Genomic DNA, 50,343 nt, shown 5'->3' with positions numbered 1-50,343 from the left:
GGTGCCGAGGGCGAGGGCGGCGAGTACGGTCAGGCTGAGCGCGCTTTTCTTCATGTGTCCTCCGGGGGACGTGCGGACTGGATGGGTCGGACGACCGGGCACTGCACCGTCTGCCGTCCAGGGGGGCCGTGTCATGAGGGACCACCGTTCAGTCGCGCTGAGCAGGGGCCGGTCACTGAGCTTGCAGGTGCAGGTCTGATGCTCGCACGGTCAGACACACGGTTTTCTGACACGGGTCGCCGCTGACGCCACCGTGAACCGTGGGGACGGCCCCTTCCAGCGGACGCCGCGGGTGCCGTCACGGCGCGATCAGACGCCGCCGGGTGCGGCCTGATCCGTCGGCCCGGCCGGTCACGGGTGGCGGGGCGGGTGGCCGGTGCCGGTCCAGCAGGCCAGATTGCGGCCCGCGGCTTTCGCGGCGTACAGCCGTTCATCGGCGAGGCGGATCAGCTCGCGGCTGCTGGCCGCCTCCGGGAGCAGGGCCCCGCCGGCACTCAGCGTGATGCCGCACAGGTCGGGCCGCTGCGCCACGACCTGACGGACGTGATGCACGGCGGCCTGCGCGCTGGACGGGGTCTGGCCGTACAGGATGACCAGGAATTCCTCGCCGCCCCAGCGGCTCAGGAGGCTTCCGGTCGGCAGGTGCTGCGTGAGAAGCCCCGCCACCTCCCTGAGCAGGTCGTCCCCGCGGGTGTGCCCCCAGGTGTCGTTGACGCGTTTGAAATGATCGAGGTCCAGCAGGACCACGGCCGCGTCGTGGGGCGGTTCGGCGCGGCCCAGCAGGTCGCCGAGCTGTTCGAGCGGCACGCGGCGGTTGTACAGGCCGGTCAGCGGATCGCGGCTGACCTGACGCTCCAGTTCGGTTCGCAGGTGCCGCTCGCGGATGAGCTGGTGATTGTACTGGGTGATGTACATGATCAGCAGCAGCAGCATGGCCCCGACCACCAGGGCGGGCGGGTCGGAAAAGGGCTGCCAGAGGCCGATCAGGGCGACGGGCAGGCAGGCGGCGGCCGTCCAGCGCAGGGCCACGTGGGGGGCGTACCACGTGAACGAGAGCCCGGTGACGAGGCCGCAGCTGGAGAGCACGCCGGTGGGCAGGGGTTGGTGCGTCAGGGCGAGGGCCATCAGGACGGCCCAGACGAGCGCGGTGATCAGCCCGAGAATCAGCGGGTAGAGGACCTGAAGCGTGATCCGCCGCCAGGCGAGGACCGCCAGGACGAGCAGCAGGAGGCTGGCGCCGAGGGCGAGGCGGCCCCGGATGGGAGCGGCCTCGCAGAAGGAGACGGTGGCGAAGGCGGCGTAGCCGAGGGCCAGCAGGCTGGTCAGCAGGACCGCGTTGCGCCGCTCCCACGAGGGCGGAGAGAGGAGGCGACTCGACCCGAACATGACATTTTTAACATTAAAGCGTCTGCCGGACGCGGCGGCCCTTCCTCAAACTCGCGTGAAGACCCGGCCCGGACGTCACCGCGCCCGGAGCAGGCGGACCATGTCCCGGTACCCGGCCCGCTGCGCGTGCTGCAGGGGCGTCACCCCGGCGCGGTCCGCGAGGTCCCGGTCCGCGCCGCGCGTCAGCAGCACCCGCACGATCTCGGTGTGAACCGGTCCACCGTCACCCAGGATCACGGCCTCCAGCAGGGCCGTCCAGCCCAGGTCATTCACGTGATTCACGTCCACGCGGGTCGTGGCGAGCAGTTCCCGCACGTACCCGAGGTGCCCGCGGTGGGCAGCGGGAATGAGCGCCGTGCCCCCGAAGCGGTTCGTGCGGGTCACGTCCGGGCTGGCCCTGAGCACCTCCCGCAACATGGCGACGCTGCCGGTCTCCCCCGTGACCAGCAGGGCGTTGTTGCGGTCCGCGTCCTGGAGGTCCGGGTCCGCTCCGGCGGAGATGAGCACCCGCGCCACGTCAACGTGGTCCCCCAGCGCCGCGGCGGTCAGGGCGGTGCGGCCTTCCGGGTCGGCCGCGTCGGCGGTCGCGCCGGCGGCCAGCAGGACCGCCACGCGCGCCGCGTCGCCCGCGCGGGCCGCGCTGAGCAGGTCGGTGTCCAGAGCACTCACGGGCGTCACCTCGTGAAGCGGGCGGCGGTCCGGGCGGGCCCCCAGGGTGGGGGCCGCGCCGACCAGCAGAACCAGCAGCAGGCCGGTCGCGGTCCACGCTGGGCCGCCCCGGCGCTTACTGGCCGAGAACGGTCGCAATGGCATCGGCGGCGCACGTCTCGTCTATCAGGCCGCTGGGCGCGCCGCCCACGCCGACTGCACCCACGACCGCGCCGTTCACGCGGACCGGCACACCGCCGGCCAGCAGCAGGTAGCCGGGAATGTTCGCCAGGCCGGGATTGCCGGGCAGGCCCCTGGCCATCTCGCTGGTCAGGTTCCGGCCACTGGCGCTGGTGAACGCCTTGCCCGCACTGGCCCCCACGGTGTGCGGCCCGGCCTGCTCCGAGCGGGCCACGGCGAGCGTCACGCCCGACCGGTCCACCACGGTGGCGGTCACGTGGTACCCGGCGGCCGCGCAGTTCGCGACGGCCCGCGTGGCCAGCCGAACGGCGGCGTCCAGGCTCAGGCTGGTCACCTGCATCGTGGGCGTGCTGGCCAGTGGCACGGGCGCCGGCGGTGTCTGAGCCGCGGCGAGGGAAGTGAGGAGCAGGCCGGTCAGGGTCGGAAGTTTCATGCCGTCATGCTGTCAGGCCCGCGAGCGGGACACCATTCGGGCCTTCCCGGACGGAGCTCCGTAACATTACGGAGGACGGCCGGGCGCGTCCACCACGCCGAGGTACTGCCTCATCAGGTCCGCCAGGGTCGCCACCTCGAGCTTCTCGAACAGGTGGGCGCGGTGACTTTCCACGGTGCGGACACTGATCCCCAGCACCCGGGCGCTCTGCTTGCCGGTCTGCCCGGCCATCAGCCCGGCGAGCACTTCACGTTCCCGGTCGGTCAGGCGGGCCAGGCGGACGCGCGCCTCCCGGACCGAGTCCGCCTGCGCGCGCCGCTGGCGGTGCTGACTCGTGGCGCGCTGCACCGCTTCGAGCAGGGCCGTCTCGTCCACCGGTTTTTCCAGGAAGTCCACCGCGCCCTGCTGAAAGGCGCGGCGGCACAGGTCCACGTTCCCGTGCCCGGTCAGGACGATGACGGGCAGGTCCACGCCGCTGGCCCGCAACTGCTCCTGCATCTGCAGGCCACTGACGTGCGGCATGCGGATGTCCAGCAGCAGGCACCCGATGTCCGAGCGGTCCACCTGCGCCTGCAGCGCCACGCCGTCCGCGAACGCCCGGACCGGCAGGCCCACTGTGCCGAGCAGGAACGTCAGGGCGTCGCGGACGGCGGCGTCATCATCCACGAGGTACACGATCGGCTCAGGTGTCCGGCTCACTGCTCCATTGTGGCAGCGTGAGCGTGAACCGCGCGCCGCGCCCCGGGGCATTCTCGCCGCTCAGGTCCCCCCCGAGACCCTGCGCGAGCGACTGCGAGAGCGACAACCCCAGCCCCAGCCCCCCGGGCTTGACCGTCTGAAACGGCTGGAACAGGGTCGCCCGGACCGCGTCCGAGAGGCCCGTCCCGCTGTCCTGCACGGTCAGGGCCCACGCGTCACCGGCCGCGCTCAGCTGCAGGTCCAGCCGCTGATCCGGGCGGTCGCCCATGGCGTCCAGCGCGTTGCGGACGAGGTTCAGCAGGATCTGCTCGACCTGCACCGGGTCGCCCGTGACGAACGCCGCCGCGGGAAACTGCGCCGCCACGTGCACACCCTGGCGAGTCAGGTCCGCGTGGCAGAGGATCAGGATGTTCTGCGCGGCCTGCACGAGATCCACCTTCGCCCGCTGCGCCGGCGCGCGCCGCACCAGGGTCCGCAACCGCGCGATGATCTCCGCAGACCGCTGCGCCTGAGTCACCATGCCCTGCACCGCCTGCCGCGCCCGCGGCACGTCCGGCGGGTCCTGCGTCAGCAGCCGCAGTCCGCCCTGCCCGTAACTCACGATCGCGGTCAGCGGCTGGTTCAGCTCGTGCGCCAGTCCGGCACTCATCTCGCCCAGCGTCGACAGCCGCGAAACGTGCGACAGCAGGCTTTCATGCTCCCGCACCCGCCGCTCACCGGCGTCCAGCTGCGCCAGCAGGCGCTGCTGCAGCGGTCCGACCTCCCGCACCGTCAGCACCCGGCCCAGCAGCTGCCCCCGGTCCCCGGTCAGGGGCGTCAGGCCCCCCTCGATCAGGACCTGCTCCGCACCGCGCCGCAGGGCCGTGCCGTCCGGCAGCGCCTGCGCGTCCGTTGCCCGCCAGAAGCGAGCCGCGTCGAACGGCGCCTGCGACAGCGTCGCCTGGAAACGCGCCGCGCCGCTGATCGCCTGACCCGCCGGGAGCGGCCCCATGATCCGCAGGGCCGCCGGGTTGGCCTGCACCACGCTGCCCTGCGCGTCCAGCACCACGATGCCGTCCGTGCTGGCCTGCACGACGCCCTGCGCGCGGCGCCGCTCGTCGAGCAGGGACTGTTCCGCCCGCGCGCGGATCGACAGGATCCGCGCCGCGCCTCCCGCGATCAGGGTCGTGGTCGTCCACCAGAACAGCAGGCCCGCCCATGGCCAGACCTGCCACGGGTGAGCGCGCTCGAAGCGGATGGGGAACGGTTCCAGCGCCGTGCCCAGCGATTTACGCACCGTGAAGGTGAACGCGGCCTGCCGCACGGGCGCGGCGCGGTCGACCAGCAGCTCGCCGGTCTCTGGGCGGAACAGCTGGACGCTCAGCGGCTCGGCGGGCAGGTCACGGGTGGACACCAGCGCGGCGGCGTTCACCCACACCCGCGCGCGACCCAGCGTCAGAACGTACAGACCGCTCCCCGACCGGGGCCAGCGCACCGCCGGCCGAGGTGCCGGCGCGAACGGCAGATCCGGCAGCTCCTCCCGGCGGAATGTGAAGGACCGGCACCCGGCCGCCGCGCACCCCTCCACCGCCACGATCTGCCCGTACGGCCGGACGAGCGCCTGCACGTATCCACCGAGCTTCCCGGGCGGCAGGTCCTGCGCGAGTAGTGCCGCGACGGCCGAGAGCACCGTCTCCTGCTGCTCCAGACGCTGAGACAGGACCCGGTGCAGCACCCGCGCGTCCAGTTCGAACGCCGCCTGCAGCGCCGCGCGCCGCTCACTCACGAGACCCCACGAGCCAGCCAGCGTGACCGCCAGCCACAGGGGCAGCGTCCACCTCCACACCGCGCGGGCCATACCCGTCAGCGTACCCGTTCCGCGGTGGCCCGGCCGACAGACACCCGCAGGAGCGTGTCGCTCGACAGACCCCTGGCGGCACAGAGCCGTCCACGCCGAACAGAGCCGTCCACACCGAGCCCTCCACGCCCGACGGGGCTCGACAGCGGGGTTCAGGTGCGTTGGGAGAACGGTTCGCACCTGAACCGAGCAGACTCGCGGAGCTTCCGAGCGAGCAGCCGGAACCGAAGCGGTTGGACGTGGAGTTGAGGAGCGCACGGTTGGCCCCTCAATGCCGCTGACACCCGCTGATGATGATCATGACGGATGCTCGCTGCGCGGCTGTTCACTCCGCAGGTCACGCTGTCCGTCCGTCAGGGCAACGAAGCGGGCCTGTTCACCGTGCCGGTCGCGTTCACTGCTCGAGTCATCTGCCGCCCTGCAGGGTGCCGAGGCGCTGTCAAGCGCAGATGACCGCGCACCACCCCGCCCGGTGGGGGAGAGCAGCAGGGGAATTTGGGGCTGGGGTCGCATTTCTCCCCTGGCGCGCCCCCCACACTGAATCACGTGACCCCGGACGCCACCTGGATGCCCGACCGCCTGTGCGTCCTGCTGGTGGACGACAACCCTGCCGACTGCGAACTCGTGCACGAGGCTGCCGCCCGGCAGGACCGGGCCGTGACCGTCAAAGTCCTCCACGACGGCCGCAGCGCCCTGGACTGGCTGCTGGCGCAGGCGGACCTGCACCTGCTGCCGGACGTGCTGCTGCTCGATATCCGCATGCCCGGCATGACCGGGTTCGAGATGCTGCAGGCCGTGCGCTCGCACCCCAGCCTGCACCGCCTGCCGGCCGTGATGCTCACCACTTCCAGCGACTCTGACGACGTCCGGCGGGCGTACGACCTGATCAGCTCCGGTTACCTCGTCAAAGAGCACGGTTTCGAGGAGTTCACCGCGCAGATCCGGCGCTTCATCGCCTACTGGTCCGACGTGCACTACCCCCACACGCGCGCCTACGTCCGCCCGGCCTGACCGCCGGAGCGCGTCCACTCGCCGGACCCGGCGACCAGCTCCCAGGTGCCGCTGAAGGCTGAACCGTCACCTCCTGCCCCACCGCAGGATTCAGTTTCGTAACTCAGGCGAAGGGCACGCCCCAGGGTGAATCGCTGCCATTTCAGAGGTGGACCTCAGTGGACTCCGCAGGTGCCTCAACGGCTCACAGCGGTGTTCAGTTCCACCCTGGGGCCAACACCATACAATTCCACTTCCAACTGCTGTCTTTTTCAGGTGCTCGATTCAGACGGACCGAGGGCTACCCTCAAGACCTCTGAACTCTGCTGTCAGAAGTCCTCGACTTCGTTCTGCACGTCGTTCTCCTCCAGGGCGACGTAGCGCCGCGTCGTGTCCACCGACGAGTGCCCTAGGAACAGCCCGACCCGCGTGAAGTCCTTCGTGGCGCGGTACAGCCGGGTCCCCGAGTGTTTACGCGCGGCGTGAAAGCCCCGCCAGGCCGGTCCGTGCCCGGCAGCGCGGAAGGCGAGCCGCATGCGGTACTGCGCCTGATGGTACGTCCAGTCGAACAGCTCACCGTCGGCACTCGCGGCGGGCAGGTCCTGCAGGGCCGCGCGGACGCGGCGGCCCAGGGGAACGCGGCGGACCTTGCCCCCTTTCCCGTGCACGGTCAGCTGCGCGCCCTGAAGGTCGCCGAGCCGGATGTTCAGCGCCTCGGTGACGCGCAGCCCGGCGTGCGCGCACAGCAGCAGCAGCGCGGCGAGCCGGGCGTCGCAGTGCCCGAGGACGTCATCGACCTCGCGCATGTAGGGCGGGTTCTTCACGATGCCGGGCGTGGGGTCCGGGGGCACGTGCGCGTCTTCGAACGGCTGCGCTTCGGTCGCGCCTGCCCAGCGCAGCGCGCGGTACAGGGCGCGGGCGCCCGCGACGTACTGCGCCACGGTCGCGGCCGAGAGCGTCCCGGTCCGGCCGCGTGCCTGGGTGGGCCGCGTCTGCAGCTCGGCGACGTACCGGCCGCCGTCCCGCCGTCCGGGGCGGAGCAGTTGTACGCCGCTGCGCTGCGCCCAGGGCACGAAGTCCCGCACGGCGAGACGGTACGCGGCGAGGGTCTTGGGGCTGGTGCGGGCGCCCTTGCGGCTGCCGGAGGTCATGTAGGCCAGGGTGACCTGCACGAGGGTGTCGGTGTCGTAGGTGCTGGCCGCCTCGACCGCCCGGACCCGCAGGGCCTGATCGGTGAGGTGGATCAGGGCCAGGGTGTCGCTGGTGCGGACGAGGGTCACGGTGAGTCGATGTTAGCACTAAGCCACATTAGTGTGAAGTGCTCGTGATTGCTGAACCGGTGACCTGTCAGGTCCCGTCGGACAGGTGAATCGTCCCTGCTCCCACCCTGGACCCCTCAACCGCGTTCGGAGGCCCCTTCCTGGCCGTTCTGTGAGGTCGAGATTTTTTTGCCGACTGGACCGCACTCAAATGGGACCGGATTCTGATAGATGAAGAATCACTGTCAGAAGATCGTCTCTCAACCTCTTTCCACTCTATGGTGCGCCGCAGTCTTCTTCTCGCCGGGCTCAAGTCGGTGGCACCGAGGAGACCGGAAGAACCCTGCCCCGAGCGAAGGGCGTATCGGCAGGTGACAGAACCTGAACTGTCGAGCGGAGGGGCGTGCTGTCCAGCGCAGTGTGAAACGGACCACTGCGGTGATTCCTGGCATCTGGTGCTCTCCCCGGGTTGCTCTGGCGCGCACGCTCAGCGGGCCACACCCGGCGTGAATTTGATCGTCGGATTCGCGCGGCGCGCTTTCCTCACGTACATCGCCTCATCGGCACGCGACAGACCGTCCGACCACGTATCGTGCGGCGAGACGGTCGTCCAGCCCACGCTCACGCTGCAACTCAGCAGTTCGCTTCTGCGGCCCAGCGTCTCGGTGAGGCGGCTCAGCTGGGCTTCGACGTCCGGCGCTTCTCCGGTGAGCAGCATCGTAAACTCATCCCCACCCGTCCGGCCCGCCACGTCGTCGCGTTGCGCCACCCGATTCAGCAGACCACCCAGGGCGGCCAGTTGCGCGTCACCCGCCGCGTGTCCATGCCGGTCGTTGAGGTCCTTGAACCGGTCGACATCCAGCACGACCAGAGTCGCCACGCGGCTGTCCGGACGGGCCCGCCAGCGCGCGTAGGCGCCCTCCAGGCCGCGCCGGTTGAGGACACCCGTCAGTTCGTCCCGGAACGCCAGGTCCGAAAGGTGATCCTGCAGGGCCTGCATGTCAGCCCGGCGCCGGTCATCATGCAGCAGCCAGAAGGCGAACGCCCCCCCGACCGATAGCACCAGCACGCCGGTGAACATCAGGACGTTGGGCGCCGTGAAGGCGTACGTGAGGTCCGGGTGGCTCCCTGGGGCGAGGGTGACGCTGCGCGGCACCGTCAGTATGAAGACCGATCCGAACAGCCACAGGTGCAGGGCGTACGTGCCGCGCAGGTGCCGCTCCTGCCGCATCTGCTGCACGATGAGCGTCACGAGGGCGCCCACGCACACCGTCAGGTAGATGCTCACGAGGAGGACCCGCGCGGTGATGTTGTCGTGCGCGGCCGTGAACCAGTGAAGCAGTCCCAGCACCACTGGAATGCTCGCGCTCAGGCCAGCGGTCAGCGCGACAGGGACGCTCCGGCGGGCGAAACGGTAGTACGCTCCGACGAACAGCGCCGCGCCGATCATGAGCAGCGCGTTGCCGAGCAGGATGGACGTGCGGTCCAGGCCCGGTGGGCGGTACGTGCCGATCAGCATGCCGAGAACCACCAGAGTGTGCCCGGCGGCCCAACTGCGCCAGCCCGGGTACGACGGGCGCCACCAGGCCAGGACGAGAGTGGACAGCGCCACGATCAGGACGGTCACGCTGACGCTGGCCGCGAGAATGAGTAGTGGGTTGAGTGCAGGGGGCATGATCGACGTCCTGAGAACCTGGGAAGAATGGGTGCCCGGGTACAGTCATTGAACCGACTGTGGCCTCACGGGCATCTGACATGGACTCAGATGAACTCAGAAAACCTTAGAATTTCATTCGAGAATATATGGAGCTGGATATGAAATCACTTCGATCAAGGTGGCTGTGAAGCCAGTTCTCAAGACCTGTTACGCAGTAGAGGTCGGAGCAGGTAGGTTTAAGGGTGTTACGGCTTGAGAAACTGAAGTCCAGGAGGCGGTCCTTTGAGGGGCTGGTGGTGTTGAGTCCCACAGCTGACGGCCTGACACAAAGAATGAGAAAGCGTCCCCAATAGGGGACACTCTCTGTTTGTGACAACCGAAAATGCCACCGGGGACGCGACCCGACTCGATCAGGCCGTCCTCCCCCATCTCCAGCACAGCGTGTGGAACGACAGTCACAACGGTCATACCCTCGCCTGGATGGTCGCAGGACTACTGCTCTCCCAACAGGCTTCGCTGCCCTCCTGGATCCCATACGTCCAGTCCAGAGCCGTCCTCGCCCAGAGCACCGAACGCCGGTTTCATTAATGGCTGCACAACCCAGCCATCGATCCCACGGGGACCTCTGGGCCGTTGGTGACCCGCGCCCTACGCGCTTGGGGGGCACACACCCTGATCCTGGCCCTCTACGCCAGCATGCTGTTCGAGAAGTTCTGTCTGATTCGAATTTCCGTTCTCTTCCGGGGTCGAGCGGTTCCACTCGTCTCCCGCGTCATTGAACATTCTAGTGCGCAGGTGAGCGGTGCTCACCTGCTTCCCGTGTTGGCCAAAGTCAAGGGGATGCTTGATGTCCTTGATGTGCACGAGGTCCGCGTTCTCGCGGACCGGGGCTTTTGCGATACGGAGCTCATGGCATGGCTCCGCGTCTGTAGATGACACTACCGCATGCGCATCACATCCAGCCTGCTGCTGAGCGCGCCGGATGGATCACGACTGTGCAAGGTTAGAGAGGTCAAATTGTCCGCCAGGGAGACGCGTTTCCTGCACAACGTCACGCTGACAGTGCACCAGTTTGGTCCAATTCATGTGGCTCTGGGTCGTCCATCGGACGACCCAGAGCGGTGGCAGATCAGATCGTGAGCGACCATCCGACGGATGCCCAGACCTTCGCGGAGTACGGCGAACGCTTTCAGATTGAGGAGGGTTTTCTGGACGAAAAAAGCGGATTGTTCGAGCGGGAAGATGCCAAATTGCGGGATGCCGCCAGCCTTGAACGCCTGATCCTGATGTTGGCGCTGGCGACTGTACTGCTGGTTTCTGAAGGCGTGGACATCGTGCAGCGTGGGGATCGACGTGCCGTCGATCCCCACTGGCGCCGGGCATTGAGCTATCTCAAAATCGGTCACCGAGCGGTGCTGTACGCGTTGAGCCGAGGTCAGATGTTTTTCACTCGCCTGGCCCTTCCGGGCGGGCCCGATCCCGAATCTCCCAGGTGCCAGAACGGCCCTCGTTCTCGCCCGTCCATCATCCTTGATGTCAGCTGGACGCTGCCTTTTCGCGCGCCTTCATAAAATCTGTCAGGCCGTCAGGAGCGGGAGGTCGTCCAGACTTTTTCTTGGAGTGTTCTCGCTGGTCCAGGACGGCTTCCATCTCGACGAAGGTTTCGGGGTAGATCCCAGTGTGCCGTTTGAAGCGCATTCGGTTCAGCTTTCGGAGGCGTTCCAGACGGTCGTGGCCCGCTCACGTAGGCTAGAGGGGACTTTCATCCACATCTCGCAGGTTCCCCAGAATCGTCCTGAAGCCGCTGCCAAGCATTCTGGGGGATACTAGCTGAGACTTCAGCCGACGGCGGTTGGCACTCAGCTGCATGCTCAGGGCAGGTGCCCGGCTGAGCTGCTGGTCATGCTGCGGCCACCTGTATCTGAGCTGCGCTGATTCACCGCGTCTGGGGGCGCTGTACAGTTTCTCAGTGGTGCCGGGACCCTGTGCCTCAAGCGGACACCCAACCCCCGAACGTCTCAACCCTCAGGAGCACGCATGATCACCCTCTCACGCGGACAGAAAACGCCCCTCTCGGACCTGACCTCCAGCACGCAGCTCACCGTAAACGTCCAGGCGGGCCTCACCGGTACAGATATCGCGGTTTTCGGTTTGGACGCGCAAGGCCGACTCTCGGACGACCGGTTCATGACGTTCTACAACCAGCCCGAGTCCCCACAGGGCGCCGTGCGCTGGCAGCAACAGGGCGACCGGACCACCTTCCAGATTGACCTGGCGCGGCTACCCGCCAGCATCACCCGCCTGGTGCTCACCGCCACCCATGACGACCAGGCGGTGGGGCAATCCCCCACGCTGACCGTCGAACTGCCCGGTGCAGTCTTCAACGCCCGTGACGGCCTGGCCAACGAACGCGCGGTGATGCTCGCCGAGCTCTACCAGCATCCCCCGGCCCCTGGCGGCCCCTGGCGGGTCGCGGCGGTGTCACAGGGCTTTGACGGCGGCCTGCGGCGTCTGCTGGAACACTTTGGCGGGCAGGCGGCCGAGGACGAGCCCGCCCCCGCGCCCGTCGAGCCGCAAGCGGCAGCGCCCGTCCCCTCCCCCGCGCCGCCCAGCGCCCCGACCCCGGCTCAGAGCAGCCTGCCCTCCACAGCCGGGGGCAAGGTCAGTCTGAGCAAAGGGCAAAGCGTGAGCCTCCTGAAGCGCGGTGGGGCGCCCCTCACCACGATCTTCCTCGGGCTCGGCTGGGACCCGGCCACCCATGGGCGGAATGTCGATCTGGACGCCAGCTGCATCGTGTATGACGCCTCCGGCCGGGACATCGATAAGGTCTGGTTCATGAGCAAATCCGGCCAGCGCGGCGCCGTCCGGCACTCCGGGGACAACCTCACCGGGCACGGCCGAGGGGACGACGAGCGCATCGCCGTGGACCTGACCAAACTCAGTCCCGACGCCACCCACCTGCTCCTGACCATCAACTCCTTCCAGGGCCAGGCCTTCTCTCAAGTGCGCAACGCCTACTGCCGGGTGGTGGACAGCGCCGGTGACACGGAACTCGCCCGCTTTGACCTGGGCGCCGGGGGGCCGCACACCGGCATGTTCATGGCCCGGATCTCCCGCACCACCCACGGGTGGATTTTCACCGCCCTGGGCCTGCCCGGGAAGGGCGCCACCGTGCGCGCCATGATCCAGCCGGGCCGCGCCCTGCTCACAGCGTCCCCATGAGCCGTGTCTTTTCGGTGCGCCGAGCCGTTCTGCTGGCCACGGCCCTGCTCTGGACTGGCGCGGCCGCGTACACCGTGAAGTCAGGTGACACCCTGTCCAGCCTCGCGCGGACCTACCGCACGACCGTGGCTGAACTCACGCGCCTGAATGGACTCACGGGCACGACCCTGGACGTGGGCCAACTCCTGCGGCTGCCCGGGGAGGCGGGCCCACCGTCGCCCGTTTCCGGTGCTCCATCAACGCCGGACCTGGCGGGACTGACCGTCACGGCACCCGCCACCCTGCGTGAGGGCGACGCCTTCGTGCTGCGTCTGAGCGGCGCCCGCGCGCCACTGGCCCGCGTTCGCTTCTCCAGTGAGGCAGGCGAGCAGGTGCGGTTCCCAGCGGAAACCTTGACCCCCATCGCCGCCGGCGATGGGATGTTCGTGGTGCTCGGCCGGGTGGACCTGGGCAAGACGACCCCACTCGAGTACGAGGTGGAACTCGAAGGCAGCGTGATGCGCCGCAGCATTCCGGTCACGGGCCTCGCCCAGCCGATCCAGCGGCTGAACCTGCCCGCCAGCGTCAACGCGAAACTCGCGGATCCCGCGCGGGCCGCCGAGGACGCCGCGGTCGAGCAGGTGTACACGCGGCGCACCCCGCCCCTGTGGACCCGGCCATTTCAGGACGCGCTGAGCCGACGCACGCGCAGCAGTGCGTTTGGCCAACCCCGGACGTACGAGGCGGGCGGGCCCGTGGACTACCACCTGGGCACGGATTACCCCGCCGCTGCGGGCACTCCGGTCCGCGCGGTGAACGACGGCACGGTGGTCATGGCGGGGATGTACCTGGTCCGGGGCGGCCTGGTGATCATTGATCACGGTGGGGGCGTCAGCAGCCTGTACTTCCACCAGCGCCGCGTGACCGTGAAGGTCGGGCAGCAGGTCAGCCGGGGCGACCCGATCGGGGAGGTGGGCAGCACGGGCCTGAGTACGGGGCCGCACCTGCACCTGGAGCTCCGCGTGCGCGGCCAGGCGACGGACCCGGCGAACTGGATGAACCGACTCTGGCCGACCCCGCCGAACAGGTAACGCGCGGCGGGCGTCACGGGCCAGGCGGGACCTGAGCGGCAGGCCCTACGGCCCATGGTGCGCGGCATCCACCCCCGTGCGGTCCATACTCTGAAGGTATGACCGCCGCCCTCCACGCTGGGACCCCGAGCCCGCACAACCAGCAGACGTTCGAGACGAGTGTCGCCCTGACCCTGCAGATGATCGCCACCATCGAGTTCGCCCCGACCACGGGGGGCACCACGGACCCGGACCTCATCCTGGCGTTCGCCGGTCAGCTGGACCGGCACGCGCAGGACATCGCCCTGATGGCCGGCCAAGCCGACGCGGACGTCGCCGGGCTGAGCGCCAACGTGTACTGGCAGCTGTGCGCGGTCCGGGACGAGCCGGTGCAGGCGGCGTACCACGCGCTGAAATCCGCGGCCTTCCTGGGGTTGGGCGGCGGCCTGACCACGGCGTCCTTCCTGGGAGCCGTTGCCGTCGCGCTGCGGCGCGTGGCCGTCCGGGGCGAACGACTGGTGCACTGACCGACCGCCCCCCATTCACCCCTGTCACTTTTGCCCACTGGAGGTTTCATGCGTTCACCCCGCGTTCTCACGACCCTGCTCCTGGCGTCCCTCGGCGCCGCGCACGCCGCGCCCGCCCTGGTGCTCCTTCACGACTTCCGCACGTTCGTGCAGACGCCCGAACTCGGCGCCGCCACGCAGGCCAAAATCCTGCGCCTCGTGCGCGCGACACTCAATCTCCCCGTCTGCGACGGCGGCGAAGTCCGCCAGGAACTCACGGGCCGGTTCACGCGCAACACCCCGCAAACCGCGTACCTGGTGTTCAACTGCGGCACCTTCGCCGCGGACATGATGCGCGAGGAGTTTGGCCGGCTCGTGATCTTCGAGAAGGGCCAGTACGTCACGCACTTCAAGGACATCGGGGATGAGGTGCGCCTGCTGCCCGACGTCAACCGCGACGGGCTGCACGAACTGCTGTTCATCACCGCCATCGGCCCGCACATGGGGTCGTTCATCGAGAACGCCAGCGTCATCTCCCTCGCGGGCGCCAAGGTCCGCACCCTGCTGGACGTCGATGAAGCCGTGCATGACACGTGCTCCACCGGCAGTCCGGAGGACCGCTCAGTGGCGTGGCGCCTGCGCGCCGAGGTTGCGAAGCGGCCCATCTTCACGCTCGACCGGTACGAGGCGGCGTGCGGTGAGGGAGCGCCCTTCCGCTTTCAGTTCAGCCGCCGGATCCTCGCCAATCAGTAACCGCCTGGTGGACCCACCGCGGTCCGGCGCCCCCTCCTAGAGTCTCGGGAGACTCTCGTCGAACCAGCTCACCAGCTGGGGCAGTAGTCCCGGCCGGTAGAGGTCCTTGACGGGCAGCACCTGCAGCACCCCGTGCCGGGCGTAGTACACCCCCAGCCGGCGAACCGGTTCCTGGCTGCCCACCGTTCCGCCCAGCCGGTCCAGGACCAGGTACCCGGTGAGCTGCTGCAGGTAATCCCCGTCCAACTTCAGGTGGCGGGTGGCTTTCACTTCGATCAGCAGGTCGTCCAGCAGCACGTCCGCATCCGCCCCGCCGAAGCGGCCTGCCGCAGCGAACCGGGGGTTCAGGATCAGCTGCCGCTCGGCCCGGAACGCCTCACGGGGAATCGCCTGCACCAGCCCGAGCACGTCCTCGCGCGCCGCGTCGGGCACCACACCGGCCAGATCCGCGAACCAGCCCGTCCGGACCACCACCTCGTAGGACGCGAGCACCACGGCCGCGTGGGCATGGCGGGCCTCGAACGGTTGTCCGCCCGCGACCTCCAGGAGCGTCGTTTCCGCCTCGTTCACCGCTGAACGCGTGCGGTCACGGTCCAGGACGAGCGCTGCGGCCCGTGCGGTCAGGGCGCCTTTCACCGCCACTCGCCCGGGGTTCAGTCCCTCGAGGAGGAAGCGGAACGCGTAGTCGAAAGCCGTACCCACCAACCCTGGATTGGCCCCGCGTGGCGCGGCGAGCATCGGAACCGCAGCTGGATGCTTCCGGCCGGCCAGCGCGGCACGAATGGACTGCCGGGCCTGCGGCGTGCCCCGCAGGTACGCGGTGAGGCTACCGAACGCCGGCGTGGCAGGTCGCGTCAACGGGGGCGGCAGGGCCGGTGCGGCTGGCCTGGGCGGCGCGACCCAGCGCAGCGGACCGGCGCCGTGCGCGGCGACCACCGTGGCCACCGCCCGCCGGTCCAGTGGCAGTGGCAGCGCCTCCAGGGCCGCCTGGAGGGCGCGGTACGGCACCAGGTCCCGCTCGTCCGCGACGCGGCGCCACTCGGGCGTCCACGTCCGCGAGACCGGGTCCACGTGAACCCGGCTGCCGTGCGGCAGCGTCACGAAGGCGCCCGTGTCCGGGAAGGGGGAGCGTCGGGTCACTACCGGCACTGTACGCGACCGGCCGGGCGGACCAGGGCAGGACCAGCCATGCGCCCGGCCCATGACGCACCCGCCGGGGGCGCCCCGGGCGTTTGGCGTGCGCGCGCCGGTCACGCGCGGTACAGTTCCGGCCATGACGCGCCTCCTGATCCTCGCCGCCCTCCTGACCGGCAGCGCCGCGCACGCCGTGGACGCCAAAGCCGTGGCCGCGAAGGTGCTGGGCACCACCGTCCTCTCCGTCAGTGCCCTCACGACGAAGCAGGGCGAGTTCATCGGCGCGCTCTCCCGCGAGTACGACGGGGCGTTCGTCACGGTGAGCCTGCTGCGCAAGGTGGGGTCGCTGTACGTCGTGCAGTGGTCGACACCGACCGGGCAGGAGATGAATCAGACGCCCCCGACCATCACGCTCGGCGACGCCAACCGCGACGGCAGCCCGGAACTCCTCTGGAACTACGGCGCGTACGGCAACGCGACCGGCGGGCAGTTCTTCGAGCTGTACGACACGGCCCGCAAACGCACGTACGAGGCCAGCATCAGCGAGAACTACGGCGCGCCGGGCACCGGCACCGTGACGTACGCCCCCGCGCTGCTGGAACCCGCCAACGCGGCCCTGCTGGCCTTCGTGGTCAGCCGCGTGGAGAAGAACCCCGCCTTCCCGAAACCTGACGCCAAAGACCCCTACGGCGACATGCTCCGCGCCTGGACCGCGCAGAACGGAGCGATCAACGCCCCCGGCGCGCGGTACGTGGCGGCCAAACCCGTCCCGGCCCCCGCGTCATCGTGCGCGGACGACCCGCGGTCCCGCACGGCGAAGGTCACCCTGGGCGGCCTGACGTACCTCGCGGTGTTCAAGAGTGGCGTGTTCGTCCTCGACCCGAAGAAGAAAACGTGCGCGCTGGTGTACTTCCCGCCGGACGCGTACCAGTGGGTCGACCAGCTCAAGGTCATCGGCGCGTGGATCGCGATGCGCAACCGGGACACGCAGACATTCGTGTACTACAACCCCAAGACAAAGCAACTGAGTACCGCGGCGCCGCGCTGACCGATCCCGGCGCTACGCGGTGAGGCCCGGTCGCCCGCTGGGCGAGCGTCAGGGAACGCCGCTGCACGTCAGCGCGTACACCTGCGGATGCCCGTCCTGCCCCACCGCCGTCCCCGGAAGGTCCTGCCTGCGCTTCTGGCGGTCCTGACCGCTGTGGCCGTTGCGAACATGCAAGCTCACCGCCGCGCGCCTGACCTGGCCGTGGGCGCCTGCCCGCGGGTGGGCACGGCCCCGATGCCTGTGGCCTGTGTGCCCCTGAGTGGGCGTTGAATGGGGCCGCCACGGGCACGTGGGGGTCGAGGCGACCAGGTGATGGATGGGTCAGCCGCGCACCGCTCACAGCGCCGCGACCTGACCGGCGGCGCACCGGTGGTCCGCAAGATTCAAGAACACGCTTCAGTGGAGCCCGATATAAGCGCCCGGAAGACCTTCAGGGAGTTGGTTACTCAGGACGTTCGGCGCCAGGGTGCTGAACAGCAAGGCCATGTTGTTCGAGCGTCCGGGTGAATTCACGATATCCATGACCAATCGAATGGGGTGGACGTACAGGGGGCCGCACGGTGACGCCATTGTGCCGGTCAAGGCCAGTACGTGGGTCCCCATGTGCCGCACGGATCCGCCCGCTCGTGGGTGAGGATGGGGCCATGGCTTCCCTTCAAACGGTGCGTGATCAGGCCCGGCCCCTCCTGGCGGCGCAGCATCCCGGGAACGAGTACCTGCTCCCCCAGCTGATCAGAGGCGTGATTAACCTGACGTTCACACCACAAGATGACGCCACGCTGCCCCTGGGCACCAGCAAGGTGGGCGGGCACCCGGACCTGCGACCCGACTCGTGGCCACGCGATGCAGGCGGTCAGCCCATGACGTTCGCAGCGCAGTTCAACCTCACGGACCTCCAGGCGTTCGACGAGGACCACCTGCTCCCCCAGGCGGGTCTGCTGAGCTTCTTCCTGGGGGAGCGCGCCATGGGCGGTCACGTGAACGCGGGGCACTTCGAGGTGCGGTACGAGCCGGACCTGACCGCGGTGCGCCGCACACCCACGCCACCCGAACTGGACGTGCCACCGGACGCGCATGGCGTGGCGTTCACGGCGGGCGTGCATCCGTTCGGCTCGTTCGGGACGTGGTTGGATGACGGGACGCGCCTGACCATCCCCCAGGACCATCTGGTTGGGACACCCGCGTGGGCGGCCGTCACCGACGCGGCGGACATCACGGAGGACGCGTACCTGCTGGGCGTGGCTGCCGTGGCCCTGATGTTCCCGGACGTGACGGACGAGGACGTCACGCTGCTGACGATTCCGAACGCGGCGGACGCGTTTCCGTTCGCGGGGCCGTGTTCGTATGCGTTCGTGATCGCGCCGGGTGACCTGACCCGGGCGGCATTCAGCGCGGCGCGCCTCGTGATCGATTTCGACTGACCAGGCGCCACGCGCGGCGGGGCCGGTCCCGGGTCACGCGCGCACCCCGGCGGGCCTGGGCAGCAGGACGGTGTGCCGGGCACCGTCCGTGACCGTCACGCCGACGTGATCGCCGAGCACCACGCCCTCGGGCAGGTCCGCCAGGGGCCATACGTCCAGGCTGGTGTCCGGGAGGCGCACGCTGGCCAGGTCACCCTTGATCTCCTCCACCACGACGACCTCCAGGTCCTCACTCACGGGCGGGTGGTCCTGGGCGCGGCGGGGGCAGGCGGAGGGAGAGGGGACACCTGCGCAGCGTACCGCCTGCCACGCGCCTTGCAATTGTGCGGGCGGGCCGTCAGACTCGCGGCATGACGAAAAAATCCGCGAAAGCCCCGGCCAAACCCGCTGCCAAGAAACCCGCCGCCCAGGCGGCGCCCGCCGCGCCGAAGGCCGAGGCGAACAAGATCGCCAAGACCCAGATGGTGGACCTGGTCGCCGAGAAGACCGGCCTGACCAAGAAGCAGAGCGAGGAAGCCGTCAGCGCCGCCCTGGACATCATCGTGTCCGCCATCAAGGGCGGTCAGAGCGTGGGCCTGCCCGGCCTGGGCACCCTCAGCGTCAAGGAAACAGCGGCGCGTCAGGGCGTGCGTCCCGGGACCAGCGAGAAGATCCAGATTCCCGCCGGCAAGAAAGTCGCCTTCAAAGTCGCCAGCACCCTCAAGGGCACCCTGTAACCAGCGGATTGATGAGCGCCCCCTGTCCCTCACGGGCGGGGGCGTTCCGTTTGGTGAATCACACCCGCAGAAGTGGCCCTGCAATGGCCACCAGCAGGACCACTGGCGCCGCCCAGGGCAGCCCGAAGTACAGGCACAAGGCACTCAGCACGCCGGGGAGCGTGGCCACGCCGAAGCGCGCCTGAGCCGCCTGGTCCGGGAGCAGCAGGCCACTGGTGTCCAGCCACTCGGCGCCCACCAGCGCCACCCAGGGCGCCAGCGCGGCGACGACGGGCAGCAGACCGGACGCGTGGGCCCAGACGGCCGCCACGGTCCCCCCAACGGCAGCCAGGACACTGAGGGGCCATCGAGACACTGCTGGCACGGGAAGACGCACCCGGTGGGGGCACTGGCCCCGGCGCCCCCTGATCCTGCTCAAGTCAGCCCGGAAGACCCCTGCGCTTCGATATTCTGATGTGAATGAATCCCATGCAACAACGGGCGCACGATCTGGCTGGCCAGATCGAAGCCTACGCCGCACCGGTGGCCGCAGCCGGGTACTGGACGAACCAAAAACACGATATTGAGGTCGCCGCGAAAGTCTACGCGTTGTTCCTGATGAGCGACCTCTTCTCCGCCGACGGTGTCCTGCACGCCAGGGAAATAGATCTCGGCGCGTCGTTCCTCAAAGGCACGCGCCAGGACGTCACCGACACACTGAGAAAGTACGCTGGCGTGCTCCAGCCGGTCCGGTCCCCCGACGACCTTCCCGACTTCCTCCAGGCGGCCCTGCAGTACGACGAGCACGAGCAGAAAGGCACCACCCGAACCCTGATCGGCCTGCTCGAGCAGTTCGGCACCCTGTGCATCGCCGTGGACGGGGAGAAAAGCGACGCCGAAGTCCGAGTGCTCAGCCGCCAGATCCGCCAGCTGATCGACGTGGCCGAACAGGCCCGCAGCGTCCTCCGCGCGGCGCGCGCACCCGCTGACCCGCCCCCGGTGTCCGCTGACCCGAAGGCCCGGACGCTGGAGAGCCTCCTGGAGGAACTCCGCACCATGGTCGGCCTCGAGCGCGTGAAAGATGAAGTCACGGCCGCCACGAACCTCGTGCGTGTCCGGCAGATGCGCGAGCAGATGGGCCTGCCCACCCTGCCCATGAGCCTCCACATGGTCTTCACCGGCAACCCCGGGACGGGCAAAACCACGGTCGCCCGGCTCGTGGCGCTGATCTACAAGGAACTCGGTCTGCTCAAGACCGGCCACCTGACGGAAGTGGACCGCAGCGGCCTGGTAGGCGGGTACGTCGGCCAGACAGCCATCAAAGTCAAGGAGGTCATCCAGGGCGCGCTGGGCGGCATTCTCTTCATCGACGAGGCGTACGCCCTGAAAGCCGACGGGCAGGACAGTTACGGGCAGGAGGCCATCAACACCCTGCTCAAGAGCATGGAGGACCACCGCGACGACCTGGTCGTGATTGTGGCCGGGTACACCCGGGAGATGGACGCGTTCCTGGAAACGAACCCCGGCCTGCGCTCCCGGTTCAACCGGTACATTCACTTCGACGATTACACCGGCGAGGACCTCCTGAACATCTACCAGTTCATGTGCGCCAGCAACGGGTACACCTCCACGCAGATCGCCGCCCACCAGCTCAAATCCCATTTCGCGAAGCTCTACGCCGAGCGTGACCACACCTTCGGGAATGCCCGGACGGTCCGCAACGTCTTCGAAACCATCCTCCAGCACCAGGCGGCGCGTGTGGTCACCATCCATCAGCCCACCGCGGATGACCTGTCGTTCATTGACCTGGCGGACATCGCGTGGCTGTTCGACCGCGCCGCCACCCCCGGAGGCCGCGCGTGACGGTCCACCTGACCCCCGGAGGGAACACCCCCCTGACCGCCGACCGGCCCGGCCTGAACCGCCTGCAGGTCGGGCTGGGCTGGAACTTCCCCGACGGCACCGCACCGTTCGACCTGGACGCCTGCGCCCTGCTCGTGCAGGCCAACGGCCAGGTGCGCGGGGACGCAGACTTCGTCTTTTTCAACAACCCCGCCGACGCGGCCGGGAGCGTCCGCTACGGAGGGGACAGCCTCGACGGGGCCGGCCACGGCGACGACGAGGTGCTGACCATCACCCTCGACCGCGTGCCCGCGGAGATCGCCAAGGTCGTCCTGTGCGTCACCATCCACGACGCAGCCGACCGGCACTTCGGGGGCGTGGACGGCGCGTACATCCGTCTGCTGAACCTCGACGGGGGGGAGGAACTCGCCCGCTTCGAGTTGCAGCAGGACTTCACGGGCATGACGGCCATGCTGTTCGGTGAGGTGTACCGGCACAACGGCGCGTGGAAGTTCAGGGCGCTGGGCATGGGCCTGGACGGTGGCCTGCGGGCCCTGGTCTCCAGTTTCGGCGTGAAGATCGCCGACAGCTGAGCAGCTGGGCGGACTTACTGTGATCCACACGCTCAGCTGCCCCAAAAGGGCGCGCCAAGGGTTCAATAGTTCCGTGCAGGACCTGTGGTGCGACTGAAGCGGAACGGCGCGTGGGCGAAGTCCTCCGGGTGGCAGGTGCCGCCCGTTAGCTGCCTGAAGCGCGCAGCGCGCCTGCCCGCCGTGCACCACCGATCACACGTTCATCCCACTGCGCCCTTCCCTACTCATACGGCCACGCGTCCAGGTCCTCAAGCGTCTGCGCCACCTGCCCGGCGTCATACCCCCAGGTGGCCATGCCCAGCGCCAGCTCATCAAAGTCCATCGCTTTCAACCGCCCGCCAATGTCCTCCAGCGCATCAAACCACCAGGCAGTCCGGAAGGTCCACCGGTACAGATCCGGGAGATCATCCCGATCACCGATGGCCAGGACCACCACTTCCGGGATCTCATGCATTCCGTTGTACGCGGACAGAATGACCTGAATCTCCTCAAGGCCGGCCGCGGCGCTGACCCGGCGAGCCTGAGTGAGCGGTGTCAGGACGTCTGCGGGCACCTGGTGCACGGGCCAGGGTGACTCGGCCAGCAGCGCGTCAATCCAGGCGTCATCCGTGCGGGACCGGACCACGTCAGCGGCACCCTCATCCAGGCAGGCCAGCCAGCCAGCAACCCGCGCGTCTTCCTGAGCCACGGCCCGCCTCGCGTCCTGCGTGTACTGCGCCCCGAACACGGTCAGGGGCACAGTGCGGGCACACTGCTGACTGAGCATTCGAATCTTCATGCAGACAGACCGCTCCTGTGCTGGGAGTTCATTCTCCAGGCCCAGCAGGAACGCGGCCTGAAGCCGCAGCCGTTCATCTTCAAGGGCCGTCCACCACCCCGGGCGGTTCAGGAACCCGTCAAAGCCGCCCGCAGGGTGCCGGACCCTACCCGGCAGCCTCCCCTGATCGCTCACAGACGCAACGAATGACGTGGCGATCCGGTGCAGGTGCTGCGGGCTCAGTGCCGCGTACGTGAGCAGCGCCCATAGCATGCGCGCCCCGTCGCGGGACAGCGCCTTGCTTTCATCGGACAGGTGGTGCTCGAGCCAGACGTCGATCCACGGACCGTCCCCAACCCCGTGTGGGTACAGCCGACGGAAATCCAGGTCATGCCGCGCGAGGCACGCCATGGTGTCCAGCGTGACGGCGGAGCGGTCCGTCAGCGCCGCCCGAACACGCCAGCCTCGCTGGGCAAACGCGTCGATCACGACTGGAGACACCGTGGACCGCGCCAGGGTCTCCCGGACGGATGGGCGCTGGTCCCGCATCAACACCTCGTTCACGTCGGGCGGTAGGTGCGCCCGGGCCGCCAGGTGCAGGCGAACGCGGACCACCGGGTCCCGCGCGAACGCGAGGGCCAGGTGGTCCGGGAGCCGCGGATGGTCTGCCAGCGCGCACCGCAGGTCCGTACCACGCGCTGCCAGCCGGTGCCACAGGCCAGGCGCCAGGCGTGGATTCACGGCCAGCGCCAGGTCAATGGCGCGTGACCGGCCCGCGAGCGTGGCCTGAACCGTCTCGAACGGACTGGTCTTCGCGAGGAAGGCGTTCAGCGCGGGGCGGCCGAGCGCCAGCGCACTCAGGTGGGTGTCCAGGGCAGGCGGCTCCTGCTGCAGGAGGGCCGCCCACGCCACCGCGTTGTCCCGAGTGAACACACCCAGCCGCACCGCCGGGTCCGCGTGGTGGCAGGGATGGCTGGGGTGGGCGGTGATCGCCGCGTGCGCCGTGGGGTACCGCTGTTCGAGCGTCAGGAGCAGGTCCGGGCTGAGCGTAGCGTTGTGAAGCGCCAGCAGGGCCCGTGAGCCCAGGACGATGCGGCGCAGCGTGGCGTCCGGTACCTGGGGGTGCACCGCGACCGCCTGCACCACCGCGTCATTTCGCTGCTGCGCCAGATGGTCGAGCACGGGGAGGGGGACGTCCAGCCGCCGGGCCAGTTCTGCTCGCACGCGGGGGGATGGGTCCACGCGGGCCCACGTCACATCGGCCGCATGCGCCGCGCTGCGGACGGCCTCCACGCGGCATGCGACGGCCCTGTCCCGTTCTTCCGCCTGCTGTTGGCGTTCCAACCGGGCCAGATCAAGCGCCGCGAGCTGACGGTCCTCATGTTCACGTTCCTGCAAGGCCCGGAGTCGCTCGTGTAGCACCGCAGTGAGGACATGGCGGTTGGCGCCCAGCGGGCCGCACGGTGTCACCACCCTGGGCTCCAAGTCGGGCAGCTGCGGCAATACGTCACCGGCATCTGCACCTGACGCGCGAAGCGGAACCGGCCGGGAGTACCGGGGGCATCTGGACGCTTGGCGCTGCTGACTCCCGCGGGGAGAGTCATGGTGGGCAGACGAGGCCCGCCGCGACCGTCCGGGCCTGCGCGATGCGGGCGTCCGTTTCAGCCAGCGCGGCGCGGTACTCCGCCTGGGTGGCGGTGAGGGTCGCGCCCAACAACGAAAGGGCGCGTGTGAGCGACGCGCCCGAGGTGCTGAGGTCAGCGGGCGTCAACGAGACCCGCACCTGCGAGCGGGGGTTGGCCGCCGAAACGCTGGGTGCGGCGGTCTTGACCCGGTCGAGCGCGGTCAGGACGCCCGACCCCTCCTGCTGCGCGTCGCGCGCGTCATCAGTGAGATCTTCCAGGACGCCCGCGACGTATCCGGTGAGGACGTCCCGGTCGTACCCGCTGAGTGTGTCGAGGTGATACCCCTGCACCTGGCTGACGTCGTAACAGCTGCGGGCGTCCCGCGCCGCGGTGAGCAGCGCCTCGTGGTCCGACACCACCCGGGCGAGATCCTCCGGGAGCCGTCCGCGCAGGTCCGTGAGTTGCGCCGTGACCCGCTCGGCGGCCGCCTGCAACTGCGTGGCGTCGTCTAGCGCATCTGCGGCGGCACTGTTGAGTCTCGTGACGGCCGTGGTCTGCGCCTGAACGGCCGCGGCGTCCGCGCGTCGCTGCGCGTCCTGCTGCTCAAACAGCGTGCGGGCGGCCGTGACCTGCGCGGTTAAGGTCTTGACGGCGGCGTTGTACGCGTCCGCGCTGCTGCGGGTGTACGCCGTGGTGGTCAGGCCCCCCCGCTCGGATGGGACCGTGACGCTCAGGGTGGATCCACTGAGCGTGCCGGTCCAGTTCTTCGTGTCTGTGAACCCGAGGGCGCTCTGGGTGAACTGGAAGGTGAAGGTGTTGCCCCGGCGCGTGCCTGTGAAGGGGAGCGTGGTGACCTTGAGGGTGGGGGGCGTGGCGGCCGTGCGGAAGACCTGCTGGAACGTGCCGGTGAGACGGCCGTCAACTTCGGTCCACTGGAGGACCTGCGTGGCGTTGCTGTACGTCTTGACGAAGGTGGCGGGGGCGGCGGCAGCGCTACCCAGCGCCAGGAGAACCACCAGTGTGCGCATCGCCTTCAAGGTGACAGGCCGGGCGGAAGCGGTCAACGCGGAGTGACCGAGCATGTGGGCGTCTGCGCCAATGGTGCTCCAGAGTGGGGCGGTTTCTATGGGGCGGGTCCTTGAAGTGGTGCTGCGGTCCATTCTGCGCGCGCTGGAGGTCCTGTCGGCACGGGGCGCGGCATCCGGACTCACCTGTGGCAGCGTCCGCATGCCGCGCCGGGTAGCGTGGGGGGATGACCGCTCGGCGTGGACAACAACGGATCACCCTCGGCCTGCTCCTACTGGGCGGCCTGCTGCTGGCGACGGGCGGTGTGATCGCGTTCTCTTACATTCCGTTCGGCGCGCTGCTGTTGGCACCCGCCGACACGCCCGAGACGCGTGTCACAGTGCGCCTCGTGTGGTGGGGCGTGGCCGCCGTGGGCGTCAGCCTGGTGCTGTGGGGGCGGTGGGCCGGCCAGGCCGAGCGGGCCGCGTCCGATTTGCCTGAGCCGCCGCGTCTCGGTCCTCGCCAGCGCCCGGAGCGCCCAGGTAGTCCACCCAACCCCATGCCCCGTCGACGGCCCACCACTGACCCGGGGCCGCTGCGGCGACTGACCCAGCCGGTGGAGTGGTCGGCGGGCGGCCGCGGCACGGTCTTCACGCTGGGCCTGAGCGCGGCGGACGAAACCCTGCTGCAGGAAGTTCTGCAGTCCGGTGAGGCGATCGAAGTGCCCCGGCCGTCCGGCATGTATGTCGCACGGGTGATTAATCGGGACGAGCAGCAGGTGTGGGGCGGCCCGAACGTGCCCTTCTATGTCCTCCAGCTGTGCGGAGTGCCCAAAGCAACCGAGGGGCGCCCACCGCAAGCCCAGGGACACTCCTGAAGTTCGACTGAAGACCCCCGGTCCACCACACCAGCACCCTCGTGATGCCCTCAACCTGGATATCCCCCACCGGTGGACGGACACCCGCGTTCCCCTCGCCGAGCGTGGCCTACCGTCAGACACGCCCAGGACGAAAGAAGCCCGACGCGTGCGCCGTAGAGTGAGCTGGATGCATTACCCGGACCTGGAGGAATACCGACTGGCCGACCCGAAGAGTGCGCGGTACGCATTCTTTGAGCCCGCAACTCGGAATGTCGGCTGGCTGTGGAGGGAGATTCCATTCGAGCAGGGTGCCGTTCCTGCGCAGGTCACGCGGACCTTGCGCGACGTCATCATGATGGGCGCCCTCCGCAGGGATGTGCTCCAGGCGCTGTACCCGTCCTGCACGGCACCGTCCGATTTCCGGACCCATATCGTGAGAGGTCCGGCGCTCCCCTGCCCCTTGTGTGGAGAAGAACCCGTGCTCGATCCGGGCCTCGCGCTTGCGTGGCCGACGCAGGTTGCGCTGGGCCGCTCTGAATATGCGATTCCGAATCCAGGACGCACCCTGCTGTATATCTTCCCGGACCTGGTGCTTCATGACGTGGAGGCACATGGGTACCGGCCCCCGGCGGACTTCCTGGAAGCCCTGGACGGACTTGACCTCTGTACCGGCGTGGTGGTGAACGAACTGAGAACCCGGCGTAGACCGAAACGGCGGCTTCTATAGCACGCCCATGACCTGCGTCCTGGCCCCTGCGGGCCCTTGTGGATACCGACCTGTGCTTCATGTTCCGGGCCGCAACTCCGGGCGCCGCTGGTCGTCGATCCTCCGCCTCAACCGTGCTTCACAGGAGTGGCTCGACGGCCAGGAACGTCCGGAAGGACTGCCGGCCCCACCACGCCGCGCTGTCCGTGCGGGACTGCTCGGCGTCGCGGCTCAGGTACTCCATGCGGATCTGCACGGCGTTGAAGTAGGGATCACGGCCTTCGGGATCATCGATGTAGTTGGTGGACCAGCCCTCGTGCGCTTGGATCGTGACCTGCCGCTCGAGCGCACTCACTTTCAGGCGCGTCAGGGCCCGCGCGTACGCCTCGCCGACCGCCTGGCCGCCCTGATCTGAGGCGAAGCACGTGGCGTGCAGCATGTAGAGGTTGGTAGGCTCGTCTTCGGTTGGGCAAGGCATGACCTGCAGGACGCCGTCCTGCGTCAGGGCCACCTTCAGGCGTTCGAGGACGCGCCCGGCACTCGCCTCTTGAGCGCGCTGCGTGGCGCGGGTGTTCAGTTCGGTCGTGAACGCCATGACCTTGAAGCACCCGACCGGGAGGGTGACGCCAGCGATGAGCAGGCCGCCGAAGACCAGCGCGGCTTTCTGGATGGGCATGCCGCTCGGGCGCGCCCGCTGGGGTGGCCCCGCTGCTCCCGACCCGCTGGGTGCCGTGCCAGGTACGGGAGGCGTCGGTCCCTTCCCTGCCCGGTTCCGCCAGAGTGGGAAGCCGACGGCCCAGACCGCGCCCAGGGCCGCCAGGGCCAGAGCGACGTTGCCCAGGATCTTGATGGTGTCCAAGAGGCGCGAAATGCTTGCCGCAGCCCCCGGATCACCATTGTCGTTGAACCCGCCGAAGAACAGCACGGCAAACCAGGCGATCGTGAGGACCGGCAGGGCGAGCAGCGCAAGGACGGTGAGGAGGCACCCGCCAGGATGAACACGCATGACCGCACGGTACGGGATGGGTGAGCGGCTCTACACCGCATGTCAGCACCGTTGATGCGGGCGGTGGGTTGACAATGGCTGTAGCGCCTGATGCGCCACCTCAGGTCATGGCGTCTGAGCGACTGAGTAGTCTCCCCGCCGCCTGCCGAGCAGATCCGCACGCGGGTGTCACGGTTGGGCGCTGGGCGTGAACGTGCCCCGGACCTTGTCGAAGCGGAAGTAGTAGAGCGGCAGGACGCGGCCCCGGGAGGTGACTTCTGTGTTCAGGACGGCGACGGTGATGGTGGTGCCGTGCTGGGGGAAGACGCACATGACCGAGACAGGCCCGCGGCCAAGCCGCAAGGGTTGATAGGTCTTGACCCTGGCCTGCGCGGCCTGCAGGGCCCGCGTGAGGGCAGGCGGGTCCGTGGGGTCCGGAGGGCGGAGCAGACCACTGCACGCGTCCACGATGTCATCGGTGTCGGCTCCGGGCTGGACGTAGCGCCGGCCGTCGTAGCCGAGAAAGGCGGCGGCGGGCCCGCAGGGGTAGTCCGCGCAGAGCTGTACGTGAGGTTGGACGGCGTTGACCCCGACGGTGGCCGTGCCGTTCACCGTGCGCCAGATGGCGACTTCGATGAACGCGCCGGTGCGCTCACCCCAGCGGGCGTAGGCGTTGGGGATGTCCTGCACGGTGGGGCGGTCATGCCCCGGCAGGAGGATGAGGGGGTTAAACCACAGGTCTGATTCGGGTCCGCCTGGGAGCTCTTGCCCTTCGACGCTCGCGACGGTGTTCAGGAAGGCGGGGAGTTCAAGTTTGGCCGCGGCGGCGGTGGGGATGAGGGCGATCAGGAGGACGGAGGCGTGCCAGCGGGGCATGCGCCTACTGTGTCATCACGGGGGCCTGTACGTGTCCACATCTGCCACGGGCCGCTGCGGGGCCACACCGACGGGGAGGGCCCTGCCAGCTGGAGCCGGACATTCCCCAATGTCGTACGTTCGGTCACCCGGGTGCGGGGGACACTGGGGGGACGACTCGTACGCTGTTTTATTCCGGTGGTGTCCTCGGGTGGCGCGGTACCGCTGTGAGGTGTGTGGCGGGCGGGGTGAGGCGCATCCGGTGGCGTGCCATGAACGGTGGGGGTACGCGCCGTAACCTGGAGGCCAGATGATCTTCCCGACGCTGCAGGCCGCCTTGATCGCCGCCCTTGAGGCCGGGCATGACGACCTCACCCTGCCTGGACACGCCCCAGACCATGCGGGCCTCACCATTGAGCTCAGGGAGCTCCTGACCGCTCCTGACCTCGCTCAGCTCCTTCATGCGCCTGAAGGGGACGGGGCCTTCACGGCGTACAGCCTCCATGATGATCACCTCTGGAACGCCCAGGGGCAGGACCTCGGCACCCTCTGTAAGGCCAGCGAGGAGCAGGTCCTGCACGCCGTCTTCGGGCCATTCTCTACGGTGCTGAATGCCCGCGAACGCGCGCGGTTCGCGGGCCTGTACGGTCACCACGCGTCATCCCTGAATGGGAAGCCAGTATGGGAGCGGGACGCGTACATCCGGGCCGTGAACACGCAGACCCGCACCGGCCCGCACCGGGACCAGTGCAGCGGAACTGCACCCACCCCTCGAGGAGCCCAGCGCGGTCGCCCGGGCCGTCCTGGATGCTGAGGAACACCGCGTGCGCTTGGAGTTGAAGCAGATCACGCACCTGCGGCAGCAGTGCCGGTGGTGTTCAGTGTCGCGGCCCTGTACACCGATCCGGGCCGCAACGGCGTCATCAACGTGCTGCTCGCGCAGATCACGACCCTGCCCCTCTACCTCGCGGCCCTGATCGCGACCGACGGCAGCGGCACCCGGCGCGAACGGCTCGCCCGCCCCCTGAGCGGGTACCGCCCAGCGCGACTGGTCCGCGAAGGCCCGGCGGCCAGGACGCGCCCGAACCGGCCCTGGAGCGCCGCGCTGCTGCTCTGCGTGCTGATGTGCGCCGTGTTCGGCGTGCGCTTCGGCGAGCACCTGCGCGCCCGGACCCTGGTGGCCGATCAGGCGAGCAACGTGGGCCCCGTGACCGTGCTGAACGCCGAGGGGGCGCAGATCGGCCGGATTCCCAGCGCGGGCCTCCTGCGTCCCGGCGAGAGTGTCTGCCCCAGCATCCCCGTCACCTTCACGGCGCCGGACGGCACGCGCATTCCACTGCAGATCGAGACGAACAGCGGCGACACGCTCCCGTCCTGGTCCGCGGGCAACATCATCGAGAACTCGTGGGTGTGCGACCTGTACGCGAACGAGCCGCTGACGGCACGCCTGCCCGACGCGCTGCGGGCCACCTGGACGGGCGCCACGCCACCTTCCGGGAACTGACCACGGACGCCGCCCCGGCGCCCCACCTCACGTCTGGTGTGGGTGGGGAAGCGCAGCCCCCTCCTGCGCCTCCCCACCCCCGCGCGGCCGCCTTTACACCCCCAGGTAGCGCTGCACGGCGTGGGCCGGCGTGTCGGCGGTGGCGCCGGTCTCGACGATCCGGCCCTTTTGCATGACGTAGTAGCGGTCCGCGAACGACCACGCGAAGTCCAGGTACTGCTCGACGAGGAGGACGGCGACGCGCAGTTCGGTGCGGATGCGGGTCAGGGCCACCTCAATCTCCTGCACGACGCTCGGCTGGATGCCCTCGGTGGGTTCGTCGAGCAGCAGGTAGCGTGGCTGCGTGACCAGGGCGCGGCCGATGGCGACCTGCTGCTGCTGCCCGCCCGACAGGTTTCCGGCGCGGCGGCCGGCCATGTCGCGGCAGATGGGAAAGAGGTCGTACACGAGGTCCGGAATCTCGCGTTTCGCGGTGGCGCGGCCCGACAGTGCCGGGAGGCCCATCAGGAGGTTCTCCTCGACGGTCAGGTGCCCGAACAGGCCGCGCCCCTGCGGCACGTACGCGAGCCCGCTGCGGGCGCGGGTGAACGCGGCTTCCCGCTCGACCTGCGCGCCGTTCAGGCGCACGCCGCCGCCCGTGACCGGGTGCAGGCCGGTGATGGCGCGCAGCAGGGTGGTCTTGCCCACGCCGTTGCGGCCGATCAGGGTGACGGCCTCGGCGTCCGCGATTTCCAGGTCGATGCCGAACAGCACGGGGCTCTGCCCGTACGCGGCGGTCACGCCTTCCAGTTTCAGCATGGGGGCTCCTTTGAAGGGCGGATGGCAGCAAGCGGATGGCAGAAGGCCGACAGCTGCGGGAGGAGCTTTCCGCGTTCAGCCATGCGCCATCAGCTCCCTGGGTCTTCCCAGGTAGATCTCCATGACGTCCGGGTCGGCGCGCAGGGTGTGCAGGTCGCCCTCGCGGAACACCTGTCCCTGGTGCAGCACCGTGATCGGCGCGTCCAGCAGTTCCACGAAATGCATGTCGTGGTCGATGACGAGCACGGTGTGCCGCCCGGCCAGGGTGTGGATGAGCGCGGCGGTCTGCGCGGTCTCCTGCGCGGTCATGCCGGCGGTGGGTTCGTCCAGCAGCAGCAGTTGCGGGTCGGCGGCGACGACCATACCGATCTCCAGCCACTGCTTCTCGCCGTGCGCCAGCGAGGCGGCGGGCACATCGGCCCGCGCGGTCAGGCCGGTCAGGTGCAGCAGCTCGTCGGCGCGGTCCTGTTCGGCGCGGGTGGGGGCCTTCAGGATGCCCAGCACGCCCTTGTCGCGGCGGGCGGTGAGCAGCAGGTTCTCGCGGACGCTCAGGCCTTCCAGCACGCCGGGCGCCTGGAACTTGCGGCAGATGCCGAGAGCAGCGATGCGGTGCTCCGGCAACTTCGAGATGACCTGCCCGGCGAAGCGCACCTCGCCGGTGTCGGGCCGCACCTTGCCGATCACGGTGTCGAGCAGCGTGCTCTTGCCCGCTCCGTTCGGGCCGATCAGCACGCGCAGGCTGCCCTTCGGGACACTGAGGCTGAGGTTGGTGATGGCCTTGAAGCCGTCGAAGGACACCGTGATGTCCCGCACGTCCAGCAGCGCTTCATGGGTGTCAGACGGCATCGCTCACCTCGCGTGTGACCGGGTTCTGGGGCACGGGCGCGGGCGCGGGCGCGCGGCGGCGGTTCCGGATCAGTCCGGCCACGCCCTGCGGCATCACCAGCACGACCAGCACGAACAGCGACCCCATGACGTACAGCCACGCGTCCGGCGCGGCGCTGGAGATCCGGTCTTTCGCGAGTTGCCCCAGCACCAGCCCGGCCGCAGCGCCGATCAGGCTGGCGCGGCCGCCCAGCGCGACCCACACGACGAGTTCGATGCTGAACGCCGTGCCGATCATGGCGGGCGAGATGGTGCCCAGGTGCAGCGTGTACAGCGCGCCGGACACGCCGGCGAGCAGGCCGCCCAGCATGAACGCCGCGATCTTGAACGCCGCCGGGTTGAAACCCAGGAAGCGCGTGCGGTTCTCGTTGTCGCGGATGGCGGTCAGAATCGCCCCGAACGGCGTGCGCAGCAACAGCGCCGTGCCGCCCAGCGCGAGCGCCACGAACAGCAGCGTCACCCAGTACAGGCCGTTCGCCACGTCCGGGCCGCGCAGGTTCACGCCCAGGAACGTCTGGAAGTCCGTGATGCCGTTCGTGCCGCTCGTCAGGCCCTGCGAGCCGTTCAGCCAGGTCACGAACGCCAGCAGCAGCGCCTGCGTGATGATGCTCACGTACACGCCGGTGATCCGGCGGCGGAACATCAGCCACGCGACCAGTCCGGCCGCCGCTGCCGGGAAGATCAGCACCATCGCCAGCGCGAACGGCGCGCTCGCGAACGGCGCCCAGAACCAGGGCAATGCCTCCACGCCGTTGTACAGCATGAAGTCCGGCAGTTCGCCCCTGGGGGTCGCCACGAGTTTCAGGTGCATGGCGAGCGCGTACCCGCCCAGCCCGAAGAACAGGCCCTGCCCCAGGCTCAGGATGCCCGCGCGGCCCCACACGACCATGACGCCGACCGCCGCGATGGACAGCGCCAGCACCCGCCCCAGCAGCGTGAGCGGGTACGCGCCCAGGTACAGCGGCGCGAACGCCAGGGCGATCAGCACGGCGATCACGGCCATGGTGGAGGTAGACAGCTTCATCACGCTTCCTCCAGTGCCCGTGATTTCGTGGGAATCAGGCCGCGCGGTTTCCACTGCAGGAACGCCACGATGAGGACGAGCAGGATCGCCTGCGCGAGACTGACGCTCGTGAAGCCCTCGGCCAGCGCGGTCACGAAGCCCAGCAGCACGGCCGCGACCGCGCCGCCCAGCACGCTGCCCACGCCGCCCACCACGACCACCAGGAAGGCGTTCACGATGTACGCCGCGCCCACCGTGGGGTTCACCGGGGCGATCAGGGCGAGGCCCACGCCCGCCACGCCCGCCACGCCCGCGCCGAGCGCGAACACCAGCAGGTCCAGCGAGCGGGTGTTCACGCCGAGCGCGGCCGCCATCTCGCGGTTCTGGTTCACGGCGCGGACGTGCATGCCGAAGCGGCTGCGATTCAGCAGCCACCACATGCCGCCCAGCACGATCAGCGCCAGCGCGATCACGAACAGCCGCACGAACGGCAGGGTCACGTCGCCCAGTTGCAGCGCGCCGCCCAGCCACGCGGGGGCGGTGACGGGCACGCCGGTACTGCCGAACAGTTGCCGCGCGGCCTGTTGGAGGATCAGGCTGATGCCGAACGTGGCCAGCAGCGTGTCCAGTGGGCGGCCGTACAGCCGGCGGATGACGGTGAACTCCATGACGGCGCCCAGCAGGGCCGCGCCCAGGAACGCCAGCGGGAACGCTGCCCACAGCCACGCGTCGCCCAGGGTTGGCCCGGCCCACTGCGCCGCGAGGTACGTGAGGTATCCGCCGACCATCAGGAATTCGCCGTGCGCCATGTTGATCACGCGCATCAGCCCGAAGCTCAGTGCGAGGCCCAGCGCGGCCAGCAGCAGGATGCTGCCCACCGACAGACCCGTGAACAGCTGACCGGAAATAAACGTGAAGTCCATCTTCCCTCCTCGAAAGGGTGAGCGGGACGCAGAAGGAGCGTGAAGCTGCCTCCCGCGTCCCACTCAGCCGGGGCGGCTTACGGGCAGGTCTTGCCGGGGAAGGCGAGCGTGTCGTACGGTTCGGGTTTCACGACGCCCTTGCTCTGCGCGACGACCTTGAACTGCCCGCCGGCGCCGGAGACGCCGGTGTACACGGCCTGCGTGAGGCTGCCGTTGGGCGCGACGGTGATCTTGCCGAGTGGGCTGTCCATGCTGATGCCCACGATGGCCTTGCGGACCGCCATAGGGTCGAAGGACTTGGCCTTCTCGACGGCGGCCTTCCACAGGTACACGTCCATGTACGCGTGCGCCATGGGGTCGGTGATGGCGGCATCCTTGCCGTATTTCTTCTGGTACGCGGCGACGAACTTTCTGTTGGCGGGGTTCGGGAGGCTCTGGAAATAATTCCAGGTGGCGTACTGGCCGTTCAGGAGCCCCGTGCCGATGGCCTGCGCTTCCTGCTCGGCGATGGAGAAGGAGATTACGGGCAGGGTGCTGGCCTTGTACCCGGCGGCCTGGTACTGCTTGAAGAACGACACGTTGGAGTCGCCGTTCAGGGTGTTGATGATCACGTCGGGTTTGGCGGCCTTGATCTTGTTGATGACAGAACTGAATTCGGTGCCGCCCAGCGCGACGTACTCCTCGCCGGACAGGGTGGCTTTCTTCGCGGTGATGTGTTTTTTCAGGATGAGGTTGGCGGTGCGCGGGTACACGTAGTCGCTGCCGAGCAGGAAGATCTTCTTGTAGCCCTTGCTCAGCGCCCATTCCAGGGCGGGCAGCGCCTGCTGGTTGGGTTGAGCGCCGGTGTAGATGATGTTGGGGCTGCACTCGTTGCCCTCGAACTGCACGGGGTAGAACAGCAGGCCGCCATTCTTCTCGAACACCGGGAGCATGGATTTACGGCTGGCGCTGGTCCACCCGCCGAACACGGTGGCGACCTTGTCCTGGGTCAGGAGTTTTTCGGCCTTGGTGGCGAAGGTCGGCCAATCGCTGGCGCCGTCCTCCTTGACGACCACGATCTTCCTGCCCATCACGCCGCCCGCCGCGTTGATCTCGTCGATGGCGAGTTGCGCGGCGTTAGCGACGGTGATCTCGCTGATGGCCATGGTGCCGGTGAGCGAGTGCAGGATGCCGACCTTCACGGCGCCCTGGGCGCTGGCGCTGCTGGCGGCGGCGAGAACGAGGCTGAGGGTGGTGGTGCAGACGGAACGGAGCTTGCTCATGAGGGTCTCCTTCTGGGTGCGCGTTGCACGCACCGGCGCTGCCTTGCGGTGGATGGTAGTCTTTTTCTGCGTTTTGTTCAAGATTTTCTTAACAGATTGCGCAGATGGGCGAACTATAGAAGTGACCCCGCCCCCCGACATGCAAGTTGTTTAGAAAAACGAGCGTTCCTTGACGCCTGGACGGGTACGCTGCACCCTGACAAGCCGTCACAACCGTCCACACCCACCCAGGAGGCCCCGCCGGGATGCAACTCACCGAACGAGAACGCGACAAACTCCTGATCCACGCCGCCGCCCAGCTTGCCCAGGGCCGCCGCGCCCGCGGCCTGAGACTCAACCACCCGGAAGCCGTGGCGTTCATCACCTCCGCCGTTCTGGAGGGCATCCGCGACGGCCGCCATGTCGAGGACCTGATGAGCTGGGGCGCCACGCTCCTCACCCCGGACGACGTCATGGACGGCGTGCCCGAACTGATTCACGACATCCAGGTCGAGGGGACCTTCCCTGACGGCACCAAACTGGTGACCATCCACGACCCCATCCGCGGCGCAGCCAGCCGCGTCGTGCCCGGCGAGTACCTGCTGGAAGACGGCGAGATCGAACTGAACGCCGGGCGGCCCGTCACGCCCCTCACCGTCGCCAACCGCGCCGACCGCCCCATCCAGGTCGGCAGTCACTTCCACTTCTTCGAGGTGAACGCCGGACTGCACTTCGACCGCGAGGCCGCGTACGGCCAGCGCCTGAACATCCCCGCCGGCACCGCGGTGCGCTTCGAACCCGGCGAGGAACGCGACATCGAACTCGTGCCGCTGGGCGGCACCCGCGAAGTGCACGGCATGAACGCGCTGGTCAGCGGCGAACTGGACGACACGGGCATGAAAGACGCTGCACTCGGGCGGGCCAGGGAACAGGGATTTGGGGGGGCGGAATGAGCGGGTGCGTGCCGCGCAAACCCCTCCGCCCTGCGGGCACCTCCCCTCAAGGGGAGGCAAGGATGTGCTCGTTGGCTCCCCTTGACTTGCAAAGCTCCGCAGGAGAGGGGAGCTGGCCGCGAAGCGGACTGAGGGGTTCACCTTCGACCCAACCGGAGGTTTCCTCATGCGTGTAACCCGGAAGCAGTACGCCGACCTGTACGGCCCCACGGTGGGCGACCGCGTCCGCCTGGGTGATACGGGCCTGCTGATCGAGGTGGAGCGGGACTTCACCACGTACGGCGAGGAGGTGAAGTTCGGCGGCGGGAAGGTCATCCGCGACGGCCTGGGGCAGAGCAGCACCGCCACCCGCCAGGACGCGAACGTGCCCGATCTGGTCATCACGAACGCGCTGATTCTCGACCACTGGGGCGTCGTGAAGGCGGACGTGGGCGTGAAGAACGGGCGCATCACGGCCATCGGGAAGGCCGGGAATCCCGGCACGCAGGACGGCGTGACCAGCGGCCTAACGATCGGGGCGAGCACAGAGATCATCGCGGGTGAGGGACACATCCTCACGGCGGGCGGCGTGGACACGCACATTCACTTCATCGCGCCGCAGCAGTGCTGGACGGCGCTGGAGTCGGGCGTGACGACCATGATCGGCGGCGGCACCGGCCCCACGGCGGGCACGTCGGCGACGACCTGCACGCCGGGCGAGTGGCACATTCACCGCATGCTGGAATCCCTGGCGGGCCTGCCGCTGAACTTCGGGCTGCTGGGCAAGGGGAACGCCAGCACGCAGCCTCCGCTGGCGGAGCAGATCCGCGCCGGGGCGCTGGGCCTGAAACTGCACGAGGACTGGGGCACCACGCCCGCCGCCATCCACGCCGCCCTGAGCGTCGCCGAGGACTTCGACATCCAGGTCGCCATCCACACCGACACGCTGAACGAGTCGGGGTTCGTCGAGGACTCCATCCGGGCGTTCGCGGGCCGCACCATCCACACCTTCCACACCGAGGGCGCCGGGGGCGGGCACGCGCCGGACATCATCAAGGTCGCGGGCCTGCCGAACGTCCTGCCGAGCAGCACCAACCCGACTATGCCGTTCACGGTGAACACCATCCACGAGCACCTCGACATGCTGATGGTCTGTCACCACCTCAGCCCGCGCATTCCCGAGGACGTGAGTTTTGCCGAGAGCCGCATCCGCCCCGAGACGATCGCCGCCGAGGACGTCCTGCACGATCTGGGCGTGTTCAGCATGATGAGCAGCGACAGTCAGGCGATGGGCCGCGTGGGCGAGGTCATCACCCGCACGTGGCAGACCGCGCACAAGATGAAACTCCAGCGCGGCCCCCTCGGCATCCCCGGCCTGGGTGCAGATACCCGCGCGGACAACCTGCGCGCCCGGCGGTACGTCGCCAAGTACACCATCAACCCCGCCGTCGCCCACGGCATCGCGCACGAGGTCGGCAGCGTGGAGGTCGGCAAACTGGCCGATCTGGTGCTATGGAAACCCGCCTTCTTCGGCGCGAAGACCGCGCTGGTGATCAAGGGCGGACTGGTGGTCGCCGCGCAGATGGGCGACGCGAACGCCAGCATCCCCACCCCGCAGCCCGTGTACCCCCGCCCGATGTTTGCCGCGCACGGGGGCGGGCCGGACGCCACCTGCCTGCACTTCGTCTCGCAGGCCAGCCTGCAGGAAGGAAACCTGCCGGACGTGGGCCGCCGCTACAGCGCCGTGCAGCACACCCGCGACATCGGCAAGCGGGACATGATCCTGAACGCCGAGACGCCCGACATTCACGTCAATTCCGAAACCTACGAGGTGCGCGTGAACGGCGAGGTCGTGACGTGCGAACCCCTCGACGACCTGCCACTCGCGCAGCGGTACTTCCTGTTCTGATGCGGGCCGCCCCTGCGTCAGCGGTTCTGGCGGGACTGGCGTTCGTTGCCGCGCCGGTAGTTGCCGGTGGCGCGGGCGAGGAGCTGCTGACGGGCGTCCTCGTCGGGAGCGCCGTTCAGGGCGGCGCGCAGGGTCGTGGCGCGCTCGCCGCCCACTTCGACGACGACGGTGCCGCCGCGCGAGATGCGCAGCAGGCCGCTCTTGGTGACCTGAACGTGGAAGGGGTCGTCGTGGAGGCCCATGCGGGCACTGTACTGCGCGGGCCGGGGGGCGGCGGACATGCATGAGGCGTCCATTGCCCTGTCACTGATCGATGTGGCGTCGGAGGTGCTGCGTGAGCACGGCGCGGCGCGGGCGTCGGCGCTGACGGTGCGGGTGGGTCAGTGGTCGAGCGTGGTGCCGGAGGCGTTGACGGCGGCCTTTCCGGCGTGCGCGGCGGGAACGGGGCTGGAGGGCGCGCGCCTGAGCGTGGTGACGGTGCCGGGCGTGGGCGAGTGCCCGGTGCATGGGCGCGTGACGCTGGACGTGACGCGGGGTCTGCGCTGCCCTGAGTGCGGCGCGCCGACGCCGACGCTGCTGGCGGGCGATGAACTGGAGCTGGACGAGCTCGAACTGGTGGAACCTGATCTGGAGGACGTATGACGGTAGCGAATCCGCGCATCGTGACGGTGCGGCAGAACATCCTGAAGGCGAACGACCACACGGCGGCCGAGAACCGCGCCACCTTCACGGCGGCGGGCGTGCGGGCCATCAATCTGGCCAGCAGTCCCGGTGCAGGCAAGACGGCGCTGCTGGAGCGCACGCTGCGGGACCTGGCGGGGCAGATGAGCATGGCGGTCGCGGTGGGGGACCTCGCGACCGAGAACGACGCGGCGCGGCTGCGGCAGCACGGCGCGCAGGCCGAGCAGATCGTCACGGGCACCATCTGCCATCTGGACGCGGCGATGGTGCAGGCGGTGCTGCCGCGCTTCGATCTGGCGGGGCTGGAGGTGCTGTTCCTGGAGAACGTGGGGAACCTCGTGTGCCCCAGTTCGTACGATCTGGGCGAGGCGGCCCGCGCGGTGCTGATCAGCACGACCGAGGGCGAGGACAAGCCGCTCAAGTACCCGACGATGTTCAACACGGCGGACGTGGTGGTGATCACGAAGATGGACCTGGCGGACGCGGTGGGGTTCGACCGTGACCTGTGCCGGGAGAACATCGACCGGGCGCGGCCCGGCGTGCCGGTGATCGAACTCAGCAGCCGCAGCGGCGCGGGCCTGGACGCGTGGTTCGCGTTCGTGCGGGGCGAGCCGACGTGACCCGCCTGACCGGGCTGCGCCGCCCGCTGCTGCCCGCAGCCACCGCACCCGGCGGCCCCGGCGGCGCGGCCGTGCCGGTGACGGTGCCGATGACGGCCGTGGATCGCCGCCGGGTGCGCCGCCGCCTGACGGCGCCCGACGGTGTGGAATTGCGCCTGGCCTACCCGACCGGCACGGTCCTGACGCCGGGCACGTGCCTGCATGAGCAGGCGGGCGTGCAGTACGTGGTGGTGGCCGCCTCGGAGGACGTCGCGGTGATTCACCCCCGGACCCTGGCGGAGGCGGCGGCACTGGGCCACGCGGTCGGGAATCTGCACCGGGACCTCGTGACGGACGGCCCGGCGTTCCTGGCGCTGTGGGACGCGCCGCTGGAGCTGCTGCTCACGCGGCTGGGCGTGCCGTTCACGCGGGACTTCCGCGCCTTTCACGGCCGTCCCAGCTGGGAGCACGCGGGATGAGCCTGCTGCGGCTGCTGCAGCTGGCCGACACGGCCTTTCCGGCCGGTGCCTACGCGTTCAGTGACGGTCTGGAAACCCTGACGCAGCGCGGCGAGGTCCGCACGCCCGGCGACCTGACGGCATTTCTGGCGGGGCAACTGACGCACGGGTGGGGGGCGCAGGACGCGTCAGCCTGTGCGCTGGCGTGGGGCGCCGACCGCGGCACGCTGGCGGAGCTGGACGACCTCCTGGACGACCTGAAGCTCGTGCCGGGGCTGCGCGCGTCGAGCACGCGGGTCGGCGCGAACCTGCGCCGAGCCGCCACGCACCTCTGGCCGGACGTCGTGGCGACCCTGCCCACCACACGGCACCACGCGATCACCTTCGGCGTGCTCGGGCACGCCCTCTGCACGCCGCGCGCGGACACCGTCACGGCGTTCGTGAGCGGCTGGCTGCTGGGCCGCGCCACCTCCGCCACGCGCCTGATGAAACTCGGTGGGCTGGACGCCCAGCGCTGCGCCGCCCACTGTGAACCGGCCGCGCAGGCGTGCATCCACGCGGCCCTGCACGCCACGCCGGATGACCTCTGCACCTTTACCCAGCACCTGGACGTCGCCGCCAGTGAGCAGCCCGGCCTGAACGCGCGACTCTTCCAGACGTGACCCTCCCCGACCTGAACCTCAAGGAGACCCCATGACCCACCTCAACCCCTCCTCTCCCCTGCGGATCGGCGTGGGCGGCCCGGTCGGCAGCGGCAAGACGGCGCTGCTGGAGGCGCTGTGCCGCGCGCTGCGGGACCGCTACGAGCTGGCCGTGATCACGAACGACATCTACACCTTCGAGGACCAGCGGATCCTGACGGCGGCGGCCGCGCTGCCCGCCGACCGCATCCGGGGCGTGCAGACGGGCGGCTGCCCGCACACCGCGATCCGCGAGGACACCTCGCTGAATCAGGAGGCGGCCGAGGCCCTCAGCGCGGCCTACCCCGGCCTGGACCTGCTGTTCATCGAGTCTGGCGGGGATAATCTGGCGTCCTCGTTCTCCCCGGAGCTGGTGGACGCGTGGATGTTCGTGCTGGACGTGTCCGGCGGCGAGAAGGTCCCGCGCAAGGGCGGGCCCGGTGTGCGTGCCAGTGACCTGCTGGTGATCAACAAGACGGACCTCGCGCCGCTGGTCGGGGCGGACCTGCGCGTGATGGACGCCGACGCGCGGGCCGGGCGCACGGTGGGCGGCGAGGTGCGGCCCTTCGTGTTCACGAACCTCAAGAGCGGCGAGGGACTGGCGGACGTGATCGCGTGGATCGAGCATGACCTGCTGTTCCGGGACGTGCCGCCGCCCCGGCTGGGCTGGCAGGGAGCACCGGTCTGAGCCTGCGTTCCGGGAGCGACGGCCCAGGCCTGCTGGCCCGCACGCGCACGGGTGTGCTGCACCTGCACTTCGGGGTGCGGGGCGGGCGCACCGCGCTGCTGCGGGATACGCAGAAGGCACCGCTGATGGTCATCCGGCCCTTCGAACTGCCGTGCGGGACGCTGATGGTCTTCATCGTGAATCCGACCGGGGGCGTGCTGGGCGGCGATCACGCCGAGATCCGCGTGACGGTGGAGGGCGGCGCGCGGGTGCTGATCCTCACGCAGTCCGCGACGCGCGTTCAGCCGTCGCCGGACGGTCGGCCCGCCACACAGGACATCCGGTTTCAGGTGGCGGCGGGCGCGCGGCTGGAATTCCACCCGGAACGCACGATTCCCTTCGCGGACAGCGCGTTCGCGCAAACCCTGACGGCCGAGCTGGAGGTCGGCGCGCAGTTCGCGCTGACCGAGACGCTCGCGTCGGGCCGCGTGCAGACCGGCGAGCGGCTGGCCTTCGCGTCGTTCGAGAGCCGCGTGCAGGTGAGCGTCGCGGGGCGGCGTGTGTACCTCGACCGGCAGCGCCTCTTACCGGGCGAATTCACCCGCGCGCCGGGCGTGTGGGCCGGGCAGGACTATCAGGCGTCCGGGGTATTCGTGGGCGGCCCGGTCCCGGCGGACCTGCCGGGCGTGCCGGGCCTGCTGGCCTCCGGCATATCCGCGGGCGGCGCGGTGTGGCTGCGTGGCGTGGCGACCAGGGGACCGGACCTGGACCGGGCGCTGCTGGGCGCACGCGAGTCCCTGCGGCGGCAGCTGTGGGGCGCGCCGCCCGTGCAGGTACGGCGCTGACCGGTCGGCGGGCCGGTCGGCACGCGCGGTGACGGTCCGGGCCCCCTGCGTCCAGTACGCTGGGCGGCATGTTCCGCAGGGCTCTCGCCACCACCATCGGCTGGACTGCAGCGGGCGCGCTGGCGCTGGGTGTGGCCAACACGTACCGCTTCCAGACCACCACGCACCGCGCCGCCCTGCCCGGCCTGACGCGACCCGTGCTGATCGCGCACCTGAGCGACCTGCACTACGGCGTGTTCATGCGGCGCCGGTCCGTGCGGCGCTGGGTGCAGGCCACCCGCGCGGCACGCCCGGACGTCATCGTCGTGACCGGTGACTTTCTGGACAGCGGGGTCGGGCGGCGGCGGCACGGGAAGCTCCTGGCGGAACTCGCGCAGCTGCGCGCGCCGCTCGGCGTGTACGCCGTGTGGGGCAACCACGACTGGACCAGCCTGAACACGAACGCCACGCGGCAGCAGTTCGCCGAGCAGCTGACCCGCGTGGGCGTGCGCCTGATCAACAACGCGGGCGTGCAGGTGCGGGACGATCTGTTCGTGGCGGGCGTGGACGACTGGTGGTTCGGGCAGCAGGACCTGGACGCCGCGCTGCGGGATCACGCGGGGGGAGCAGTGGTGCTTCTGGCGCACAACCCGGACTACCTGTCGCAGGTCCCGGCGTGGGTGGGCCTGACCCTGAGTGGCCACACGCACGGCGGGCAGGTGCGCCTGCCGCTGGTCGGGCCGCTGAAGCGGCGCAGCACGCTGCTGAACGTCCTGCGCGGGTGGGTGCGGGGCGACCGGGTGGTGCAGTCCCCCGCCGAGGGCACCCCGGGGGTCACGCCGGGCGGGCAGGCGCTGGGCTTCGTGTCGCGCGGGCTGGGCGTGACGGGCGTGCCGCTGCGGTGGGACTGCCCGGCGGAACTCGCGCTGCTGGACCTGCACGCGCCGCAGGAGCCCGGATCGGCTCAGGTGACCATCACGGCCTGACCCGGCGCGGCGATGTGCAGGTGACGGTCGTCAGTTCAGGTCCAGGTACCGGGCGAGGCCCTCGGAAGTCACCTGAAGGTCGGCACCACCACCCCCACCTGCACCGCCACCGACGGCGCCGGCAACATCGCCAGCGGCACGTTCCCCATCAACGTGACGTACGCGTTCACCGGGTTCTTCCAGACGGTCGACATGAGCGGCGTCGTGAACACCGTCAAGGCCGGGAGTGCCGTGCCGATCAAGTTCAATCTCGGCGGGGTTCTGGCAACTTAACCTCGGCGGGGCCGAAAGGGCACAGCAGGTCGCTTGAGAATCAAGCGACCTGCTGCATCACCTCTCGCCAGAGGCGAAGTGTCTCGGTCTGGTTGCGTCGTCGAAGTCCGGCGGAAACGGTTGTTCGGGTGTGGCGGTGAAGGTTCGAGACTCGGGCATGCAGGGCAAGGAATTCCTGCGTTCTCTCTCGTCGTTTGAACCCCAGTTGACTTCGCTCCTGTTGCCGTGTGGGTCGATGAGACTGCTCAATCAGGTTGTTGCACCGGGCCGCAGACACGACCTGGACGTGCTCCACGTTGTGGAGCACGGGAAGTGCCCGCATAGCCGCGCCATAGCTCCACAGCTTGTCGGTGTGGATGGCCTCTGGGACTTCAAACTCACCGAGCAGGCGGGTGAAGAAGGTTCGGGCGGCCACTGTGTCCCGGTGAGGCTGAAGCAGGATGTCGAGGACGGCTCCTTCCTCATCCACCGCCCTCCAGAGCCAGTGTTTTTGTCCACCGATCTCGACGTACACCTCATCCAAGAACCACCGGGAACCCCGGCGGGGTTCCCGGTGGCGCAGTTCCTGCGTCAGCAGGGGAGCGAACTTGATGTTCCATTGCCGCAGCGTTTCGTGACTGACCACGATGCCACGCTCGTGCAGCAGTTCCTGAACGTCACGCTGGCTGAGGGGGAAGCGATGGTACAGCCGCAGAGCGTAGCCGATCACGCTGAGGGGAAAACGGTGGCGGTAGGGCTTCCGATCACTCACAGCTCACCAACCTACCGAGATTAAGTTGCCAGAACCCTCGGAGGAACTGGACGGTCCACGCAAGCCCATCAGGTCCAACTCCCACAGAAACTGCTCGCAGAGCGCGTCGTCCAGCACATGAACCGACGCCAGCGGACCGGCCTCCTCCAGCGTCTCACACGTCCACGCCTGCACGGCCCCTTCCGGCGACACCACCTGCAACCGCACCAGGCCGCTCATCAGAATGTCGAGTCGGACTCCGGCCCCCTCACAGTCCGGCGAGGGCACGTGCACGAGGGCCCGCCGAACGTCCCTGCGGTCACTAAGGTCAGCCATGTTCGGTCCCAGCCTACCGCCGCCCTGGCCCACGCCCACCACGGTTCCGTCAACCCTGACCACCTTGCACGCCACGCCCTGCACAGGCCATCCTGAAGCGGGAGGCTGCCGTGACCCAACTGCTCCGTGACCTGCTCACCGACCCAGAACTCCTCCAGCACACCCTTCAGCCCCGCCCCACCACCGAACACGAAACGCAGGAATGGTGCCCGGAATGCGAGCAGTACGTTCCGGAGCTGATCTACGTCATCTGCCTGAACTGCCTCGACGATCACGACCCCGACGACACTGAATCACCTTAGGGGCGAAAACAGGCCGTACTGGGCCGCAATGCCTTCCTGGTCGCCTTGTTCTGGCACCCGCGAAGAGCGCAGAGGGTTCGCGTTCATCCTGCATGCGCCGCCGCTGGCAGCGTGCAAACGCGTCCTCTCTGCCTGACCCGCGCCCCTATGATGCGCTGATGCCTATGCGAGCCCCCCTCATCGCCCTCGTTCTCGGCGCCTTCATGACCGGCGCCCTGGCCACCTCGGCCGTCAAGGCCAGCCAGAAGACCCAGAGCTCTGCGACCACCACCGCGCTCAACCCGAAGGCGCTGGCGGAGCCCAGCTTCCCCACACCGGTCGCCGGTGAGCCGATCCTGGCGGGTGCCGAAGCCCTGATCGCCCGCAGCGGCTACACGCTGATGGGGACCCAGCACGAGACCCTCGAAAGCGGCGCCGAGCAGTACCGTTACGCGTTCGGGGCCCCAGGCGCCGACGTGGAAGAAGACCCCGTGCTGTGGGGCCTGAGCGCCGAGGTCAACCAGGGCGTGCTGACGGCCCTGGGCTTCACCTTCGCGCGCCCCGGGCCGGCGTCAGCCCGGCCCAAGAATCCCTGGACGTTTGACGCGCTACAGGACGCACCCCACGAGCAGCGCCTGGTGGTGGACCTACTGCGCGTCACCCAACCCAACATCTACCCCGCCATGGTCTACGCCGCGATGGCTCAGGGGGTGGGTGAGGCGTGCTCGGCGAGACCCGAGCAGCAGCGCAAGCTCCCATCAAAGGGCACCTGGTCGGTGTACGCCTGCCACAGCAAGGACGAGTTGCGCGCCTGGATGACCCGGCCACTGCCGCCCCTGGAGCTGCGCACCCTGCCCTGAGGCACTCCACGGGCCTGACGAAAATCGCCACCCACCAGGAGCCGACCTTCGAGTGGACCGAATCACGGTCACGCTCAACGGGGGGATGCCTCTGGTTTCGTCTGGAGGGCTCGTCCCAGACGCCGCCGGCCACAGTGAGACTCATCCGGGCAGAACCTCTTGATTCCACTGGCGCAGGCCCGCTTTCATGACGGGGAGGCCAGCCTGGGCGGATCTGCCTGGTGCCCGTGACGCGTTCTGAAGAGGCGTCAGCCAAGAAGCTCCTTCAAACGGGCTGAATCCACGCCGCCCGCTTCTGAAAGAGAAACAAAGGATCTCTGCTGCCACTGCTGGGTCTTCACGGCCTCCCTCGATAGGGGGTTGCTCCAGGGAGGGTAGATGCGCAGAGCACGCTTTCCACCTTGCCCTGAGACCGAAAACACCCCTCGCTCCACCATGGTCTTCTGGTCGAAGATGAACTGGCCCTGCTCTCCACCGCACGCACTGTGAATCACCACACCGTCGACAGGGTCGCTCGCATCGAAGGGCACAATCTTAGCCGTCATGGCGTTGCGCTTCCAGAGCGTGACGAACTGGCCGAGTTTCGTGGGGGTCGTTTTCGCCACTCGAAAGATCACGTTCCGACCGCCAACGCCAAAGGTTGAGGCGCCATATTCGACGCTTTCCGGCTCTTGAATGACGGGGCTCGACAGGGCCAGGCCAGCCCTCTCATACACGTCACGAATGAGCGCGGCGGGGTCGAGCGGGCTCGCATCGTGTGTTTTTAAATGCAGATCTCTCCTTGAACAGCGGTCGACATGACCAGACCCTACTGTCCGTTCCCGACAGGACCTGACGTGAATTCGGGCCTCTGGCCGGTGCCACAATGACGCCACGTCGCCCCAGGCGGCCCGGAGGGTGCCCATGTTTCTTGTCGTTCTGCAGTACGTTCAGCCGCTCGCCCTCATCGACCAGGCCCTGGAGGCCCACCGCGCCTTTCTCGACCGGCAGTACGCCGCAGGCGTCTTCCTCGCCTCCGGGCCGCTGGTGCCCCGGACCGGCGGGGTCATCCTGGCCACCGGGGTGGGCCGACTGGACCTCGAGGCGGTACTGGCGGAAGATCCCTTTGCGCAGGCCAAGCTCGCGGACTACCAGATTCTCGAGTTCGAGCCGAACCGGGCTGCACCGGGGGCCGAAGTGCTGCTTCGTCCGGAGGTCGCGCGCAGCACGGGGCCCTGAGGAGGCGACTCGCCTCGACCCACCCTGGTGAGCGGAGAGGCAGACGTGGGGTGAGGAGGACTGGGACCGCACTGTGCTCATTGAATTCCCCACGCCTTCTTGAGGAGGTCATGGACCAGCGCAGCCTTTCCCCATGCCCGAGCTGTTCGGCGCAACGGTCCACTCTGATGCGCGGTGGCCTTAGCATGGTCGGGATGGTGCCGTCCTCGTTCACGCACACCCTGCACGTGGAGGAACACCACTGGTCAACCCCCTGGAGTGAGCGGGTGTTGTTCGGCCTCTGGCTTGTTCTGCTCTTCGCGTTCGCCACGCGACCAGGACAACCCCTGGACGGAACGACGGCGGGACCACAGTTCGCTCAGTTCTTCTTCATGTCGCTGGGAACGATCTGCAGCCTCTGGCTGGCGTGGCGGTGGGGCAGTCGGCGGGTGTTCCAGTGGCTGGGGTGGCCCGCCGCGTTTTCAGGATGGGCTGAGGTCGTGGTCAGCGCGCAGGGCATCGAGGTCGCGGGGTGCGGTCTCATGTCGTGGCGGGACATTGACGCCGTGAGGCACAACTGGACGCAACAGCGTTTCTGGCTCAGCCGCCGTGGCCGGTACGGGCGGATGACGTTTGGCCCAGTCCCTGACAATAAAAGGTACGTCTACCCGCTGCTGGACACGTACTTGATGGCCGCAAAAACCCCGGAACCACCAGCGTAGACCCCCTGGACCGGCGTCAAGTGGAATCGTTCTGGAAGCCTCAGTTGCGTCGGGAGTGGGGGCCGTCCCGGTCAGGTGGCCGCGCGTTCCTTCGCCCTGGACCCGCTCGGGTAGCGTGACGCATGCCCCGGTTGGATGACCAGATCGCGTTCCTCCTCACCTGCGACCACCTCAAGCGCGTGAACCGGACCACCCGGTTGCACGACGACAGCCGGGTCGAGAACAGCGCCGAGCACTCCTGGCACGTGGCCTTGATGGCCCTCACGCTTGGCGAGTACGCGCCGGCCGGCACGAACCTGAACCGGGTGGTGGAATTGTTGCTGGTGCATGACCTGGTCGAGATCTACGCCGGCGACACCTTCTTCGACGTGACGGGTGACGCGCAGGCCCACCAGGCACAGCGTGAGCAGCAGGCGGCGGATCGTCTGTTCGCTGTGCTGCCCGACGACCAGCGGGGCCACTGGCAGGGCCTGTGGCAGGAGTTCGAAGCCCGGCAGTCCCCGGAAGCGCGTTTCGCCCGGGCCATTGACGCCCTGCAGCCGATGCTGCTGTCCTGGGGCGCCGGTGGCGTGGGCTGCACGGATCGGCATCCTGACCTGACCCGCGAGCGCCTGCTGCGCCTCAAGCAGTCGAGTCTCGAGGCGTTCCCGGCGTTGTGGTCGTATGCAGAGTGCCTGTTGGACGCCGCCGTCGACGCGCAGATCCTGCCCACGGAAGCCCTGATGGTCAGCCGCTGACCGGAGTCCAGGCGTCAGGTCAGGGCAGGTCCCGTGCGGATCAGGCCGAATCAGGCAACGTGAACGTGAAGGTGCTGCCTTCGCCGGGCGCGGACGTGGCCCCGATCTGCCCCCCGTGCCGCACGAGCGCGAGGCCCACCTTCGGCTCCTCGGGGAACGCTGGCCCGGGTGGACGGTGAGTTACGCAGACAGCCCCTTACCTCAGCGGGATTGGGAGCACCTTCCCAGCCTGAGCTCGGTGCAGGTGTGGACAGCATTCATGACCCTGCCGCCGCCCCGGCTACAGGGGAACGCCAAGGACCGGTACGTGCCGGCCCTCCGAGGCTTATTCAAGGCTGGGGCGGACCAGTCCCCCAGGTGACCAGGCCGCAGCAAGGGAAAGCGGGGTCTACCCTCGACGTCCTTCCTGCAGGACGTCTTGCACACTTGACCAGTCCGGCGCCTGGGGCGCAGGAGACAATGGCCAGCATGACGACCTTCGAGAGCCTGGGCCGGGAGCAGCTGGAGGCCCTGGTCCGGCAGTGGCAGGGCCTGCTGGGCCTCAGCGACTGGACGATTCGCCTGGACCTCGTGACGTTCAAGCGCCCCTGGCAGAGCGGGGACATCAAGGTCGACCCCGTGCACAAGGCGGCCCTGCTGCTGCTGTCCGAGACGCCCTTCCGGGATGAGGAAGAGACCATCGTGCACGAGCTGGTGCACGTGGTGCTCTGGCCGCTGGACACGGCCGCGATGGACCTGACCGAAGCGGTCGGCCCGGCCGACTCCCCCGCGCGGGAATTCGCCCGGTCCACCGTCTTCCGCGCCCTGGAACCCGTCACGGAGCAGCTCACCCGGGCGCTGCTGAGTGCAAGGGGGAGGCCGAGCCAGCCGGCCTGGCGGGCCCTGGAGGCGGAAGCGGCCCCAAGGCTGACGCGGTGAATGACCGCGCTCCGTACTGGATGACGCGGTCCCTGCTCCAGGCGCTGTGACCAGACGTCCTGGTGTGGATGGACGGGGAGTGGCTCCCGACGGTGCCAGGCCACCTGGCTCGGGCCCAGGGTCTGTTTATCGATGAGAGCCACAGCATCACCGCTACGACCAAGACGACCGCGAGAAAGCAACGCCCGCGCTTCTCATAGCGTGTTGCCTACGCACGAAAATCTTTCATCCGGTTGATGCAGCGCTCCACCACCTGCCGTCCTCGGTAAGCCGCATGGTCAAACGCTGGTGGCCTTCCACCCGCGCTCCTCCGTTCGAGTCGCGTTCGCTTCGAATCTTCGCGTTCCGGGCACACACAGCGGATCCCTCGGCACATCAATTGCTGTCAGAAGACACGCGCTCCGTTAGCCCGATCTACGCGACGTACGAATGGACGCTTTCGAGGTCGACCAGACCCGGCACCGGGACCCGGATCGCATCCAGGACCGACAGCATGTAGGGCCCATCCTCAGCACCTGACACTTCGCAAGAAACGGCGTCCTGAACGCAGTGCGGCATGACAAAAAGCAGCATCTTGGTCTGTGACGATCCAAGGTTCTGCCCGCTTCCATGCTGACACGCTCGCGACCCACCTGAAAACCCACCTGCTTCCCCTGCTCCCCGACGGCAAGCTCACCCTGAGCATGGACCGGACGACGTGGCACTACGGCCAGACCCCGCTGAACATCCTGGTCCTGGGCGCCCTTCTGGCGGCGCGGTCATCCCCCTGGTGTGGTCGATCTTACCGCACCAGGGCAACAGCAGCACCGCGGCCCGCATCCTCCTGGTCGCCCGGGTCCTCAAGGTCCTGCCCGCCAAGCGCTGGGCCGTCTTGATCGCGGACCGGGAGTTCGTGGGGCAGGAGTGGTGCAGTTTTCTGCGCTGGAAACGCATCCGGCAGTGCCTGCGCATCCGGGAGAACACCCGCATCGAGGATGACCTGGCCCGAGATCTGTTCACCACCCTGCAACCGGGGGAAGTTCGCACGCTCTTCGAGCGCACCTGGGTGTACGGCGGATGGATGCACGTGGTCATCACCCTGTCCCCCGCGGGGGACAGGGTGATCGTCGCCTCGGATTTGCCCTTCCTGGACGTGCTGAGCACGTATCGTCTCCGCTGGGGGATCGAGTCCGCGTTCTCGTCGTTGAAGGGCCGCGGGCTGAACCTGGAGGCCACGGACATGACGGCGCCTGAGCGGATCTCCCGGCTGTTCGGGCTGCTGTGTGTCGCGCTGGCGTGGATGGCCCGGGTGGGCGCGCAGACCGTGCAAGAGAGCCCACAGCGGCAGGACAACCGGGGACGGGCGGTGGTCAGTCAGGTGCGCATCGGGTGGCAGGTGCTGAGTCAGGCCGTGCGGTGGGACGGGAAGGCCTTCTGGGTCTGCCTTGAGCTGCTCAGGACGCCTTTCCCGACCACCCACACGTCAAATTCCCGAAGTGTCAGGTGCTGAGCGGCTCGTCTTCGAATAGCTCTGCGTCTGGGTCGTTGCTCAGGATTTGTTCCTACTTGTCCTACAGACCCTAGCATGATTGAATGCTGCCCCCCTTCCGTCCCGCGCTCCTCGCTTTCGATCTGGACGGCACGCTGATTCCCGATCAGGACAAGAATCTGAACGTGGAAACGTCAGCCCTCCTGGCGGAACTTCGCACTCTGGATCTCAAATTGGCGGTCATCACCGGGCGGGACGGCTTGTCTGACCGGGTACGCGAGGAAGCCTGCCTACATGCTGAAGCGGCCAACAACGGTGGAACCATTCGCATCGGGGATGAGATCATTCACACGGAGAAGCTGGCCCCCGAAGACCTTGACCTGCTGCTCAATCACGGGCTGGATGGTGGCGAAATCGTCATAAGCGGTGAGGGCGGATACGCTGTGCCTGAAAACAGCGCGGCTCCGAGGGAATGGATGGAGAAACACGGAGTCACTTACCTGGGTAGTTGGCTGGAACTATGCCCGACAGGAGACGCCCTGCGGCCGTGAGAGCCAGTCCCGCAC

The 50,343-nt window shown here is 68.7% G+C and carries 55 protein-coding genes and 3 pseudogenes; 34 read left to right on the top strand and 24 right to left on the bottom strand.

Going from position 1 to position 50,343, the window contains the following annotated elements; genetic code table 11:
* Window positions 1-351: 351 nt before the first annotated feature.
* From IEY69_RS18730 to IEY69_RS18710, 5 genes are all read right to left on the bottom strand, one after another.
* Entirely contained in the window at window positions 352-1,386 is a 1,035-nt protein-coding gene (locus IEY69_RS18730) for a GGDEF domain-containing protein (protein ID WP_189074661.1), read from the bottom strand.
* A gap of 75 nt (window positions 1,387-1,461) precedes the next feature.
* Window positions 1,462-2,199, bottom strand: a complete 738-nt coding sequence (locus tag IEY69_RS18725) for an ankyrin repeat domain-containing protein (RefSeq protein WP_189074660.1) — start codon at window positions 2,197-2,199, stop codon at window positions 1,462-1,464.
* Window positions 2,171-2,668, bottom strand: coding sequence for a GlcG/HbpS family heme-binding protein (locus IEY69_RS18720; protein ID WP_189074659.1), 498 nt, complete (start codon window positions 2,666-2,668; stop codon window positions 2,171-2,173). Before IEY69_RS18720 ends, IEY69_RS18725 begins: the two co-directional genes overlap by 29 nt.
* A gap of 66 nt (window positions 2,669-2,734) precedes the next feature.
* Window positions 2,735-3,367, bottom strand: coding sequence for a response regulator transcription factor (locus IEY69_RS18715; protein WP_229784112.1), 633 nt, complete (start codon window positions 3,365-3,367; stop codon window positions 2,735-2,737).
* The gene (locus IEY69_RS18710) at window positions 3,351-5,204 is read right to left on the bottom strand and encodes a sensor histidine kinase (RefSeq protein WP_189074657.1); all 1,854 of its coding nucleotides are present in this window, start codon (window positions 5,202-5,204) and stop codon (window positions 3,351-3,353) included. The genes IEY69_RS18715 and IEY69_RS18710 overlap by 17 nt, the downstream gene beginning before the upstream one ends.
* Window positions 5,205-5,750: 546 nt before the next feature.
* On the opposite strand from IEY69_RS18710, the gene IEY69_RS18705 reads away from it, so the two are divergent.
* Entirely contained in the window at window positions 5,751-6,215 is a 465-nt protein-coding gene (locus IEY69_RS18705; RefSeq protein ID WP_189074656.1) for a response regulator, read from the top strand.
* Between the two features lie 308 nt (window positions 6,216-6,523).
* Here the strand turns inward: IEY69_RS18705 and IEY69_RS18700 are convergent, their stop codons facing one another.
* Together IEY69_RS18700 and IEY69_RS18695 are read right to left on the bottom strand one after the other, a co-directional pair.
* Entirely contained in the window at window positions 6,524-7,474 is a 951-nt protein-coding gene (locus IEY69_RS18700; RefSeq protein ID WP_189074655.1) for a tyrosine-type recombinase/integrase, read from the bottom strand.
* Window positions 7,475-7,940: 466 nt separating this feature from the next.
* The gene (locus tag IEY69_RS18695; protein WP_189074654.1) at window positions 7,941-9,128 is read right to left on the bottom strand and encodes a GGDEF domain-containing protein; all 1,188 of its coding nucleotides are present in this window, start codon (window positions 9,126-9,128) and stop codon (window positions 7,941-7,943) included.
* A 1,118-nt stretch (window positions 9,129-10,246) separates the two neighbouring features.
* Here IEY69_RS18695 and IEY69_RS18690 point away from each other — a divergent pair.
* The 5 genes from IEY69_RS18690 (at window position 10,247) to IEY69_RS18670 (ending at window position 14,640) form a co-directional block, all read left to right on the top strand.
* On the top strand, window positions 10,247-10,681 hold the full coding sequence (locus tag IEY69_RS18690; protein ID WP_189074653.1) for a hypothetical protein: 435 nt from the start codon (window positions 10,247-10,249) through the stop codon (window positions 10,679-10,681).
* A gap of 466 nt (window positions 10,682-11,147) precedes the next feature.
* Window positions 11,148-12,332, top strand: coding sequence for a TerD family protein (locus IEY69_RS18685; RefSeq protein WP_189074652.1), 1,185 nt, complete (start codon window positions 11,148-11,150; stop codon window positions 12,330-12,332).
* Window positions 12,329-13,402, top strand: coding sequence for a peptidoglycan DD-metalloendopeptidase family protein (locus IEY69_RS18680; RefSeq protein ID WP_189074651.1), 1,074 nt, complete (start codon window positions 12,329-12,331; stop codon window positions 13,400-13,402). Before IEY69_RS18685 ends, IEY69_RS18680 begins: the two co-directional genes overlap by 4 nt.
* Window positions 13,403-13,500: 98 nt before the next feature.
* Entirely contained in the window at window positions 13,501-13,908 is a 408-nt protein-coding gene (locus IEY69_RS18675; protein WP_189074650.1) for a hypothetical protein, read from the top strand.
* Window positions 13,909-13,956: 48 nt separating this feature from the next.
* Complete coding sequence (locus tag IEY69_RS18670; protein ID WP_189074649.1) at window positions 13,957-14,640, top strand: hypothetical protein; 684 nt, start codon at window positions 13,957-13,959, stop codon at window positions 14,638-14,640.
* A 36-nt stretch (window positions 14,641-14,676) separates the two neighbouring features.
* Here IEY69_RS18670 and IEY69_RS18665 read toward each other — a convergent pair whose 3' ends face one another.
* Entirely contained in the window at window positions 14,677-15,780 is a 1,104-nt protein-coding gene (locus IEY69_RS18665) for a hypothetical protein (protein ID WP_189074648.1), read from the bottom strand.
* 133 nt (window positions 15,781-15,913) lie between these two features.
* Between IEY69_RS18665 and IEY69_RS18660 the strand changes: the two genes are divergently transcribed.
* Together IEY69_RS18660 and IEY69_RS18655 are read left to right on the top strand one after the other, a co-directional pair.
* Window positions 15,914-16,822, top strand: a complete 909-nt coding sequence (locus IEY69_RS18660; protein WP_189074647.1) for a hypothetical protein — start codon at window positions 15,914-15,916, stop codon at window positions 16,820-16,822.
* 644 nt (window positions 16,823-17,466) lie between these two features.
* Window positions 17,467-18,243: a DUF1963 domain-containing protein gene (locus IEY69_RS18655; RefSeq protein WP_189074646.1), complete on the top strand. Its 777-nt coding sequence runs from the start codon at window positions 17,467-17,469 to the stop codon at window positions 18,241-18,243.
* A 33-nt stretch (window positions 18,244-18,276) separates the two neighbouring features.
* Here IEY69_RS18655 and IEY69_RS18650 read toward each other — a convergent pair whose 3' ends face one another.
* Window positions 18,277-18,480 (bottom strand): hypothetical protein, encoded by a 204-nt coding sequence (locus IEY69_RS18650; protein ID WP_189074645.1) that lies wholly within the window; start codon window positions 18,478-18,480, stop codon window positions 18,277-18,279.
* A gap of 113 nt (window positions 18,481-18,593) precedes the next feature.
* Here IEY69_RS18650 and IEY69_RS18645 point away from each other — a divergent pair, with 113 nt between their 5' ends.
* A complete protein-coding gene (locus IEY69_RS18645; RefSeq protein WP_189074644.1) occupies window positions 18,594-18,959 on the top strand; it encodes an HU family DNA-binding protein in 366 nt (121 codons plus the stop codon).
* A 58-nt stretch (window positions 18,960-19,017) separates the two neighbouring features.
* Here the strand turns inward: IEY69_RS18645 and IEY69_RS18640 are convergent, their stop codons facing one another.
* Window positions 19,018-19,269 (bottom strand): hypothetical protein, encoded by a 252-nt coding sequence (locus tag IEY69_RS18640; RefSeq protein WP_189074643.1) that lies wholly within the window; start codon window positions 19,267-19,269, stop codon window positions 19,018-19,020.
* Between the two features lie 149 nt (window positions 19,270-19,418).
* Here IEY69_RS18640 and IEY69_RS18635 point away from each other — a divergent pair, with 149 nt between their 5' ends.
* Complete coding sequence (locus tag IEY69_RS18635; protein WP_189074642.1) at window positions 19,419-20,801, top strand: AAA family ATPase; 1,383 nt, start codon at window positions 19,419-19,421, stop codon at window positions 20,799-20,801.
* Window positions 20,798-21,373, top strand: coding sequence for a TerD family protein (locus IEY69_RS18630; protein ID WP_189074641.1), 576 nt, complete (start codon window positions 20,798-20,800; stop codon window positions 21,371-21,373). The genes IEY69_RS18635 and IEY69_RS18630 overlap by 4 nt, the downstream gene beginning before the upstream one ends.
* 220 nt (window positions 21,374-21,593) lie before the next feature.
* On the opposite strand, the gene IEY69_RS18625 is transcribed toward IEY69_RS18630, so the two are convergent.
* Window positions 21,594-23,372: a hypothetical protein gene (locus IEY69_RS18625; RefSeq protein WP_189074640.1), complete on the bottom strand. Its 1,779-nt coding sequence runs from the start codon at window positions 23,370-23,372 to the stop codon at window positions 21,594-21,596.
* Between the two features lie 24 nt (window positions 23,373-23,396).
* Here IEY69_RS18625 and IEY69_RS18620 point away from each other — a divergent pair, with 24 nt between their 5' ends.
* On the top strand, window positions 23,397-23,549 hold the full coding sequence (locus IEY69_RS18620) for a hypothetical protein (RefSeq protein ID WP_189074639.1): 153 nt from the start codon (window positions 23,397-23,399) through the stop codon (window positions 23,547-23,549).
* A gap of 181 nt (window positions 23,550-23,730) precedes the next feature.
* Here IEY69_RS18620 and IEY69_RS18615 read toward each other — a convergent pair whose 3' ends face one another.
* Window positions 23,731-24,783, bottom strand: a complete 1,053-nt coding sequence (locus IEY69_RS18615) for a hypothetical protein (protein ID WP_189074638.1) — start codon at window positions 24,781-24,783, stop codon at window positions 23,731-23,733.
* Window positions 24,784-25,007: 224 nt separating this feature from the next.
* On the opposite strand from IEY69_RS18615, the gene IEY69_RS18610 reads away from it, so the two are divergent.
* Together IEY69_RS18610 and IEY69_RS18605 are read left to right on the top strand one after the other, a co-directional pair.
* Window positions 25,008-25,637, top strand: coding sequence for a hypothetical protein (locus tag IEY69_RS18610; RefSeq protein WP_189074637.1), 630 nt, complete (start codon window positions 25,008-25,010; stop codon window positions 25,635-25,637).
* Between the two features lie 169 nt (window positions 25,638-25,806).
* The gene (locus IEY69_RS18605) at window positions 25,807-26,346 is read left to right on the top strand and encodes a DUF7919 family protein (RefSeq protein ID WP_189074636.1); all 540 of its coding nucleotides are present in this window, start codon (window positions 25,807-25,809) and stop codon (window positions 26,344-26,346) included.
* Window positions 26,347-26,464: 118 nt separating this feature from the next.
* Here IEY69_RS18605 and IEY69_RS18600 read toward each other — a convergent pair whose 3' ends face one another.
* Together IEY69_RS18600 and IEY69_RS18595 are read right to left on the bottom strand one after the other, a co-directional pair.
* Entirely contained in the window at window positions 26,465-27,331 is an 867-nt protein-coding gene (locus IEY69_RS18600; protein WP_189074635.1) for a hypothetical protein, read from the bottom strand.
* Window positions 27,332-27,499: 168 nt separating this feature from the next.
* On the bottom strand, window positions 27,500-28,186 hold the full coding sequence (locus IEY69_RS18595) for a hypothetical protein (RefSeq protein ID WP_189074634.1): 687 nt from the start codon (window positions 28,184-28,186) through the stop codon (window positions 27,500-27,502).
* Between the two features lie 289 nt (window positions 28,187-28,475).
* Here IEY69_RS18595 and IEY69_RS18590 point away from each other — a divergent pair, with 289 nt between their 5' ends.
* Both IEY69_RS18590 and IEY69_RS18585 read left to right on the top strand, forming a co-directional pair.
* Complete coding sequence (locus IEY69_RS18590; protein ID WP_189074633.1) at window positions 28,476-28,979, top strand: hypothetical protein; 504 nt, start codon at window positions 28,476-28,478, stop codon at window positions 28,977-28,979.
* Between the two features lie 51 nt (window positions 28,980-29,030).
* Entirely contained in the window at window positions 29,031-29,669 is a 639-nt protein-coding gene (locus tag IEY69_RS18585; RefSeq protein ID WP_189074632.1) for a hypothetical protein, read from the top strand.
* A gap of 93 nt (window positions 29,670-29,762) precedes the next feature.
* Here IEY69_RS18585 and urtE read toward each other — a convergent pair whose 3' ends face one another.
* The 5 genes from urtE to urtA form a co-directional block, all read right to left on the bottom strand.
* Complete coding sequence (urtE, locus tag IEY69_RS18580) at window positions 29,763-30,467, bottom strand: urea ABC transporter ATP-binding subunit UrtE (RefSeq protein ID WP_189074631.1); 705 nt, start codon at window positions 30,465-30,467, stop codon at window positions 29,763-29,765.
* A gap of 75 nt (window positions 30,468-30,542) precedes the next feature.
* Entirely contained in the window at window positions 30,543-31,313 is a 771-nt protein-coding gene (urtD, locus tag IEY69_RS18575) for an urea ABC transporter ATP-binding protein UrtD (protein ID WP_189074630.1), read from the bottom strand.
* Window positions 31,303-32,376: an urea ABC transporter permease subunit UrtC gene (gene urtC, locus IEY69_RS18570; protein ID WP_189074629.1), complete on the bottom strand. Its 1,074-nt coding sequence runs from the start codon at window positions 32,374-32,376 to the stop codon at window positions 31,303-31,305. The genes urtD and urtC overlap by 11 nt, the downstream gene beginning before the upstream one ends.
* Window positions 32,376-33,278 carry an urea ABC transporter permease subunit UrtB gene (gene urtB, locus IEY69_RS18565; RefSeq protein WP_189074628.1) on the bottom strand — a complete coding sequence of 301 codons (903 nt, stop codon included), beginning with the start codon at window positions 33,276-33,278 and terminating at the stop codon, window positions 32,376-32,378. Before urtB ends, urtC begins: the two co-directional genes overlap by 1 nt.
* Before the next feature lie 77 nt (window positions 33,279-33,355).
* On the bottom strand, window positions 33,356-34,540 hold the full coding sequence (gene urtA / locus IEY69_RS18560; RefSeq protein ID WP_189074627.1) for an urea ABC transporter substrate-binding protein: 1,185 nt from the start codon (window positions 34,538-34,540) through the stop codon (window positions 33,356-33,358).
* A gap of 245 nt (window positions 34,541-34,785) precedes the next feature.
* On the opposite strand from urtA, the gene IEY69_RS18555 reads away from it, so the two are divergent.
* The gene (locus IEY69_RS18555; RefSeq protein WP_189074626.1) at window positions 34,786-35,472 is read left to right on the top strand and encodes an urease subunit beta; all 687 of its coding nucleotides are present in this window, start codon (window positions 34,786-34,788) and stop codon (window positions 35,470-35,472) included.
* A gap of 166 nt (window positions 35,473-35,638) precedes the next feature.
* Window positions 35,639-37,360: an urease subunit alpha gene (gene ureC / locus IEY69_RS18550; protein ID WP_189074625.1), complete on the top strand. Its 1,722-nt coding sequence runs from the start codon at window positions 35,639-35,641 to the stop codon at window positions 37,358-37,360.
* Window positions 37,361-37,377: 17 nt separating this feature from the next.
* Here the strand turns inward: ureC and IEY69_RS18545 are convergent, their stop codons facing one another.
* On the bottom strand, window positions 37,378-37,602 hold the full coding sequence (locus tag IEY69_RS18545; RefSeq protein WP_189074624.1) for a hypothetical protein: 225 nt from the start codon (window positions 37,600-37,602) through the stop codon (window positions 37,378-37,380).
* On the opposite strand from IEY69_RS18545, the gene IEY69_RS18540 reads away from it, so the two are divergent.
* The 9 genes and pseudogenes from IEY69_RS18540 (at window position 37,601) to IEY69_RS18500 (ending at window position 42,528) form a co-directional block, all read left to right on the top strand.
* Complete coding sequence (locus tag IEY69_RS18540; RefSeq protein ID WP_229784110.1) at window positions 37,601-38,002, top strand: hydrogenase maturation nickel metallochaperone HypA/HybF; 402 nt, start codon at window positions 37,601-37,603, stop codon at window positions 38,000-38,002. The genes IEY69_RS18545 and IEY69_RS18540 overlap by 2 nt on opposite strands.
* Window positions 37,999-38,661, top strand: coding sequence for a hydrogenase nickel incorporation protein HypB (gene hypB / locus IEY69_RS18535; protein WP_189074623.1), 663 nt, complete (start codon window positions 37,999-38,001; stop codon window positions 38,659-38,661). Before IEY69_RS18540 ends, hypB begins: the two co-directional genes overlap by 4 nt.
* Window positions 38,658-39,119, top strand: a complete 462-nt coding sequence (locus IEY69_RS18530) for an urease accessory protein UreE (protein ID WP_189074622.1) — start codon at window positions 38,658-38,660, stop codon at window positions 39,117-39,119. Before hypB ends, IEY69_RS18530 begins: the two co-directional genes overlap by 4 nt.
* On the top strand, window positions 39,116-39,760 hold the full coding sequence (locus IEY69_RS18525) for an urease accessory protein UreF (RefSeq protein ID WP_189074621.1): 645 nt from the start codon (window positions 39,116-39,118) through the stop codon (window positions 39,758-39,760). The genes IEY69_RS18530 and IEY69_RS18525 overlap by 4 nt, the downstream gene beginning before the upstream one ends.
* 31 nt (window positions 39,761-39,791) lie before the next feature.
* Window positions 39,792-40,466: an urease accessory protein UreG gene (gene ureG / locus IEY69_RS18520; protein ID WP_189074620.1), complete on the top strand. Its 675-nt coding sequence runs from the start codon at window positions 39,792-39,794 to the stop codon at window positions 40,464-40,466.
* Between the two features lie 53 nt (window positions 40,467-40,519).
* Window positions 40,520-41,290 (top strand): urease accessory protein UreD, encoded by a 771-nt coding sequence (locus IEY69_RS18515; protein ID WP_229784108.1) that lies wholly within the window; start codon window positions 40,520-40,522, stop codon window positions 41,288-41,290.
* A 68-nt stretch (window positions 41,291-41,358) separates the two neighbouring features.
* On the top strand, window positions 41,359-42,255 hold the full coding sequence (locus tag IEY69_RS18510; protein ID WP_189074619.1) for a metallophosphoesterase: 897 nt from the start codon (window positions 41,359-41,361) through the stop codon (window positions 42,253-42,255).
* 63 nt (window positions 42,256-42,318) lie between these two features.
* A pseudogene (locus tag IEY69_RS22135) lies at window positions 42,319-42,399 on the top strand (hypothetical protein); the annotation flags it as partial.
* A gap of 9 nt (window positions 42,400-42,408) precedes the next feature.
* On the top strand, window positions 42,409-42,528 hold the full coding sequence (locus IEY69_RS18500) for a PxKF domain-containing protein (RefSeq protein WP_189074618.1): 120 nt from the start codon (window positions 42,409-42,411) through the stop codon (window positions 42,526-42,528).
* A gap of 40 nt (window positions 42,529-42,568) precedes the next feature.
* On the opposite strand, the gene IEY69_RS18495 is transcribed toward IEY69_RS18500, so the two are convergent.
* A complete protein-coding gene (locus tag IEY69_RS18495) occupies window positions 42,569-43,279 on the bottom strand; it encodes an IS6 family transposase (protein WP_189074617.1) in 711 nt (236 codons plus the stop codon).
* Window positions 43,280-43,282: 3 nt separating this feature from the next.
* Complete coding sequence (locus tag IEY69_RS18490) at window positions 43,283-43,498, bottom strand: hypothetical protein (protein WP_189074616.1); 216 nt, start codon at window positions 43,496-43,498, stop codon at window positions 43,283-43,285.
* A 206-nt stretch (window positions 43,499-43,704) separates the two neighbouring features.
* Between IEY69_RS18490 and IEY69_RS18485 the strand changes: the two genes are divergently transcribed.
* Together IEY69_RS18485 and IEY69_RS18480 are read left to right on the top strand one after the other, a co-directional pair.
* Window positions 43,705-43,896, top strand: coding sequence for a hypothetical protein (locus tag IEY69_RS18485; protein WP_189074615.1), 192 nt, complete (start codon window positions 43,705-43,707; stop codon window positions 43,894-43,896).
* A gap of 158 nt (window positions 43,897-44,054) precedes the next feature.
* Window positions 44,055-44,735 (top strand): hypothetical protein, encoded by a 681-nt coding sequence (locus IEY69_RS18480; RefSeq protein ID WP_189074614.1) that lies wholly within the window; start codon window positions 44,055-44,057, stop codon window positions 44,733-44,735.
* Between the two features lie 248 nt (window positions 44,736-44,983).
* Here the strand turns inward: IEY69_RS18480 and IEY69_RS18475 are convergent, their stop codons facing one another.
* Window positions 44,984-45,451, bottom strand: a complete 468-nt coding sequence (locus tag IEY69_RS18475) for a MepB family protein (RefSeq protein ID WP_229784107.1) — start codon at window positions 45,449-45,451, stop codon at window positions 44,984-44,986.
* A gap of 187 nt (window positions 45,452-45,638) precedes the next feature.
* Between IEY69_RS18475 and IEY69_RS18470 the strand changes: the two genes are divergently transcribed.
* The 3 genes from IEY69_RS18470 to IEY69_RS18460 all read left to right on the top strand — a co-directional run bounded on the left by IEY69_RS18470 (window position 45,639) and on the right by IEY69_RS18460 (window position 48,309).
* Entirely contained in the window at window positions 45,639-45,953 is a 315-nt protein-coding gene (locus IEY69_RS18470; RefSeq protein WP_189074612.1) for a YciI family protein, read from the top strand.
* Window positions 45,954-46,776: 823 nt separating this feature from the next.
* Window positions 46,777-47,391, top strand: coding sequence for an HD domain-containing protein (locus tag IEY69_RS18465; RefSeq protein WP_189074611.1), 615 nt, complete (start codon window positions 46,777-46,779; stop codon window positions 47,389-47,391).
* Window positions 47,392-47,859: 468 nt separating this feature from the next.
* Entirely contained in the window at window positions 47,860-48,309 is a 450-nt protein-coding gene (locus tag IEY69_RS18460; protein WP_189074610.1) for a hypothetical protein, read from the top strand.
* Window positions 48,310-48,445: 136 nt separating this feature from the next.
* Here the strand turns inward: IEY69_RS18460 and IEY69_RS21840 are convergent.
* Window positions 48,446-48,822 (bottom strand): annotated as a pseudogene (locus tag IEY69_RS21840) (transposase); the annotation flags it as partial.
* Between the two features lie 131 nt (window positions 48,823-48,953).
* Here IEY69_RS21840 and IEY69_RS18455 point away from each other — a divergent pair.
* Both IEY69_RS18455 and IEY69_RS18450 read left to right on the top strand, forming a co-directional pair.
* Window positions 48,954-49,798 (top strand): annotated as a pseudogene (locus IEY69_RS18455) (IS4 family transposase); the annotation flags it as partial.
* Between the two features lie 83 nt (window positions 49,799-49,881).
* Window positions 49,882-50,328 carry an HAD family hydrolase gene (locus IEY69_RS18450; RefSeq protein ID WP_189074609.1) on the top strand — a complete coding sequence of 149 codons (447 nt, stop codon included), beginning with the start codon at window positions 49,882-49,884 and terminating at the stop codon, window positions 50,326-50,328.
* The last annotated feature ends 15 nt before the right edge of the window (window positions 50,329-50,343 follow it).

Source organism: Deinococcus sedimenti, assembly GCF_014648135.1.
Taxonomy (GTDB): Bacteria; Deinococcota; Deinococci; order Deinococcales; family Deinococcaceae; genus Deinococcus; species Deinococcus sedimenti.
Note: the sequence above shows the minus strand (reverse complement) of the source record. Positions and strands in the feature narration are given on the sequence as shown.

Excerpts from the sequence above, each read along its gene's own strand:
- IEY69_RS18470 (WP_189074612.1), top strand. The coding sequence starts at position 45,639 with ATGTTTCTTGTCGTTCTGCAGTACGTTCAGCCGCTCGCCCTCATCGAC.
- ureC (WP_189074625.1), top strand. The coding sequence starts at position 35,639 with ATGCGTGTAACCCGGAAGCAGTACGCCGACCTGTACGGCCCCACGGTG.
- urtD (WP_189074630.1), bottom strand. The coding sequence starts at position 31,313 with ATGCCGTCTGACACCCATGAAGCGCTGCTGGACGTGCGGGACATCACG.
- IEY69_RS18635 (WP_189074642.1), top strand. The coding sequence starts at position 19,419 with ATGAATCCCATGCAACAACGGGCGCACGATCTGGCTGGCCAGATCGAA.
- IEY69_RS18685 (WP_189074652.1), top strand. The coding sequence starts at position 11,148 with ATGATCACCCTCTCACGCGGACAGAAAACGCCCCTCTCGGACCTGACC.
- IEY69_RS18680 (WP_189074651.1), top strand. The coding sequence starts at position 12,329 with ATGAGCCGTGTCTTTTCGGTGCGCCGAGCCGTTCTGCTGGCCACGGCC.
- IEY69_RS18510 (WP_189074619.1), top strand. The coding sequence starts at position 41,359 with ATGTTCCGCAGGGCTCTCGCCACCACCATCGGCTGGACTGCAGCGGGC.
- urtC (WP_189074629.1), bottom strand. The coding sequence starts at position 32,376 with ATGAAGCTGTCTACCTCCACCATGGCCGTGATCGCCGTGCTGATCGCC.
- IEY69_RS18620 (WP_189074639.1), top strand. The coding sequence starts at position 23,397 with ATGCGCCGCGCTGCGGACGGCCTCCACGCGGCATGCGACGGCCCTGTC.
- IEY69_RS18595 (WP_189074634.1), bottom strand. The coding sequence starts at position 28,186 with ATGCCCCGCTGGCACGCCTCCGTCCTCCTGATCGCCCTCATCCCCACC.
- urtB (WP_189074628.1), bottom strand. The coding sequence starts at position 33,278 with ATGGACTTCACGTTTATTTCCGGTCAGCTGTTCACGGGTCTGTCGGTG.
- IEY69_RS18465 (WP_189074611.1), top strand. The coding sequence starts at position 46,777 with ATGCCCCGGTTGGATGACCAGATCGCGTTCCTCCTCACCTGCGACCAC.
- IEY69_RS18525 (WP_189074621.1), top strand. The coding sequence starts at position 39,116 with ATGAGCCTGCTGCGGCTGCTGCAGCTGGCCGACACGGCCTTTCCGGCC.
- IEY69_RS18615 (WP_189074638.1), bottom strand. The coding sequence starts at position 24,783 with ATGCGCACACTGGTGGTTCTCCTGGCGCTGGGTAGCGCTGCCGCCGCC.
- urtA (WP_189074627.1), bottom strand. The coding sequence starts at position 34,540 with ATGAGCAAGCTCCGTTCCGTCTGCACCACCACCCTCAGCCTCGTTCTC.
- IEY69_RS18490 (WP_189074616.1), bottom strand. The coding sequence starts at position 43,498 with ATGAGCGGCCTGGTGCGGTTGCAGGTGGTGTCGCCGGAAGGGGCCGTG.
- IEY69_RS18450 (WP_189074609.1), top strand. The coding sequence starts at position 49,882 with ATGCTGCCCCCCTTCCGTCCCGCGCTCCTCGCTTTCGATCTGGACGGC.
- IEY69_RS18460 (WP_189074610.1), top strand. The coding sequence starts at position 47,860 with ATGACGACCTTCGAGAGCCTGGGCCGGGAGCAGCTGGAGGCCCTGGTC.
- IEY69_RS18645 (WP_189074644.1), top strand. The coding sequence starts at position 18,594 with ATGACGAAAAAATCCGCGAAAGCCCCGGCCAAACCCGCTGCCAAGAAA.
- IEY69_RS18590 (WP_189074633.1), top strand. The coding sequence starts at position 28,476 with ATGATCTTCCCGACGCTGCAGGCCGCCTTGATCGCCGCCCTTGAGGCC.
- IEY69_RS18480 (WP_189074614.1), top strand. The coding sequence starts at position 44,055 with ATGCCTATGCGAGCCCCCCTCATCGCCCTCGTTCTCGGCGCCTTCATG.
- IEY69_RS18655 (WP_189074646.1), top strand. The coding sequence starts at position 17,467 with ATGGCTTCCCTTCAAACGGTGCGTGATCAGGCCCGGCCCCTCCTGGCG.
- IEY69_RS18730 (WP_189074661.1), bottom strand. The coding sequence starts at position 1,386 with ATGTTCGGGTCGAGTCGCCTCCTCTCTCCGCCCTCGTGGGAGCGGCGC.
- IEY69_RS18695 (WP_189074654.1), bottom strand. The coding sequence starts at position 9,128 with ATGCCCCCTGCACTCAACCCACTACTCATTCTCGCGGCCAGCGTCAGC.
- IEY69_RS18540 (WP_229784110.1), top strand. The coding sequence starts at position 37,601 with ATGCGGGCACTGTACTGCGCGGGCCGGGGGGCGGCGGACATGCATGAG.
- IEY69_RS18675 (WP_189074650.1), top strand. The coding sequence starts at position 13,501 with ATGACCGCCGCCCTCCACGCTGGGACCCCGAGCCCGCACAACCAGCAG.
- IEY69_RS18610 (WP_189074637.1), top strand. The coding sequence starts at position 25,008 with ATGACCGCTCGGCGTGGACAACAACGGATCACCCTCGGCCTGCTCCTA.
- IEY69_RS18710 (WP_189074657.1), bottom strand. The coding sequence starts at position 5,204 with ATGGCCCGCGCGGTGTGGAGGTGGACGCTGCCCCTGTGGCTGGCGGTC.
- IEY69_RS18545 (WP_189074624.1), bottom strand. The coding sequence starts at position 37,602 with ATGGGCCTCCACGACGACCCCTTCCACGTTCAGGTCACCAAGAGCGGC.
- IEY69_RS18600 (WP_189074635.1), bottom strand. The coding sequence starts at position 27,331 with ATGCGTGTTCATCCTGGCGGGTGCCTCCTCACCGTCCTTGCGCTGCTC.
- IEY69_RS18605 (WP_189074636.1), top strand. The coding sequence starts at position 25,807 with ATGCATTACCCGGACCTGGAGGAATACCGACTGGCCGACCCGAAGAGT.
- ureG (WP_189074620.1), top strand. The coding sequence starts at position 39,792 with ATGACCCACCTCAACCCCTCCTCTCCCCTGCGGATCGGCGTGGGCGGC.
- IEY69_RS18725 (WP_189074660.1), bottom strand. The coding sequence starts at position 2,199 with ATGCCATTGCGACCGTTCTCGGCCAGTAAGCGCCGGGGCGGCCCAGCG.
- IEY69_RS18555 (WP_189074626.1), top strand. The coding sequence starts at position 34,786 with ATGCAACTCACCGAACGAGAACGCGACAAACTCCTGATCCACGCCGCC.
- IEY69_RS18660 (WP_189074647.1), top strand. The coding sequence starts at position 15,914 with ATGACGCGCCTCCTGATCCTCGCCGCCCTCCTGACCGGCAGCGCCGCG.
- hypB (WP_189074623.1), top strand. The coding sequence starts at position 37,999 with ATGACGGTAGCGAATCCGCGCATCGTGACGGTGCGGCAGAACATCCTG.
- IEY69_RS18670 (WP_189074649.1), top strand. The coding sequence starts at position 13,957 with ATGCGTTCACCCCGCGTTCTCACGACCCTGCTCCTGGCGTCCCTCGGC.
- urtE (WP_189074631.1), bottom strand. The coding sequence starts at position 30,467 with ATGCTGAAACTGGAAGGCGTGACCGCCGCGTACGGGCAGAGCCCCGTG.
- IEY69_RS18720 (WP_189074659.1), bottom strand. The coding sequence starts at position 2,668 with ATGAAACTTCCGACCCTGACCGGCCTGCTCCTCACTTCCCTCGCCGCG.